The organism is Clostridium sp. UBA2485, assembly GCF_002341865.1.
In the GTDB taxonomy this organism is placed as follows: domain Bacteria; phylum Bacillota; class Clostridia; order Clostridiales; family Clostridiaceae; genus Clostridium_J.
In genome coordinates this window covers 1-55,362 of the sequence record NZ_DDOV01000107.1, presented here as the reverse complement: position 1 = coordinate 55,362, position 55,362 = coordinate 1, and the positions used below count along the sequence as shown (strand labels likewise).

The 55,362-nt window shown below is 28.5% G+C and carries 51 protein-coding genes and 4 pseudogenes; 7 read left to right on the top strand and 48 right to left on the bottom strand.

The annotated features are described in order from the left end of the window. The 18 genes and pseudogenes from B3603_RS20090 to B3603_RS20005 all read right to left on the bottom strand — a co-directional run. Positions 1 to 205, bottom strand: a pseudogene (locus B3603_RS20090) (GNAT family N-acetyltransferase); the annotation flags it as partial. Between the two features lie 48 nt (positions 206 to 253). Continuing rightward, positions 254 to 715 carry a MarR family winged helix-turn-helix transcriptional regulator gene (locus B3603_RS20085; RefSeq protein ID WP_291568276.1) on the bottom strand — a complete coding sequence of 154 codons (462 nt, stop codon included), beginning with the start codon at positions 713 to 715 and terminating at the stop codon, positions 254 to 256. A 1,700-nt stretch (positions 716 to 2,415) separates the two neighbouring features. Continuing rightward, entirely contained in the window at positions 2,416 to 2,862 is a 447-nt protein-coding gene (locus tag B3603_RS20080) for a helix-turn-helix domain-containing protein (protein WP_291568274.1), read from the bottom strand. Between the two features lie 707 nt (positions 2,863 to 3,569). Continuing rightward, the gene (locus tag B3603_RS20075) at positions 3,570 to 4,340 is read right to left on the bottom strand and encodes a hypothetical protein (protein WP_291568272.1); all 771 of its coding nucleotides are present in this window, start codon (positions 4,338 to 4,340) and stop codon (positions 3,570 to 3,572) included. Continuing rightward, entirely contained in the window at positions 4,333 to 4,815 is a 483-nt protein-coding gene (locus tag B3603_RS20070) for an RNA polymerase sigma factor (RefSeq protein ID WP_291568270.1), read from the bottom strand. The genes B3603_RS20075 and B3603_RS20070 overlap by 8 nt, the downstream gene beginning before the upstream one ends. Positions 4,816 to 5,144: 329 nt before the next feature. Beyond that, positions 5,145 to 5,942: a class I SAM-dependent methyltransferase gene (locus B3603_RS20065; protein WP_291568268.1), complete on the bottom strand. Its 798-nt coding sequence runs from the start codon at positions 5,940 to 5,942 to the stop codon at positions 5,145 to 5,147. 152 nt (positions 5,943 to 6,094) lie between these two features. Further along, positions 6,095 to 6,559: a GNAT family N-acetyltransferase gene (locus tag B3603_RS20060; protein ID WP_291568266.1), complete on the bottom strand. Its 465-nt coding sequence runs from the start codon at positions 6,557 to 6,559 to the stop codon at positions 6,095 to 6,097. 213 nt (positions 6,560 to 6,772) lie between these two features. After that, positions 6,773 to 7,042: a CD3324 family protein gene (locus B3603_RS20055; protein WP_291568264.1), complete on the bottom strand. Its 270-nt coding sequence runs from the start codon at positions 7,040 to 7,042 to the stop codon at positions 6,773 to 6,775. A gap of 187 nt (positions 7,043 to 7,229) precedes the next feature. Next, positions 7,230 to 7,637, bottom strand: coding sequence for a GNAT family N-acetyltransferase (locus B3603_RS20050; protein WP_291568262.1), 408 nt, complete (start codon positions 7,635 to 7,637; stop codon positions 7,230 to 7,232). A 108-nt stretch (positions 7,638 to 7,745) separates the two neighbouring features. Beyond that, positions 7,746 to 8,180, bottom strand: coding sequence for a GNAT family N-acetyltransferase (locus B3603_RS20045; RefSeq protein ID WP_291568260.1), 435 nt, complete (start codon positions 8,178 to 8,180; stop codon positions 7,746 to 7,748). A 129-nt stretch (positions 8,181 to 8,309) separates the two neighbouring features. Next, positions 8,310 to 8,939 carry a hypothetical protein gene (locus tag B3603_RS20040; RefSeq protein ID WP_291568258.1) on the bottom strand — a complete coding sequence of 210 codons (630 nt, stop codon included), beginning with the start codon at positions 8,937 to 8,939 and terminating at the stop codon, positions 8,310 to 8,312. Positions 8,940 to 9,136: 197 nt separating this feature from the next. Further along, on the bottom strand, positions 9,137 to 9,496 hold the full coding sequence (locus B3603_RS20035; RefSeq protein ID WP_291568256.1) for a cupin domain-containing protein: 360 nt from the start codon (positions 9,494 to 9,496) through the stop codon (positions 9,137 to 9,139). 508 nt (positions 9,497 to 10,004) lie between these two features. Beyond that, the gene (locus tag B3603_RS20030) at positions 10,005 to 10,400 is read right to left on the bottom strand and encodes a DUF4418 family protein (protein WP_291568254.1); all 396 of its coding nucleotides are present in this window, start codon (positions 10,398 to 10,400) and stop codon (positions 10,005 to 10,007) included. 26 nt (positions 10,401 to 10,426) lie between these two features. Then, complete coding sequence (locus B3603_RS20025; protein ID WP_291568250.1) at positions 10,427 to 11,491, bottom strand: ABC transporter substrate-binding protein; 1,065 nt, start codon at positions 11,489 to 11,491, stop codon at positions 10,427 to 10,429. A gap of 75 nt (positions 11,492 to 11,566) precedes the next feature. Further along, positions 11,567 to 12,331, bottom strand: a complete 765-nt coding sequence (locus B3603_RS20020) for an ABC transporter ATP-binding protein (protein ID WP_291568247.1) — start codon at positions 12,329 to 12,331, stop codon at positions 11,567 to 11,569. Continuing rightward, positions 12,331 to 13,353: an ABC transporter permease gene (locus B3603_RS20015; RefSeq protein WP_291568245.1), complete on the bottom strand. Its 1,023-nt coding sequence runs from the start codon at positions 13,351 to 13,353 to the stop codon at positions 12,331 to 12,333. Before B3603_RS20015 ends, B3603_RS20020 begins: the two co-directional genes overlap by 1 nt. A gap of 26 nt (positions 13,354 to 13,379) precedes the next feature. Further along, on the bottom strand, positions 13,380 to 14,039 hold the full coding sequence (locus B3603_RS20010; protein ID WP_291568243.1) for an ABC transporter ATP-binding protein: 660 nt from the start codon (positions 14,037 to 14,039) through the stop codon (positions 13,380 to 13,382). Between the two features lie 23 nt (positions 14,040 to 14,062). Further along, positions 14,063 to 15,277, bottom strand: a complete 1,215-nt coding sequence (locus B3603_RS20005) for an ABC transporter permease (RefSeq protein ID WP_291568241.1) — start codon at positions 15,275 to 15,277, stop codon at positions 14,063 to 14,065. Positions 15,278 to 15,945: 668 nt separating this feature from the next. Between B3603_RS20005 and B3603_RS20000 the strand changes: the two genes are divergently transcribed. Next, positions 15,946 to 16,479, top strand: a complete 534-nt coding sequence (locus tag B3603_RS20000; RefSeq protein ID WP_291568239.1) for a GNAT family N-acetyltransferase — start codon at positions 15,946 to 15,948, stop codon at positions 16,477 to 16,479. Between the two features lie 182 nt (positions 16,480 to 16,661). Here the strand turns inward: B3603_RS20000 and B3603_RS19995 are convergent, their stop codons facing one another. Both B3603_RS19995 and B3603_RS19990 read right to left on the bottom strand, forming a co-directional pair. Continuing rightward, on the bottom strand, positions 16,662 to 17,333 hold the full coding sequence (locus tag B3603_RS19995; protein WP_291568237.1) for a DUF1905 domain-containing protein: 672 nt from the start codon (positions 17,331 to 17,333) through the stop codon (positions 16,662 to 16,664). 10 nt (positions 17,334 to 17,343) lie between these two features. Then, positions 17,344 to 18,228 carry an AraC family transcriptional regulator gene (locus B3603_RS19990; protein ID WP_291568236.1) on the bottom strand — a complete coding sequence of 295 codons (885 nt, stop codon included), beginning with the start codon at positions 18,226 to 18,228 and terminating at the stop codon, positions 17,344 to 17,346. A 275-nt stretch (positions 18,229 to 18,503) separates the two neighbouring features. Between B3603_RS19990 and B3603_RS19985 the strand changes: the two are divergent. Together B3603_RS19985 and B3603_RS19980 are read left to right on the top strand one after the other, a co-directional pair. Next, positions 18,504 to 18,834 (top strand): annotated as a pseudogene (locus B3603_RS19985) (transposase); the annotation flags it as partial. A gap of 80 nt (positions 18,835 to 18,914) precedes the next feature. Then, positions 18,915 to 19,301 (top strand): hypothetical protein, encoded by a 387-nt coding sequence (locus B3603_RS19980; protein WP_291568234.1) that lies wholly within the window; start codon positions 18,915 to 18,917, stop codon positions 19,299 to 19,301. A gap of 161 nt (positions 19,302 to 19,462) precedes the next feature. Here the strand turns inward: B3603_RS19980 and B3603_RS19975 are convergent, their stop codons facing one another. The 4 genes and pseudogenes from B3603_RS19975 to B3603_RS19960 all read right to left on the bottom strand — a co-directional run bounded on the left by B3603_RS19975 (position 19,463) and on the right by B3603_RS19960 (position 25,151). After that, positions 19,463 to 21,103 carry an ATP-binding cassette domain-containing protein gene (locus tag B3603_RS19975; protein ID WP_291568232.1) on the bottom strand — a complete coding sequence of 547 codons (1,641 nt, stop codon included), beginning with the start codon at positions 21,101 to 21,103 and terminating at the stop codon, positions 19,463 to 19,465. A gap of 722 nt (positions 21,104 to 21,825) precedes the next feature. Then, entirely contained in the window at positions 21,826 to 22,092 is a 267-nt protein-coding gene (locus tag B3603_RS19970) for a CD3324 family protein (protein ID WP_291568230.1), read from the bottom strand. A gap of 399 nt (positions 22,093 to 22,491) precedes the next feature. Further along, positions 22,492 to 23,948 (bottom strand): annotated as a pseudogene (locus B3603_RS19965) (protein adenylyltransferase SelO). A gap of 270 nt (positions 23,949 to 24,218) precedes the next feature. Further along, complete coding sequence (locus B3603_RS19960) at positions 24,219 to 25,151, bottom strand: helix-turn-helix transcriptional regulator (protein WP_291568228.1); 933 nt, start codon at positions 25,149 to 25,151, stop codon at positions 24,219 to 24,221. 133 nt (positions 25,152 to 25,284) lie between these two features. On the opposite strand from B3603_RS19960, the gene B3603_RS19955 reads away from it, so the two are divergent. Further along, positions 25,285 to 25,707, top strand: coding sequence for a pyridoxamine 5'-phosphate oxidase family protein (locus B3603_RS19955; RefSeq protein ID WP_291568225.1), 423 nt, complete (start codon positions 25,285 to 25,287; stop codon positions 25,705 to 25,707). Between the two features lie 289 nt (positions 25,708 to 25,996). On the opposite strand, the gene B3603_RS19950 is transcribed toward B3603_RS19955, so the two are convergent. From B3603_RS19950 to B3603_RS19885, 14 genes are all read right to left on the bottom strand, one after another. Next, a complete protein-coding gene (locus tag B3603_RS19950; protein ID WP_291568223.1) occupies positions 25,997 to 26,731 on the bottom strand; it encodes a class I SAM-dependent methyltransferase in 735 nt (244 codons plus the stop codon). Positions 26,732 to 27,088: 357 nt separating this feature from the next. After that, positions 27,089 to 27,367 carry a CD3324 family protein gene (locus B3603_RS19945; protein WP_291568221.1) on the bottom strand — a complete coding sequence of 93 codons (279 nt, stop codon included), beginning with the start codon at positions 27,365 to 27,367 and terminating at the stop codon, positions 27,089 to 27,091. Positions 27,368 to 27,700: 333 nt separating this feature from the next. Continuing rightward, a complete protein-coding gene (locus B3603_RS19940; RefSeq protein ID WP_291568219.1) occupies positions 27,701 to 28,747 on the bottom strand; it encodes an ArsR/SmtB family transcription factor in 1,047 nt (348 codons plus the stop codon). Positions 28,748 to 28,857: 110 nt separating this feature from the next. Next, positions 28,858 to 29,613, bottom strand: a complete 756-nt coding sequence (locus tag B3603_RS19935; protein WP_291568217.1) for a prolyl oligopeptidase family serine peptidase — start codon at positions 29,611 to 29,613, stop codon at positions 28,858 to 28,860. Between the two features lie 312 nt (positions 29,614 to 29,925). Then, a complete protein-coding gene (locus tag B3603_RS19930; protein WP_291568215.1) occupies positions 29,926 to 30,945 on the bottom strand; it encodes a DUF4179 domain-containing protein in 1,020 nt (339 codons plus the stop codon). An 18-nt stretch (positions 30,946 to 30,963) separates the two neighbouring features. Further along, the gene (locus tag B3603_RS19925; protein ID WP_291568213.1) at positions 30,964 to 31,503 is read right to left on the bottom strand and encodes a sigma-70 family RNA polymerase sigma factor; all 540 of its coding nucleotides are present in this window, start codon (positions 31,501 to 31,503) and stop codon (positions 30,964 to 30,966) included. A gap of 143 nt (positions 31,504 to 31,646) precedes the next feature. After that, entirely contained in the window at positions 31,647 to 36,545 is a 4,899-nt protein-coding gene (locus B3603_RS19920; protein WP_291568211.1) for a S8 family serine peptidase, read from the bottom strand. Positions 36,546 to 36,837: 292 nt separating this feature from the next. Continuing rightward, positions 36,838 to 37,158 (bottom strand): rhodanese-like domain-containing protein, encoded by a 321-nt coding sequence (locus B3603_RS19915; RefSeq protein ID WP_291568210.1) that lies wholly within the window; start codon positions 37,156 to 37,158, stop codon positions 36,838 to 36,840. A 76-nt stretch (positions 37,159 to 37,234) separates the two neighbouring features. After that, the gene (locus tag B3603_RS19910) at positions 37,235 to 37,399 is read right to left on the bottom strand and encodes a hypothetical protein (RefSeq protein WP_291568208.1); all 165 of its coding nucleotides are present in this window, start codon (positions 37,397 to 37,399) and stop codon (positions 37,235 to 37,237) included. Positions 37,400 to 37,574: 175 nt separating this feature from the next. Then, the gene (gene murD / locus B3603_RS19905) at positions 37,575 to 38,579 is read right to left on the bottom strand and encodes a UDP-N-acetylmuramoyl-L-alanine--D-glutamate ligase (protein WP_291568279.1); all 1,005 of its coding nucleotides are present in this window, start codon (positions 38,577 to 38,579) and stop codon (positions 37,575 to 37,577) included. Positions 38,580 to 38,594: 15 nt separating this feature from the next. Continuing rightward, on the bottom strand, positions 38,595 to 38,912 hold the full coding sequence (locus tag B3603_RS19900; protein ID WP_291568206.1) for a hypothetical protein: 318 nt from the start codon (positions 38,910 to 38,912) through the stop codon (positions 38,595 to 38,597). Continuing rightward, positions 38,909 to 39,127, bottom strand: coding sequence for a hypothetical protein (locus B3603_RS19895; protein WP_291568204.1), 219 nt, complete (start codon positions 39,125 to 39,127; stop codon positions 38,909 to 38,911). Before B3603_RS19895 ends, B3603_RS19900 begins: the two co-directional genes overlap by 4 nt. 347 nt (positions 39,128 to 39,474) lie before the next feature. Then, a complete protein-coding gene (locus B3603_RS19890) occupies positions 39,475 to 39,879 on the bottom strand; it encodes a hypothetical protein (protein ID WP_291568202.1) in 405 nt (134 codons plus the stop codon). 4 nt (positions 39,880 to 39,883) lie between these two features. Next, the gene (locus tag B3603_RS19885; protein WP_291568200.1) at positions 39,884 to 40,081 is read right to left on the bottom strand and encodes a helix-turn-helix transcriptional regulator; all 198 of its coding nucleotides are present in this window, start codon (positions 40,079 to 40,081) and stop codon (positions 39,884 to 39,886) included. Between the two features lie 321 nt (positions 40,082 to 40,402). On the opposite strand from B3603_RS19885, the gene brnQ reads away from it, so the two are divergent. After that, positions 40,403 to 41,674, top strand: coding sequence for a branched-chain amino acid transport system II carrier protein (gene brnQ, locus B3603_RS19880; RefSeq protein WP_291568199.1), 1,272 nt, complete (start codon positions 40,403 to 40,405; stop codon positions 41,672 to 41,674). Positions 41,675 to 42,434: 760 nt separating this feature from the next. Then, positions 42,435 to 45,628 (top strand): annotated as a pseudogene (locus tag B3603_RS23170) (putative mucin/carbohydrate-binding domain-containing protein). A gap of 429 nt (positions 45,629 to 46,057) precedes the next feature. On the opposite strand, the gene B3603_RS19860 reads toward B3603_RS23170, so the two are convergent. The 5 genes from B3603_RS19860 to B3603_RS19840 all read right to left on the bottom strand — a co-directional run bounded on the left by B3603_RS19860 (position 46,058) and on the right by B3603_RS19840 (position 50,798). Further along, positions 46,058 to 46,582: a nitroreductase family protein gene (locus B3603_RS19860; protein WP_291568277.1), complete on the bottom strand. Its 525-nt coding sequence runs from the start codon at positions 46,580 to 46,582 to the stop codon at positions 46,058 to 46,060. A 42-nt stretch (positions 46,583 to 46,624) separates the two neighbouring features. Further along, a complete protein-coding gene (locus B3603_RS19855; protein WP_291568192.1) occupies positions 46,625 to 47,203 on the bottom strand; it encodes a type 1 glutamine amidotransferase family protein in 579 nt (192 codons plus the stop codon). A gap of 49 nt (positions 47,204 to 47,252) precedes the next feature. Beyond that, entirely contained in the window at positions 47,253 to 48,197 is a 945-nt protein-coding gene (locus B3603_RS19850; RefSeq protein ID WP_291568191.1) for a helix-turn-helix transcriptional regulator, read from the bottom strand. A 360-nt stretch (positions 48,198 to 48,557) separates the two neighbouring features. Next, positions 48,558 to 49,586 carry an epoxyqueuosine reductase gene (locus B3603_RS19845; RefSeq protein ID WP_291568189.1) on the bottom strand — a complete coding sequence of 343 codons (1,029 nt, stop codon included), beginning with the start codon at positions 49,584 to 49,586 and terminating at the stop codon, positions 48,558 to 48,560. A gap of 33 nt (positions 49,587 to 49,619) precedes the next feature. Next, on the bottom strand, positions 49,620 to 50,798 hold the full coding sequence (locus tag B3603_RS19840) for an acetyl-CoA C-acetyltransferase (RefSeq protein WP_291568187.1): 1,179 nt from the start codon (positions 50,796 to 50,798) through the stop codon (positions 49,620 to 49,622). Positions 50,799 to 51,036: 238 nt separating this feature from the next. On the opposite strand from B3603_RS19840, the gene B3603_RS19835 reads away from it, so the two are divergent. Continuing rightward, positions 51,037 to 51,927, top strand: coding sequence for a LysR family transcriptional regulator (locus B3603_RS19835; RefSeq protein WP_291568185.1), 891 nt, complete (start codon positions 51,037 to 51,039; stop codon positions 51,925 to 51,927). A gap of 154 nt (positions 51,928 to 52,081) precedes the next feature. Here the strand turns inward: B3603_RS19835 and B3603_RS19830 are convergent, their stop codons facing one another. From B3603_RS19830 to B3603_RS19810, 5 genes are all read right to left on the bottom strand, one after another. Continuing rightward, a complete protein-coding gene (locus tag B3603_RS19830) occupies positions 52,082 to 52,249 on the bottom strand; it encodes a hypothetical protein (protein WP_291568183.1) in 168 nt (55 codons plus the stop codon). A 45-nt stretch (positions 52,250 to 52,294) separates the two neighbouring features. Next, positions 52,295 to 53,287: an effector binding domain-containing protein gene (locus B3603_RS19825; protein ID WP_291568166.1), complete on the bottom strand. Its 993-nt coding sequence runs from the start codon at positions 53,285 to 53,287 to the stop codon at positions 52,295 to 52,297. A 118-nt stretch (positions 53,288 to 53,405) separates the two neighbouring features. Then, positions 53,406 to 54,245, bottom strand: a complete 840-nt coding sequence (locus tag B3603_RS19820) for a DUF4261 domain-containing protein (RefSeq protein ID WP_291568164.1) — start codon at positions 54,243 to 54,245, stop codon at positions 53,406 to 53,408. 176 nt (positions 54,246 to 54,421) lie between these two features. Further along, entirely contained in the window at positions 54,422 to 54,688 is a 267-nt protein-coding gene (locus B3603_RS19815; RefSeq protein WP_291568162.1) for a hypothetical protein, read from the bottom strand. 35 nt (positions 54,689 to 54,723) lie between these two features. Then, positions 54,724 to 55,362 (bottom strand): restriction endonuclease (locus B3603_RS19810; protein ID WP_291568160.1); only part of this gene is annotated, 639 nt, incomplete at its 5' end.

The window sequence follows — 55,362 nt, the reverse complement described above, 5'->3', positions numbered from 1 at the left end:
TTAAAGATACTGTTCCAACTATTTCTTCTCCACATTTTGCAAAAAAAATATATCCTCCATTATCTAGTATTACTTCTTTAGGATTATTTAGAATTATTTCATCTTCTGGCTCTACTGAAACATATTTTTCAAGCCATTCATAAGATAGCCTTTTTAAATCATTACAATATTCATCTTTGAATAAAACAATATCCACTTTGTCCACATTTCATCCCTCCTTGCATACTTTCTCCACACTAATCCAATAACGCTATTATTTATTTAAATATTCTCTCGTCCCACCTTTTTTTATAGCTTCCCAATCACTTTGAATATTTTCTCTCACTCTAACAAGAAGTTTTGACAAAATGTCTTTTTCTTCTTCGGAAAGCCCTTGAAGTGATATAAAATCCGAGTAAGCTTCTTCTTCTTTTAAAAATTTATAAGTCGTCCTGCCTTTTTCAGTTGGATAAATCCTTAATATCCTTTTATTTACATTGTCTTTTCTCATTTCAATAAATCCTGATTTTTCAAGCTTATTAATAGCACGTGCGGTAGTTGTCCTGTCTACCTTTAGCATTTCCGATACCTTATTTGAAATAATACCTGGATTCTCACATATTCTTACAAGGTATAAGTATTGACCTTTAGCTAGTTCGAATTCTTTAAATTCAACATTGCTAATTGTTTCAAAGCATCTTGCGATCATACCGATTTCCCTAAGTATCTGCCCCATTAAATCACCTACCTTAATTTATTTCACCAATAAAAATTGTTGTATTTACAACATTGTAGCATTAAATTATTGCAAATACAACATTATCACTCCTTTATTAGTCAAAATAACTAGGTATTCAATACTAGTAGATGTAGTAACAGCATCTTTGTTACCAAGGACAAGTAAATGAAATAAAAACAATAAAAAACACATAAGCATTAATACCTTGTAGATTTTAAAACGTAAAAGATTACAATTGAATTTAAAAGTATTCCAATTATACATACCATAATATATTTCAAATATCGTATTATTCAATTTTCAACGATTCATGATTTACTTCACAGCTGTAAATGAAAATAGAAATGTAGTCTATTTTCGTAGCAAAGACCATATGTAATTAATTAGTTCGCAATTTAACCAAATTACGTTATCATAATCTTCAGTAGATGATATATGATAAAAACGAACATTGTTTGCTAGTTTTCATTCATACACCTAATCTTTTTAGATCTTAATACTATAATTATATAGATGTAATTTGTTATAATGATATATTTTTAAATATTGATTCCAAGTTAATGTTTTGAAATATTATTTATTGAAATATTAACCGTATGTCCAATATCAAATAATATGATTCGATTTAAATTTTCAGGTGAACACTATTCGCCCCTATACAAAATAATATTATGTTATAAAAATCACTTATTGAAGTTAATATAACATCGTAAAATATTTGAATTGCGCATTAAAAAATACCGCATATTCATTTTGAATAATACGGTATTTCTATAAATATTTTCTGCTTTTAGTTACTTAAATATAAGATTAATTTAACATTAACTACGTTTTTATATATATAAGTACTGCTAATTAATATTACTATTTTTTGATGAATTCTCTCTAAAATACCTACAAAAAATATACAATATAATTAAAGGAATAATATCACCGTAATCAATTGATTTAACAAAGATAATATCCATTGCTATATTACATACGATTAATACAATAGAAATTATAGAAACTACAGTTAGAATTTTAGGAGATAAATCAATTACTTTTTTACTATTAATTATTACCACCTCACTTGATAAGACTTCTTTAACCTTTTAATACTATTCTAAATTAATTACAACATGTTTTGTAAACACCGCATTATTCAATTTTCAAAGATCATCATCTCTATTTTCACTTTCAATAATCACGTCGTCTTTTAATCAAATTACGTTATCATATAGATTTATAATATCTTCAGTAGATGATATATGGTCGAGACGGACATTGTTCGTCAGTTTTCATTCATACATCTAATCTTTTTAGATCTTAACATCATAATTATATAGATGTAATTTGTTATAATGATATATTTATCATTCTTAATGTTATGATAATGTAAATCGATTTGAATTTTCTGACGAACACTGTTCGCCGCTACATAAATTAAATAATATATTAAGTATAATGTTTATAATTGTTTTAAATAAATAATATGAAAATTTAAATCTCTATTTATTTATAATATATTCTAATAAAAAAGTACCCAAATATACTCTATAGATTACTTATTAATGTTAGTATAAAATATTTAGCCACAAAAAATATCGCAAATTCATTTCTGAATAATGCGATGCTAGATGCTTTAATCTATTTGTTTTTGCTAATTCATACTGCAATAAGATTGTGAAATAAATTTACCATAAATAATACTCATTTTACTTATTTTTCTTTTTTTCCGATTTATATTTTTGGTAAAGGATATCTTTTAAAATTAGAACAGTATCCACATCGTTAAAATTGAATTCATTTTTAAAAGTGTCATACAACTCGGACATCTTCTTACAATATGTATTTATTCCTTCTATACCTTGATATGAAGCTAAAATAGGGTATTTTTTACTCCACGCACTGGTCCAATCAATTTCATCAACTATCATTTCAATACTAGTAACATCACCACCAATATGACTTTCACTAATAAGATAATCATAACTTACATTGTACAGCTGACTTAATAATTTTGCTTTAATCAATTCAGGAACTGTTTGATTAGTTTCCCACTTACTTACTGTTTGTCGAGATACATTTAGTTTTTCAGCCACATCTTCCTGTGATAAGCCTGCTTTTTTACGCAAATACAACAATCTTTCACCTAATGACATAATGATCACCATCTTCTCCTTTATTTCAAGTTAACTTGTAGATATAGTATACTAAAAACTAAAAATGTTTTCTATCAAGTGAAGATGGAGATTTGTCAACTAAACTTAACATTTTCATATTTAATATTTATATATTTTTATAAATAAATTGCTATAATAAATACTAAAGTAGTAATTATTATTCCACTTATAGGTTTCTTCATTTTCAAATATTTCTTTCTTATATACTTGCTCCGTCCTATTTTACTATAATTACTATTTCCCCTTGCCATTGGCTATAGGAATCCAATGTGAAAATTTAAAATATACTCTGGAAAATAATTTTTCTAAAAAATAGCTTAAATCCTTAGAAATTAAGGATTAGCAATTAATAATGAAGAATTCAGGAAAAAATTTACTAGAGGTAATTTTCTTAAAATAAAATTTATTTTTAAAAAACTCCAAAGGCTTTAGCAGTGGAGTTTTAACCATAATTCTTTATTTTTCATTCTTAATTTTTAATTCATTGTAAAAATTTTACCATGGGAATTAAAATCATGCATAAGTTAAATTTTCATTGTGGAACCCTATCGTACTTCCCCTATCAAGGCCACAACGGATTTTCACCGTCAAGTTGATGACCATGCTAGACGCACAAAAAAAGCCGTAATGACATTAAGATTCATTACGGCTTTCGATTTATACATAAAACCTAGCTACTCTTATTTCTATTTAGCATCAATAACTTGATGAACCATTTTAACCAATTCATCTTGTGATATCTCAGAATCCATTGCTAAGAAAGAATAATGAATTCCATCTTGCATCCAACTTAAATATTGACTATGAGAAATTCGTACTTTATCAGATCCATAGCCAAATACATATTTTCCAGACGCTTCATCCTTCTTATCTTGTTCTGTCTTTTTATAGTCTGCTGGCACGAACTTGTGATAAGATGAATTATAATATAAATCTATGCCATTATAATTATCGATAATCTTCTCTTTTTCTAGCTCTCCTCCCAATCTTCCATCGTCCATATAAAGAGTTACTTCATCATTGTCCTTTTTATAAGCAAAACCCAATGATTTTGTTTTTAATACAGAATTTCCTTGGTCATCCTCTCCGTTATCATTTGCAATATATCCACCTTTAAAGCTATATCCATTATCAAATTCCTTAACTAATTTAGGATTAAACCCTAAATCTTTTTTCACTTTTTCTTCTGTAGGCATAGTAGTATAATTTGGTATATTACTTCCTTGTGAATTTATAGATACAATTTTTCCTGCAGCAAATACAGTTGTTCCTACTACCATAGCAGCAACTAACGCAACCATAGTTCTCTTTCTAAATGATGCTTTTTTATATAATTTTTTATTTTCCATTTCACAATTCTCCTTTTGATCTGGTAAGCTATTTAATGTAGACCTCACCTTATTTTTAAAACTTTCTGGTGTATCTGGAAAGGCATTCTCCCAATTATGATTATTCATACGATACCTCCATATCTTCTAGTTCTATTTTTAATAACTTTCGTCCTCTTGATAATCTACTTTTTACAGTTCCTGCAGGTATTTTTAAATTTTTTTTAATTTCTTCTATTGAGTATCCCTCTACATAATAAAGTACAATTGTAATACGAATGCGCTCTGGTAATTTCTGAATAGCCAAATATAACTGACTATAATTCTTTCTATCATCAGCTTTTGTAAACTCAAAATACTCTTCATAAGATACAGTTGGACATTCACTACGTTTTAAACTATAACATTCATTTATGAGTATTCTAACTAACCATGTTTTAAAATATTGTTCTTCCTTTAATGTATCTAATTTGTTATAAGCTTTTAAAATTGCTCCTTGAACTGCATCCTCACAATCTTGATCGTGAATCAAAATTGATTTAGACACATGATATAAAGTAGATTCAGTCTCAAGAACTTTATCTATAAATGTATCTTTATTCAATTGACCTCATACCTTTCCTTGCAAATTGCAGCGCTACTTTTTTGCCTTACACTAGTTAGACGCATATATCTTCTAAAAGGTTCATTTAATTTTCGCTTAAATTTAAAATCTTTATAATATCTGGAATTAACTTTATTTTATAATAATTTGATGTAAAACTATAATCTTCATATTATAAATTAATTGTAAAACAAAAATACCGTAAAACTCATTTCTGAATAATACGGTATTATAAAAATCATTTATAGTTATTAATTAAATATAAATATATTAAGCTAATCTAATATTTAATTGTCCTTATTCCATAAATTTAAAAGTATTAATACTTATTAAGAGAATCTTAAATGAACAATTTTATTATTGAAACGCTTTCTAAATGATGGAATTAATGCTAGTCGCCCAAACCAACGCCATCTATCCTTATGGTAGTCAAAATAATTCCACTCCTCAATAAAATCAATTCTTTCGTTGAATTTTAACATTTCTTTTCCACTGTTTATTCCCCATTTAAAACTAACCCCAACCTTATTTACAGTGTCATGTTTATTACTTCTCTTCACTATACTAGGTGTCATTGTTTCAAAAAGCATTTCTGCATTTGGAAATGATGACACTAATCTATTTATTAAATTTTTCACTTCCTGGTCTGTAAAATACATTAATAGTCCTTCAATTATAATCAAGATTGGTTCATTAGATACTTTTATTTCATTAATCCATGAATAATCAAAGACAGATTTAGCTATCATTCTGTATCTTTCCGTTTCCTCAAAAAATTGTTTTTTTATTCTAATTGGTTCAGGTAGATCTAATTCATACCATACAATTCTATTATTATCTAATCTTAAAAAGCGAGTATCTAATCCACAACCAATATTTATAATTATAGCATTAGGATTTTTATCAATAAAAGATTTAGTAGCATTATCAAGAATTTCAGTTCGTACAGCAACTCCAGTTTGAGACATCCAAGCATTATCAAATTTTGAGAAATCATAATCAATATTTTCCATCATTTCTATTGCTTTATAATCTTTTATTATTGGATTTGAATTTTTAGTTTCAATTGCTCTAGCCCAAAGTGGAATAAGCAATGTTTCAGGAACCCCACTTAATTTTTGTTGCACTTTACTATACCTCCCTTGGTATTACATTGACATTGATATTCATTCTTAATTATATTTTAGTTTTATATTACCAAATAAAGTATTTTATGTCAAATAAACCAAAGGAGATCTTCTTTTCTTTTTTTATTATAAAAATTAAAATCATGTATAAGTTATATATCAAATATCAATCTCATAACTAGAAAATCATAGTCAGCACCTCTTATAGTATTAACAATTTCTTCAATAATCTTAAACCCTAATTTCTCATATACCTTAATTGCTCTTTTATTAAATTTTGCTACTGTTAAATCAATGTAACTTAAATTATATTTTTTCTTTCCAAAGTTAATTATGGCCCTTACAAATTCTGTACCAAAGCCTTTTCCAGTAAGTTCTGGTCTCATTTGTACGCCTAAACAGAAGAATTCTTCAATATAATAAAATGAACAATTCCCTACAAGTTCATTCTGCTCATTATAAATTGAAAAATTATCATCTGAATCAATAAAACTCTCTATCCACTCTATCTTTTCCTTCTGAATGCTGTTATCATAAAATGAATATATTCCATCATATTTCCATGTCAAAATATCTTCAATGTCACTTTTTATAGGTACCCTAAATTCCAACTTCATCTTTATCCCCTCACTCAATTTCTATTATTGTTTATAGGTTCATTCTAACATCCACATTTTTATATTAAAATCTTATAAACGGTTCATAATAGAATTCAAGCATACAACATTTACTATTTTGCAGATAATTTTACTAAGTATATCTAACACTTTAATATATAAAAAAGTCTTATTATCAATACTAATTGAAATAAGACTTTTTTATAATAAGTATTAACGTTTTTCCTTACTTATTATCCCTCTTATAGTTTTTTCTGAAAGATAATATTCTTCTGATAGTTCAACAACAGTACTTCCATTTATATATTTATAAAATATTTCATTATTTCTTTTCTTAAAACTACTTTTTATGCCATTCTTTTCGCCCCAAGATTTTTCATTTCCATTTTTTCTTGGAATATATAGACATTCTCCATCTACGTATTCTTGTATTAATTTTATTACTTCTTCCGGTAACACGGTTTGTGCACTAATATAAGCCATCTCTCGCTCTCGCCCTCCTTATTAATATAAAGTTATGAGCAAAGACTACTTATAAGTAATTTTTATACCATCTTCATAGCAGTCTCTGCTATGAATTTATAAATGGCTTTAAGCATGGATATTTCATAAAAGTCACTCCAATCATACTATTTCATATTTTAGATTTATAAAGCTATATAGCTTTACTTTAAATTTTATCACAATTTTTCGAAAATTCCACAAACCCAAACTTTTTATATAAGTTATACGCAGGTTTATTATCAACATGAACATCTAAAATGATATCTTTTATACTTTTCATCCACATATCATTTATACATGTGGATAATAACTCATATGCTACCCCTCTATTGCGATATCTTGATGAAACATGTAGTGAATAAATGTGCATTATTTGGTCTTCTTGTGGAAATCCTATTAGAATCCCAATAACTTCATCATTATCATATTCAGCTATAATATATCTTTTTGAGAAATCTCCAAAAATGCCATTCTTAAGATTTGTAATAAATTTGTCTGGTTTTTTACCTGCAAGATCTGGATCTAATGTCCCTTCAATAAATTTTGATAAGCAATATGCTAATTCTTTTTCCAATTCTGTCCCTTCTAAAGTCAATTTTTTTATTTGAAATTTAGATGGATTTTCTAATTGTCCAATTATACTTTTTTTAAAGTTGTACTTTCATATGTTCCTCCCTGTTAATTAATAGTCTAATCTCATAATGTGTTCACCATCAAATACTTGTCCATTGAAATCAAAACCTACACTCTTATATAAATTTACAGCTTGAATACTTTCTTTATGGACCCCAAGAAAAATCTTATTATGTGACTTATCTTCCTTTATAATCTCTAAAAGCTTCTCTAAAGTTTTTTTGCCGTATCTATTTGATTGATAGTTTTTATCAATCATTATTCTATAAATCCAATATTCACCATCATCTTCATCAATGCAATACATTATAAATCCTACCATGGTATCATCATCATATACTGCAAGTGGTACACATTCTGGTTGCACTTTTGCTTGAGCAATTGAAACTGCATTAGATGTCACAAAGCTTTTCTGATTTTCTGCAACATTAAGTTCAATGCATTCCCAGAAGTTTTCTCTCGTAATCTCTTTAAACAATATCAATACAATTACCTTCTTTCTAGTTAAATAAATTTATAATTTTTTACTAACAGTTACACTATATATAGATATATTTTTTCTTATACATACGTGTAGCTATTGTTCTTGAGTAGCAACACGTTTTAGCTAATGTCACATATTTTCTTTTTCATGATAATATAAAAAATTAAATCCATTATCTTCTGAAGTGCCAATTAAATCTTCATGAATGTGGCAATCAAAGTTATATTCTTCGTCATCCTCCATCCCTGTCATATACTCGATATCACAAGCAAATTTTAAAAATACATCTCTATTAGTTGAAACTATTAAAAGATTCTTAAATCGCTTTGTAGTTAATTTTCTGTCAGTTAACCAGTGATTAGGATACTGAATCTGTGTTTCTTCAATAGCTATATCTTTAAGTTTTTCAGAAACTATATTTGCTTCTTTAATAGCTTTAAATATTTCTTTAGCTTTAAGCTGAACTCCATGATAATTTATAAGTACAATATCCATATCGAATATTCCATATTCCCATATATCTCTATACTCATTTAATTTTGTAGAGTTTGTTGGGATATATATAAGTTGTTGAGCCTCTAAACTTGAAGCAAAAACAAACATTTTTTTAAGAAACTCATAGGCAGTTGAATTGCCAAGTATCGCCTTGTCCCAAACTATTGGATCTACAGCTGTAAGCTGCTTTGGTATTTTCAAAGGCACATAAATATATAATTTATTATTTCCGTGTAATATTTTTTCTCTTACTTTAAACTTCATATTTTCCTTCCTAAAATAACAATTACTTTTAATGATTTAAGTTTTTCTGCTGAATTCATAAGTCTTTGATCTTTCATAAAAATAACTAGTACTATTTCATTCTAAAACTCTTTATAGTTACTAGTTATTTCAATGTTATTGTCATCTGAATTATCAACTAATCTGTATTAATCTTAGATAGTTAATAAATTTCTCTACTAAACCTCTTCAAGCTTTTCTACAGTTCTTTCATTTATTACATTTCCAGTATTCAATGTTGTTTTTGCTTCAATTAGCATTACATGTACTTCCTCTTCAGCCACAGGCATATGTTCAGTTCCTTTTGGAATAATGAGAAACTCTCCTTGGTTTAAAGTAATATCTTTATCCCTAAATTTAATAATAAGTTGTCCTTTTAATACATAAAACATTTCATCTTCATTTTCATGAATATGCCATAGGAATTCTCCTTTAAATTTAGCAACTTTCACATAAGATTCATTGACCTCTCCTAAGATTTTAGGATTCCAATATTCATTAAATAAACTCAATTTTTCGCAAATATTCACTTTATCCATTTTTATGCCTTCCCATTACTTTACTGTATTTATTATAATTAATATTAATAATAAAATAGACTTCATTTAACCTCTAAAAATTTTTCTTGTGTTTGTTATACTATAAATACAGTATAAATTTTATAACTATTATATCAAATCAAATGTAAATTATATACTTTATTGTAACTTTTATATCATATTTGTGCTAATGTACTTATAGAAAATAAAAAGACAATGTAAGTCCACTCTTTACGTTGTCTAATAAAGTCTAATGCTATTTAATTTTAAAAGTTAACACTATATAAATATAGATATACCAGTTCTAAAATTAACATATACGTGAAAATAATTTGTGCCTTTTAGTATTATAATTAAAACTATTGAATTCACAACTTTTTCAATTCACAATTCACACAAAACAAACTCTATTATTTGTTTATATCCCTAATGATAATTATAAAAAAGGTATCTTCAAGCTATAGTTTAAAATTAATACTTGAGAATACCTTTTATTTTAAATATTATTTTATGATATATTCTTTCTTAAATAGAAGCAATTTCCCAAAGAAATCATAATTACAACACTTGCAATTACATAGAATATTGGGAAAGTAATACTTCTGCATGCCATATCAAGCTTTTTACATCCACCAATTAAAACAGCTGGTATCAAAAATGTTAAAACACCTAAAAATACATTTGATATACTTATTCCTAATCTAATTAATTCTGACTTTGCTAAAAGCACACAAACCCCGGAAGCTATAAATAAAATTCCAACGCCTAATTCAGCACGTTGAGCCCAAAAACATTTCATAATTTTTTCTCCCTGTGGACAAACAGGTATAAAGGTTTGTGGTCCAAAAATCAATAAAACACCTACAATTAAATAAGCAATCCCTATTCCAACTCTATTCTTCAAAAACGCTACCTTCAACTTTCAATCTTTTATTTATCAGCTAAAACTTCGTGCCATAAAGAATCCATTAATTTATCTGTATCCTTATCTTCACTAATTAATCCGAATGTTTTATAATCATTAATAATACTACGTAAAGTATCATCAGTAGCCTTATCAGAAATATCAAATTTATATGTTTTAGCAATATCTAATACTAAATCATAATCTCCTGAAGCCCATTTTTTATCAAGCATAATTTTTACAAACTCTTCTTTATTTTTTTCTATCCAATTACTAGCCTCTTGGTGAGCACGAGTAAGTTTTTTTACTGTAATAGGATTCTTTTCATAAAAATCACTATTTACTGCATGAACACAACATGTTTCTTGTGCAAAATCTTCATCAAATGTTAAAGAACGAATAATCTTTAATGTACCGTCATCTACAAATTTCTTTGCAAATTGATCGCTTAAAGTTACTGCTTGTACTTCACCATTTTGCATTGCCAATATAACAGCACTAGATTCTACTGGTTTAAATTTCACTTTATTTGGATCTACATTATCATGATTTAAAAATCTCAATGAAATGTTATGGTCAGATCCACCAATACCGTCTCCGACAGCAATTGTTTTTCCAACTAAATCAGCGGTTGACTTTATTTCAGAATTGGCTAATACATAAAGTGATTTACAGCCTGTATGACATCCAGTTGTAAATACCATATTGACACCATTAACAGCTGGAACTAATAATGTTGCAATATGGTCTCCTGCTACATCTACTTGTCCTGTTCCAAGAGCATCTGTTTGTGATGTCATTTTCACTACTTCAGTTTTTAGTCCTTCCGCTTCATAAAAGCCTTTTTCAGATGCAATACCAAAGGCTCCTAAACAAAGTCCTCCATTATATCCAATTTTAATTGATTTCCCATAAGCAGGTTCTAATTTCCAAGCTTCTTCTTCTGAAAGTCCTTCCTTATTTGAAACACTGTCAGCAGAAACTGGCTTATCTGCATCTGCACTTGAATTATCAGTTTTACCGCAACCAACTAATCCTACTGATGTTACTAAAATAGCACCTAGTATTAAACTTAATAATTTCTTCTTCATTGTTTTCCCCCAAATTAAAATATATTTAAAATGATTATCTCAAGGTAGATTTAATTTTGAGACACCTCTTTATCACTACTCATTTTTACCAAAATCCAGCATTTCTAAAATCTTAGTACGGTATTCTAAGAATTTTTTGCTATTACGATTTCTAGGATATTCTAAATCTATAGAAATATCTTCCCTGATTTGCCCTGGTCTTGGTTCCATAACAATTACCCTTGTGCCCATATATATAGCTTCATCTACATCATGAGTAACCATAATCATCATACGCTTTTTTTCCTTCCACATATTAAGAAGTTCATCTTGCATATTCATACGTGTAAAAGCATCTAAAGCTCCTAGTGGTTCATCTAGTAAAAACACTTCCGGCTCATTGATCATTGTCCTTATTAGAGCAACACGTTGCGCCATACCTCCTGATAATTGATGTGGATAGGAATTACGGAACTCATCTAAACCTACCAAGTTAATCATTTTATTAACCTTATCTTCATTGCCCTTTAACTGCTTTTGCATCCGAAGACTAAATGATACGTTTTGTTCTACAGTTAACCATGGAAATAATGTAGGTTTTTGGAACACCATTCCACGTTTGGGATCAGTTCCTTTTATCTCTTCATCATTCAAAGTAATTGCTCCAGTAGTTGGAACGATTAATCCTGCTATTAATCTTAAAATAGTTGATTTACCACAACCACTTGGTCCAACAATACTAACAAAATCTCCTGGATTAATTTCTAAACTTATATTTTCCAAAGCATTGGTTATTACCTCAGCATCTGTTCTTATAAAACTTTTAGATACTTTATTTAACTTTAAAGCTCTAGATTTCATTACTGTACCACCCCTTCCTGCCAACGTAGTACACGCTTTTTAATAAGTGAAAAAATTACGTTAACTAGAATGAAGATCAAACATATTATGATAATTGCCGCATACATCTTAGCAAATTGTGCCCAAGATTTTTGCCATGTAATATACCATCCAAGTCCTGACTCAACACCTAACATTTCTGCTACTAACAAAGCAGTACATGCACTACTCATACCAGTAGTTAATCCTTGAAACATATTTGGTATTGCTGATGGAATTGCAATTCTAAATATTAACTGACTATTTTTAGCACCTAAAGTTTTTGCTGCCTCATAATAGGATTTATCAATATTATTGATACCCGTAATAGTAGCCATTGTAACTGGATACCATACCCCTAATGCAATAATAAATATACTTCCTTTAAATAAAGAAGCTGCAAGAACCATAACTATAGGAAGCCATGTAGTAGATGGTATAGGTCCTAATAATTTCATAAATGGAGATATCCAATAATTAATCTTTTTACTATAACCACATGCAATACCAGTAATCAACCCTACAGCTGCCCCTGAAAAGTATCCCATAAACAATAAAATTAGAGAATGCTTAGCACAATCAAATAAATACACTCTTTCATCTATCATTGCATTTAATAATTGATCTACACAGGGAAAATAAGGCATCATCAATATACCAGTCTTTAAAGTTAAATAATCATAAAGCATTAGTAAAAAAAATACAAAAATATAAAAAGGCGCTAAATGTCTTAATTTACTAAATACACTTTTTTTAAACAAGCTCACTACAAAACCTATAAAAACTGCCAACATAAGTGCTCCTATGAATATACCATAGGAGTTTGTACTTTGATTATTCTTATAATTGGGAAGAAAATAATATTCTAATAAAGCAAATGCTCCCATAATAATAGGCCCAAAACAAATAAGATAATCCATTAGCCTTTGGAGTTTTGTTTTTGGTGCACTTTCAAGTTCTATAAGCTTTTCTTTTGTAATAATAATATTTTCAGATCTTTCCATAACATCACTCCCCTTTAATTTAATATCTAAACAATGCAGCCTTTTTCCATTTTATATAAACGATCAAAATAATGATAAAATTCTTTTTCATGAGTACTAATAAGCACTGAAACTCCATATTCTGCAGATTTTTTTAAGCTCTCCATAACATTAATGCCATTTTCATAATCTAAATTACTAGTTGGCTCATCTGCAATAATAATTTTAGGATTTTGCATTAATGCTCTTGCAATAGCTACTCTTCTTTGTTCTCCACCAGACAAACTAGTTGGATATGAATTTATTACATCTTTTAAACCAACAGAATCCAAAATCTTAACAGCAGTATCAGTGTTCACATTTTTATTTCCTGATAAATATAAGGGCATACAAACATTTTCTAAAATCGTAAAATTAGATAAAAGATTATATCCTTGTAAAATATAAGCCATTACTTGCTGCCTCATACTAGCCAACTGTTTTTGATTTTGATTCAAGATATTTATATCATTTATAAGTATTTCTCCTTCTGTAGGTTTTAAAATTCCTGCAATCATATTAAGTAAAGTACTTTTGCCACACCCGGAGTGACCAACAAGTCCTACAAATTCCTTTTCTTGTAGTTCTATATTCACATCATTTACAGCATAAAATTCTTGTCCGTTTCTTATGTATTTCTTTTTTAAATTTACTGTTTTTAAATTCATAATATTTTCCACCTAGTTATCTCTTAAACTTGATTTTCACTAATTAAATGATATGGTTCTTTTTTTCCCACTGTGTATGCTGAATATAATGAAGCTATTACTCCTGCTATTAATGAAATTCCTATACAAACTAAAAAGTTTTTGAATATAGCTTGTCCGTATAATTGCAATTTATCAACCTGTAATTTTGCAGCAATAAGATTTTTAAATATAATAATTAATCCATAAGAACAAGTGCTACCTATAATTCCTCCAATTAAACTTGTTATACTAGCCTCAATAATAATCATTTTTACAAGCTGAGATTTCATCATGCCCATAGTATATAAAATTCCAAACTCTCTATTTCTCTCTTTAATAGTCAAAGAAAATATAAGGATTAAAGCCATAAATGTCATAGTAAATAAAAGAGTTATTAACACTGTACTATAAGTTTGAAACTGCTTCATATTATTCACAGTATTACTAACTAAAGTATTTGCAGTACAAACTTCAATTCCTTGTTTAGGAAATGTATATTCAATATTATTTTTAACCTTTTCTATATCATAGCCATCTTCTACATCAATCATCACCATAGAACTCAAGTTATCGTAGCTATTAAATTTCAAATAATTCTTTGCTTCTTTAGTTTTCACTAATTCTTTTGCTGTTTCAAAAGACATAAAAACACAGGTATCATAGCTCATATTTGTTTTTTCCATTTTATTTTTTACTTTTAAAGGATAATTAAAATATTTCACCATTCCATCCTGACCAACAATTAAATCACTTCCCACAATGACTTCATCTTTTTCCAATTTACCATCTTCATGCAGCCAAGATTTTACTATAAAATCTGTGTCTTCATCATATGCAATTAATTGATTGCCTCCTACGCAACAAAGACTATCTGTCATTGTTGCTAAATATAATTGTGAACTAGCTTTTTTAACTCCTTCCACAGAAGATAATTTTTCTGCCCAATTACCTTCAAAATAAATGGTACATGCTTTTCCTGTAAACATAGCTGTCTTTAAATCTTCTTTATAGCCATTAGGTATCACAATAATATCTGCGCCCATTCTCTCTACTGCTTTATCCATACCTGTTTTTATATTAAAAACAATCAATGAGCTTGTAAATAAAGATGCTGATAACGATACAATAAAAGAAATCATTGCCATACTTCTAAACTTTCGATATTTTAAATTTTTAACTGCTATATGAAAAGCATTCAATGATTTAAACGTTTTCATAAATTTCTCCTTTGAAAGCCTTATATTACATTTTTTATATGTTATTTATATTTTTCATAATACTTATATTATTTTAAATATTTTTTTGAATCAATTTTAATTATATTGTACATTGACAAATTTGTACAATTTAAATGTCAAATAATTGATGTTATTGTTATAATTTTTCATAATACATGCTACAAATTTTTTATTTTGAATTTATATACTACACTCCACATTAGGATATTTCTATGATTTAATTGCTATGAATTAAAACTTGTTACTAATTAATATAGCAACAAGTTTCTTTTGAAGACATAAAATTCTTCATTATATAATCATATTTTTAGGTAAGGCTACTAATATTAATAGAGAAGATAAGTGACGTACATTATATATATAGACATACCAGTTCTAAAATTAATATATATGTAAAAAATTGAATAACTGTAGAGGAGAACAGCATTCTCCAGAAAATTTAAATCAGTTAAAAAAATTAATTTCCACCATAATTCTTCATTTTTCATTCTTAATTTTTAATTCATGGTGAATTTTTTTTGTTACGTAAATTAAAATCATGTATAAGTTAAATTTCCATTGTAGAACTCTATATTAGTTTTGATGTAAAATATTTATTGTTACTTATATAAATAAATTTTAGAACATAAATAAGGAGATAATATAATATGGATATTAAAATATATAAAGAAGAACAACAAGATTATACTATTGTAGAAGAAGTGATTAAAAAAGCTTTTGAAAATGCTGAACACACAGATCATTGTGAACATAATTTAGTATCAAAATTAAGAAAAAGCCCTGAGTTTATTCCAGAACTTTCTCTCGTTGCTAAAGATAAAAATCTTATTGTTGGACACATTCTTTTTACCAAAATGTTAATTAAAAATCATGATTATGAATATGAAGCTTTAGCATTAGCTCCATTATCAGTGCTTCCTAGCTATCAAAATAAAGAAATTGGAAGTAAACTAATAAATGAAGGTAATAAGATAGCAAAAGAACTTGGTTTTAAAGCTGTAATTGTATTAGGTCATGAAGAATATTATCCTAAGTTTGGTTTTAAAAAAGCTAGTAATTATAATATTAAGGCACCCTTTGAAGTACCAGATAATGCATTTATGGCATTAGAGCTTATAACTAATGGATTGTCTGGAGTTAGTGGTACTGCCATATATTCTAAAGCATTTTTTGAAATATAATCAATTTGTTAATTTTAAAGTAAACTTTATAATAAATATTATAAATGAAAATAGATGAAATAAAACTTTTTATACAAGCTTTATTTCATCTATTCTTTAATTATAACGTTATACCTGGAAACATTAAATTCTTCTCTATGACTGCCCTTAACTCATGTGATTTATGCATTCTGTTATAAAAATTATTCTACAAAGATTTCTAGATATCCTATGATTTCATTTGTATCATACTTTTCTAATACTCCTAAGGATGGGTCATAATACTCTCCATTATAAAACAGCAATAGATGACTACGTTTCTCAGAACGAGCATTTATAATGCAACATTTAGGTAATTCTTTTACTTCATTACGCATATAAATCATCTTAGATGAATGAGCAATTCCATAGTAATCTAAGGTTTCAATTAGCTTACTTAAAGTTGCTTGCCATCTTTTTGATTTCATAACATTAACTACTTCTTCTATCGATACTCCTGCTAACATTGCTACAGATGCTTGTCCGCACATACCACTTTGCGACTGAATAATACTTTCTATCTTATCTATTTTTCGTATAGGATTTTTAATACTGTATGGACTATTCTTACTAATCCTAGTCAATCCATCAATTATTTCAAAAGATACATTAAAATTTATATGATCTTCTATTCTCTTAAGAATTGGCTTTGTAATCGGGATATAATAGTTTCCATTACCTTTAGGTATAAGTTTACATTCAAAAGTTATATTATTTACTGTGACTTTTACAGGTATTATGCCTTTTTGCTCGCATACTTCCCACACATTGAAAGGTATTACTATGAATGTTCTTATATTCTCCTTTAATAAAGTTCCTTCAAACTTATATTCCATAGCTTTCCTCCTAGGAATTTTTTCTTAATTTTATTGCAATCCATATTTCCTGCCTATTATCTTGTAAATAACATTCTATTACTGGCAAATCATCAAGTTCATAGCTAGAATTTGGTAACCATTCTGTATAAAATTTCTTATAAATATTCTGAACAGCTTCTGGTAATGCTCCATTTGCTTCAAATATTGCCCATGTGGCTTTAGGAAATTGGAATTCATTCATATGACTAGGAGTGGTAACCTTAGCACATTCATGTGTATGAACATAAGTAGTTACCCCTAAATAATAGTCCATTTCTTCTGAATTTCCACATTGTTCTCCAGTGCTGATTCCAAGAAGCCCTACAGGACGCATATCTGCTTTACTCCAAAGATCAAATAATTGTTGCATAGTCCCATCTCTGCCCGCTGTTTCCCAAATCTGCGGAATAAGTTGAAAGGCTTCATCAGTATTAATTCTTCTTCTTATTCCTGAAATAGTAAAGGCTGGCCATTGTTCAATCTGATAATTCATATAACCATCTCCTTTAATTGTAATATGAAAGGAGATTTTAGGACAAGATTTAAGACTTACTGTATCTGTACGTACTTTTGACGGAAGAACTCCATGAAACTTTTGAAAGGCTCTTGTAAAAGAATCATGAGAAGTATACCCATACTTCATTGCAATATCGACAATATTTACTTTGCTATTTAAAATATCAAAAGCTGCAAAAGTAAGTCGTCTATTTCTAATGTATTCCTTCAAAGACTTATCTGCAATATAGGAAAACATTCGCTGAAAGTTATATATAGAACATCCAGCAATTTGTGATAATTTCTCATATGAAATTTCACCATCTAGATTTTTCTCAATATAATCTACAGCTCTATTGATATGTTCTATCCATTCCAATCGTATCATCTCCTATCATACAATATCATACATTTTATTAAATAAATTCTCTCGATTTTTTCTGCCGCAATTAGTCGATAATGCAAATTTTACATAAATCACTTAGTTTATTTCTGTATTCTCCTAAAATATATATATAATTATCCATATTTCCAATCATCCCCTCATAAGGGAGTTCTTCATAAGTCCTCCCCCATTCTTTAACTTTAAGTTACAACAGCATTTATTACATATACTTCCTTTAATTATAATATTTACAGAAAATTAAAACAATACAGGAGGTTAAAGGGTTTAAATTTGCTATAGGTAAGAGGTGTCCTCATTGTAATGGTGAATATATATTAGGAATAAATATAATGGTAAACAAATATACATTTGTAGAACCTACAGGAAGAGTTTTAGTGACTTTACTAACTTAAAAGCAAGAAAACATTAGATAAGTAGCTTAAATATGCTAAGTGTATGCTTAATGGCTACTTTATAAGTAAATTTGCTGAAATAGTTGAAATAAATATAGCAACAAGTTTCTTTTGGAGATATAAAATTTCTGATTATATAAGTACATTTTTAGGTGAAGGACATGCTGATGAGGTTATCGAAGCAAACTAAGTGTTCTTTGCTTATTCTTATAAAGGAATCAAACCTAATTGTATGCTACGAATTTAACGAAAGGAGGTAGAATCCATATGAAAAAATTTTTAACAACTAAAACTTTAGGTGTTATTGGTGCAATTTCATGGACTGGAACAATTATTTTAAGAGAGACAACACTAAATAGTATTCAAGTATTGAATTTTATATTAGGTATTGCTCCAAATATTGCGGCAGCATGGCTTTTTACTTTTTCAATAGAAATTATTTATTCTGCACTATTAAAAAGAAAGTTTAAAATTAAAGACGCTCTTGCAATATCGATGACTATTTGGTTATTGAGTTTAGGTTCAGAAATTATCCACGATTTATTTTTAAATAGCCCATTTGATATAAATGATATAATAGCAACAGCCTTTGCTTTAATAATTTTCTTGATAATTTTTTATTTAAATAATAAAGATTTAAATAGTGAAGTATAAAACAATAAAGAGTATTATTCGTAATAGATGAATTAAATCCTAAGAAGGACAAGTCTGAACTTGTCCTTTGATTTATACTTAATTATCAACAATGCTTTAAAACTGAGCCAAAACTCAAGATTATTTCAAAACTCTACTAATTCTATATTAATTTCGTTTTATTAAGAAATTGCTTGTAATCTTCTAAACTCAGATGTTTTTAAGATATCACTATATGCTCCGCTTTGCACCACTCTACCAGACTTCATAAGAATGACTTCATCGAATTGTTCAAGCTGTTGTTGAGACAATCTATGGGTTACCATGATTATAGTTTTGTCTTTCATATCCATCAAAGTATTTTGTAGAGTTTCTGCTGTGTTCACATCCATTGCTGAAAAAGGCTCGTCCATAATATATATTGGAGTATCTGCACTAAGCATACGGACAATATTTACTATTTGCTTTTCTCCTCCGCTTAATTGTTGACAATTGTCCTTATATTTTATATTTTCTAGTATATTTAAATTTAAATTATGCACAATTTCATTAATTTTGGTGTTATTATATGTGGAAAATACCGAAGTATTGTTTATAAAATTATCTGCAAATATATGCTCATCTTGATTTACACAACATACTATACTTGAAGTATCTAATGAATTTAAATTCTCACCATCAATATAAATACTTCCACTATTTAATTCTTTATACTTCATAAGAGCATTTACTATGGTTGATTTACCAGATCCACTATGTCCAACTAATGCATATTTTTTACCCTTTTCAAATCGGTAAGAAAAATCCCTGATTGAAAAATCTTCATAATCAATATTAACATTTTTGAATTCTATATGTGAATTAAACTTTTCCTTATTTACTGTATTAGAAAGCTCATTTTCATTAATATATGTAAACACCTTAGATTTTACATGTTTTAAAGAACTTATAGTATTTATATCTGTTAAAATTTCATCTATAGGCTTAATAAAACACTGAATATATCCAAAGGTAGCAATTCCTGTGCCTATAGTAATTTCATTTTTTAAAAATAGAATTCCTACTGCAATAAAACTAAATACCCCAATAATATCTACAGCAAATCCATTTATTCTAAGTGTAACAACTTTAAATTTTCCATATTCATATCTCTTATCTGCTGTTTCTTTAATAATTTTATCATGCTCTTTGCATATATTATCTCGTGTCCTACTGTCAATTAATTTGAAACCCTCAAAGAAATCTTTTATACAGGATACATACCGTCCAACCTGAGTTAAATAAGTATTACGGCGTTTAGCTAATGTCGTTGCAGTTATTTTAGGTACAAATACCGATACAAGAGATGATAAAAATATAACCAACGCAATTCTAAAATCTACAAATACAAACATAATCACACTATAGATGATAAGCATATTTATAGATTGAATAATTGAAATTAACGGTTGAAGATAATCCTGTTCTAGAGCCGTAATATCATTACCTTGTATAGATATATACTCACCAATATCTCTTTCAGAAAATCTCTTATAACTATATCTAGATATTGATTGTAAAAAATCTTTTTTTAATTCCGTTTCAAACATTATAGATCTTTTCCAAGTAAATCTTTCTGATATATACAAAAATATTAAACCAAAAATCATAAAAGTAAAATACAAAAGTGAAAGCTTTAAAACCCATCCAATCCCCTTATCCAAAGCATTATCAAACAATAGCTTCTGCATATATGGAATTATAGCAATTGTTACTGTATATAAAGCATCAAAAATAATTCCTATCAAAATATACCATTTAATTTTATTAATATATTTCTTCATTACAGCCCCTCCCCCTATTGAATTCACAATTCACAATGCAAAATTCACAATTGTGGATATTTCTCAGTAATAACTGAGAAATTTACAATTTACTAACTGTAGCGGAGAACAGTGTTCTCCATAAACCCCAAACCATATTCATATAATTTTAGTTGTAGCATTTGATGATGTTATATATTCAAAGAATAGCTGGCGAACACTGTTCGCCCCTACAAAGAAACTAGCAATTGTATTGCTAATAAAAGATCAGTTAAAGAAATTAACTTCCACCCCTGGGGTATGCAACAGATTAAAAAAGTTTTACGGAAATTAAAATACATGAATAAGCCTAATATATAAACTAAACTCTAAAATACCCCTGGGGTGCAGTATAGTATGGCACAATAACTACATCATTAAAGAATATTTTAGTTATATTGCTTATCTCCATTAATATTAGTTAAAGTTTTTGGTGTTGTTCCGATCTATGCTGCACCTCAGGGGAACCCTAACGGGCTTCACTACTGTTCCCCAGAGGTGAAAATTAGCAATTATATTGCTAGTAAAAGATTAATTAAAAAATTAATTTCCTCCTCAATTGTCCATTGACTAAAATTATACTACCAGTACTCTCTTTATTCACTTTCGCAAATGGTTCTATATAGAATTTGGTTTTTTATTTATCTTCCACATAAATAAAACCAGCAGAACTATAAAGCTCTGCTGGTTTTATTCTTAGCTATTTAATTTTCACTTTTTATTATTCTTCTTATGCTGCTTTCAGAAAGATAATATTCCTCACATAGTTCCTCTATACTGAGTCCATATGTGAATTTCTTATATATCTCAACATTTCTATTCTTTAAAATACTTTTTATTCCGCTCTTCTCTCCCCAAGATTTCTCGTTACCTTTTTTTCTAGGGATATATAAATATTCACCATCTATATAATTTTGAATAATTTCTATTACATACTCTGGTAAAATACTTTCTGCTTTAACATATTTCACTTCTATGCACTCCTTTTAATCCACAATATAGCTATGAATTAAGTGCAAAGACTACTATACGTTAAGCCTATTTTATCTACTATATCTAAATTACTCTAAGCAAAGTTGTAGACTTAACATTAAAATAGCCTCTGCTTAGAGCATCTTATACTATTTAATGTAAACTTTAAGTTGTCCATTTTATTCACCTCACTATTTTTATTTATATAATTAGAAAGTATATATTAAACCATTCTATAATACCGTTGATTTTCCTTCTCTTAAAATCATGTTGCAAGTAAAAAATCGTAAACTTTCCCATATACAATATAATTAGTGTATTTTAAACTTAAGTTTTTATTATACTTCTATATAAAAGTAGCTAGTAAAACTTAAAATATTTTACTAGCTACTTTTGTATTAAGTTCCACAATATGTTCTGTATGGACAACTTGATGTTTCAGGTAATGTAGAATAATAATCCTGTTCTTTAGAGTGAGTATAAGGTTTTGAAAGTGCATCTAAAAGTCGTTCCATCACACTATAATCTCCTTGCTCTACTGCAGCTTTTAGTGCTTCTTCTACCCTGTGATTACGTGGAATTACTGCTGGATTACTACTTTTCATAAGCTCCTTTGAGGAAGCTTTTGATTCCTCTTGTCTTGTTAATCGCTCCTGCCATAACTTATACCAGTCATCAAATTCCACTTTTCCAAACAGTACTGTATCGTCCATGTTATCAAAAGTTAATGCACGGAAAGTATTAGTATAGTCTGCAGCGTACTTCTGCATTATACCTAGAAGTCCTTCAATTAGAGACTCATCCTCAGGCTCTTCGTTGAATATGCCAAGTNNAAATTACCCTTATACAACGTAGTAAAATCTGAAATTGCACTCTGCGCTAACTTGAGAGCTTCCTCCTGATTAGTATGCAGCAATGGTAACAATGTTTCAGCGAACCTTGCAAGATTCCATGCCCCAATATTAGGTTGATTACCATAAGCATACCTACCATGGATATCAATAGAACTAAATACAGTTGCAGGGTCATAGGCATCCATAAAAGCACAAGGACCATAATCAATTGTTTCTCCACTAATTGCCATGTTATCAGTGTTCATTACTCCATGAATAAACCCAACCAGTTGCCATTTTGCAATAAGCTCCGCTTGATTTTTAATTACTTCCTGAAGCAAAAAAAGATAACGATTTTCTTTGTCATCTGTTTCTTTAAAATGCCTTTGTAAAGTATAATCAGCTAGGGCTCTAAGTTCTTCAACTGTACCCCATTTTGAAGCATATTGAAATGTACCAACACGTATATGGCTAGCAGCTACCCTAGTTAGTATTGCACCAGGTAATTCAGTTTCCCTTATTATTGACTCACCTGTTGTAACTACAGCTAGACTGCGGGTGGTAGCAATACCCAGTGCATTCATTGCCTCACTTATAATGTATTCTCTTAGCATTGGACCTAGTGCTGCTTTACCATCGCCTCTTCGTGAATATGGAGTTTCACCTGAACCCTTAAGTTGAATATCAAATCGCTCACCTAGTGAAGTGATATGTTCTCCTATCAGCAAAGCTCTTCCATCACCTAACATAGTAAAATGCCCGAATTGATGTCCTGCATATGCTTGTGCAAGAGGTGTAGCACCTTCCGGAATCTTGTTTCCTGCAAGTACATCTACTCCATCAGCACTTTCTAGTCCCTTAGCATTTAATCCTAAAGAAGTTATTAACGAATAATTCAATGCAACTAATTTTGGTGAAGGTACCTGACTTGGACTCTGTCTAGTAAAAAATATTTCCGGAAGGTGAGCATAACTACTATCCAAGTTCAAACCTGTTTCTATTATTACTTCTCTTTCTTTCATTGTATCTCCTTATCTTCTTTTATTTTTTACATGAAACAAAAATCATAGCTTCTATAATTTTTAAGATATAAACTTCTATAATACCTTAACTCTTTTTAGTTTATACTTATAAGAATTTATTATTCTCGCTATATTTCTCTTTAGCTCATAACTCTTTAAGGTTAAAATTAATTTTTTACTAGCAATGTATTGCTCATTCTTTATTAATAAATGTTTACGTCAATTCAAAAATAAATAATTTCAAATTTCTATTATGTTCTTTTATAAATATTATTTATTATAAATGTTTGATAACTTTTTAATACGGCGGATAAGCTCTCTCCGCACATTCTCAGGACCTAAGCATTCACATTTATCTCCAAATCCTAGCAAAATATTGTATCCTAAGTCATCTTCTACAAATGGAAAATCAACTATAAATCGATCATTCCCATAAGGTTTAATATTTTCTTCCCCACAGCGTTCAACCATTTGCTCTCTAAGAGACCACTCAACTAAAAGTTTAATTGTGATAAGTCTTTTATCTATCCAACCTGTTCCATCCAACGGTTTTCCGTGAAATTCTCGTAGTGCAAATGTAGAATCTGAAACTTGAAGATTTGAAATTCGAGATAGTTTAAAAACACGAAAATCATTCCTCAAAGTGCAGTAACCTTGTAAATACCACTTTCCTTCTTTTAATATCAATTTATAAGGTTCAATGCAGCGATTATTTTTTTCTCTATTCCCACTATAATATTCAAATAATAGATACTTACTGTCATTTAGGGCTTTTTTTATTTTTTCAAGGTTGGGTTGAAAATTTTTATTTCCCATCCATGTGGTGAGATCTATGGCTATTTGATTTGCTTTTAATTCAATATGCTTAAATTGTTCTTTTGGAAGTAAGCTTTTTACTTTTTCTAGTGTACCTATAATTTCTTTATGAGATAGTGTTGTTGAAATGCTTTCAAGTCCCATTAAAAGTGTTGAAATATCTGAAGTAGTAAAAAATTTTTTATCTACTTTATATTCAGGTATTATGCTAATGCCACCATTAACACCACTGTGAGTAATAATTGGTATACCTGCTAAAGATATTGCTTCTATATCCCTATATATAGTTCTAGGCGTAACCTCAAACATTTCAGCAAGTTTTATTGCACTGATTCTTTCACAATTCAGTAATACCATAACTATGGACATTAATCTATCTATTTTCAATTATATCGCTCCTTAAAATTATATATGCACTAATTTTAAAACCTTGACATAATGGTGTCAAGGTTTGCGTGTTATATTAAAACTATAAAAGATATTCTATAAAATAATAAACTTAATACGAGGAGGAATATAAATGGATTTTTTACGAGAATTTAATAGGATTATGATAGAGCAAGGTGAGATAGCTTTAGCAACTTGTGTAGACAATATCCCAAATGTTAGGATTGTAAATTTCTATTATGATACTAAAAAGAAAGGGATAGTGTATTTTTCAACCTTTAAAGATAATCAAAAGGTAGAGGAATTTTCAAAAAACAATACAGTAGCATTTACTACTGTTCCATCTAAGGGGAATGAACACGTTCGAGTTACTGAGGCAATGATTCAAAAAAGTAATTTAACAATATATGATTTAAGAGATGGATTTGGTAAAAAAATTCCTGATTATGAAACGACAATAGAACAAGCTGGCAGTCAGTTAGATCTTTATGAAATTCATTTTAGAGAAGCTGCAGTGATATTAGATTTCGCTCATTCCGGAAATATAACTCTATAATCTCAAGATAATTAAGTGAACTTTTTTTTAAATTAACTTTTTACAAGAATTATAAGTATCTAACTAATTTAAGTTGCATTTTATATACTTTTCAGGTAGATAAGATTCTCTGTATATAAAAACTGCCCGACTAACTTTTACAGGTAGTCGGGCAATTGCTTTACTAATAAATCAATTTATTATAGATAATTTCCTCTGTCATTTATAAAAATATAATATAGATTATTATATTCATTTTTTATATCAGATTTTTATTTGAAATAAGTTTCTACTCTAAATTAATAATATTTTATTTTTTCCTAGCAGATATTATAAGAAATATTGGTCTTCGTAATTCATGTTTCATTTCTGTGTTTGTTTTCAACAACTTTGGATCTGGCTTTGGTTCAATAATCTCTACTATTTCAAAGCCTGATTGAATAAGGCTATTTACATAAGTGGTAATAGTTCTATGATATTTAAAAACACTCTCACCTAAAAAGCTAGTTTCGCGTATTCCTTCATAAAAGTAGTTATCAACTGGCCAGTGTAATATATTACCCTGGTCATCATTATACCAATTTTGTTTTTCATTAGATGTAAAGATAGGATGTTCAACTGAAAAAACAAAATTACCACCACTTGTAAGACAAGTATTAACTTTATTAAAAATGTCTTTAATTGATTCTATATAATGAAATGCTAATGAGCTAATGACTACATCAAATGTATCTTCTGGATAATTAATATCTTCAATTGGCATTTTAATATATTCTATTGATGTATATTTTGTATTCTTTTTAGCCTCACTTAGCATTCTTTCTGAAATATCAATACCTATTACAGACTTTGCACCTTGTTCAATTGCATATCTACAATGCCAACCAAAACCACAACCTAAATCTAAAATACGTTTATTCTCTAAGCTGGGTAACATCTTTTTAAATACATGCCATTCTCCTGCTGCTTTCAATCCACCAACTGAACGTGGCATTTGTTTGTATTGATTAAAAAAATCTATATTATCATACTTATTCTCTTTCATCATTTCTCCTCCCAATTCTTTATTTATATCATATAGTTTTCTAATAACTCTATTAAATTCTCTATGAATAACTATCTTATAAAAATAATACTACAACACAAGTTAATAAAGTTAGTACATAAATAACTCTGTCTCATTTATAATCTTGTATAAGGCATCTGAAAATAAATAATAAGTCAAAGATGGGAAGTATATTTTGAGTTAGACAAGGAAACAGGTTCCACAGATAGTAGAACTATCTAAGGGTTCTGTTGACGCAGTATAACACAAAATAGACGAGCATTCTGACTTATTTATTTTTTGAAGATGCCTAAATAAAAGAGATATTTGCTTTTATACAAATATCTCTTTTATTGTTTATCTTTTTAATAATCTATATTCTCTTATTATTCTTCTTATACTACTTTCAGAAAGATAGTAGCTATTAGCCAGCTCTTTAACTGAGACTCCTAAAAGAAATTTATCATATATTTCTATATTTCTTTTAACTAACTCATTTTTAAAACCACTATCTTCCCCCCAAGATTTTTTATTATCATCTTTTCTCGGTACATATAAATATATTCCATCAACATACTGTTGAAGTTGCTCTATAATATCATTTGGTAATACATTTTGTGCATTTTCATATTTCATATTTTTGCTCCTATTCACTATTATTAATGTAAATACTGATGCAAAAACTGCACAAAACTATTTTGATAAACTGTCAATTTCTAAAATAGCTCCTAACAAAATATGTTCTGTATTCTACAGCTTTTGCTCGGAGCTTGATGCAATTACTAAATGATCTGTACTATACATATATTGTCCCCCCCTAATAAAAAAACATTTTACTAGTATACTTTAACATAAATATAATATAATTTTATACTTATCTATAAACTTTGTACTAAAGATTTTATATTAAATACTGTAGGATTAATAGATCAATAAAAAACTTACTGATTAGTAGTTTTCCTTAAAATATTATAAACAAAATTCATCCTCTAAAAACTTAATAGTTTCTGATATCCTCTTCTTGTTCAGCTTGTAGAATACCTTATTATCTTGCTTAGATATTTCAACTAAATTTAAAAAGAGTAAATTGTTCATGTGATAAGAAACACTGGCATTTGAAATATTAAATTTTTCAGCTATCTCTTGTCCATATCTCTTATCATCTAATATATACTTCATAATGCCAAACCTTGTTTTATCACAAAGATTTTTAAGAATTTTAAGATATGTTTCCATATAATCATTTTGATTAATAATTTCCTTATGATAAGGTCCTACTACTAGATAGCAATTTTCTGTATTGCTTCTTAATGTAAAGTAGATTAAATAACTGTCAAAGTAAGAACTAGCTATATATATTTTTTTAAAGTCTTTTAAACTGATAAAATTATTTGTATATTCCTTGATAAATTCAATTCCTGTAGAATTAATTCCTTTTGTTATATAGTTATTAATTTCATCAATAAACTTACTTTGCTTCTTATATAACTTATTAAATGTAGGAATATAATCTTTGATTAACATGATAAATTCCTGTTTATATTTCTCAATATTATCTATAAAGCAGTAAATATCCCATTTTGACGACTTACTAATATCAAGTTCTTTGATAAAATTTAAAGTATTCTCTTTATTGTTTGCAATCTTTTCTATACAATCATCATCATTTTTAAGTTTGTCATCTATCAACGTCTTTACTAACATTGTGTTTAATAAATGTTCGCTTATATTTTCAATAAAACTAATATATTCTTCAATAGATTTGCTTTCCCATACCTTTTCAAAAATCATAAAAGCTCTAAAGATTTTTGATTCATTATCAAAAAAGAAGTTCATTTTTTCTTTCTTATCATTATGTATTTCATTTATATAGTAATATTCCTCTTTGAGTTCTTTTTTTAATGTTATTCCAAAGATGCTTATATGCTTTTCAAGTATGTTTATATTCCACCCAAGATAAAGACTAGTAAATAGGCTATAAATCTCCCCTGCCTTTGGGCTAAAAATTATCTCCATCTTTTTTTCCTCCATTAGTGTTGAGTTACTATACGTATTTGGCTATTTCCTTGGAAATCTCTCACTATCAAAGTTATAAATTTTTAAGTTTATATTAATTAAAGATATTTTTAAAACCACATTACTGCCTGCTCCATCATACCTGTAGTTATCTTATGATCTACCTTATCTTCTTCTATAAACTGAAACTTCTCTAAACTTTCAGCATATAATGGCAGCATTTTATTAAAAAATATCCTTTGACTTTCAATTGGTACTGAAGTATCCTCTGTACCATGTAATATTAAGATAGCTCTTTCTTTCAATTTATCTCCATTGTTCATAGGATCATAGTATTCTATTAGCTTCTTATTATCTTCACTAACTTGAGGCAAACACTTCTTTTTAATGGATTCCTGCCATGCAAAGCTTCCATTAAATCCAACAAGACATTTTACATTAGGATTATCAATAAAAATTCCACCAGCAGTAATTGCCCCCATAGAACTACCAGTAATTCCAATCCTTTCAGGATCAGCTTCATGATCCTTTATAATTGACTCTATAAATTTTTTAGATTCCATAACACTTTGAAGTATTATTTTCCACAAATATCTTTCAAGATTTTCTGGATCATCATGGTCAATTGGATTTCTATCTCCATGATGTAGTGCATCTGGTACAATTACTTGATATCCATTAGTAGCAATTATTAATGCTTTAAATCTTATGAAATCCTTACTGGAATGCCATCCATGATAAAAAATCACTGTTGGCATTAATCCTTCATACCCCTTTGGTTTAAATTTTAAACACGGAATCCCATTAATTTCTTCCTTTGTAGTGGTAATAAAACTATTTTCATACTCAAAAATTGACCAAGGCATTTTCATAATCCCCCTTATTATCTATCATCGAATTTAAAATCTTTAGATGTATTTTAAAAATCACTTTAAAATTACATCTAAATTGATTGTAATTTACTCATACTCTATTGTCAATATTTTCAAATTAAAAATTCGTAAAAACTAATTCATTATAAGGATATTAATATTTTTCTTAAAGTTAATTTTTCATTAATTAAACACCTCTATTATAATAAAAAGTTTATTTTATATTTGACATACTTGCAAATTTAATAAATTAAAGTCCATAAAAAATTGGGTACTAATCAGCACCCAATCAATCTAAAATTAATTTTACTTATTTATTTCAATAGTAAATTCCTCTCCTACCTGTTTGAAATCGTTACTCATTTTTCCACTCTCTTTAGGGAAAGCTACTGCATAAGGCGTAAGTGTTAATGTCTTTGCATCATCTGAAATTTTAAATCCCTTCATTATTCCTTTCCCAGAAGATTCTGTTGTAAGATTAAACCTAACTTCATTTCCTAAATCATCTTTTCCTCTTAATTCAATATTATATGAGTCTCCTTTACCCTCTACTGAATAATAAATTTTTTGTCCTACTGCATTACTAGTGTATTTTTCTAATATTACTTTATTGCCATTTTCTAATTTAAAATCATAATCTATATTCCTTTCTGTTGTCTCTATAGCTAACTGATCTCCATTAGTTTTAAATTCAAATAACCAAGGTCCTTTTCTTTTCTCTACTCCATCAATATATGCATTTTCATATTCTATCTTTACATTTAAATCCCCGCTTGGAATCTCTTCATTCAATTTATAGGACATTACATCCTCCATGGTATAATCATCTATTTGTTTAGATGAACCACCTGCTCCACCAAATATATTCTTACCATTTATATAAACAGTTTCTGCTGTTCTTATAAGGCCAGGTTCTCCTAATTTAGTGTCTAACTTTAAAGTTGTGGAAACAATTAATTCATCCTTATTTAGGATAACTTCATTTAATTGGATTGTTACTCCATCTTTAGTTATAGTCTTACCAACTATAGTTTTATAATCTGATAAATCTTTATTAGTCCCTAAGTAATTGCCTATATCAAAGGCCATTAATCTTATCTTTGCTACTGCCTCATTTCCAATATTAGTTCCAAACAATGTAACCGCTAGTACCCCTGCTGCTACTGCTACTGCAACCCCTTTGTTTCTTTTATTCTTATTCTTATGAATGGTTTTCATAAATTTCTTTTTTATTCTTCTCTTTTCAATATCATTAAAGTCTTCTTTTTCTAATTCCTCTAAATTTATTGAGTTATTATTTAACATATCATATATATTCTTTGCCATAATACTATCCTCTACTTTCTACAATTTTGAATAATTTTTTATTTTTATTTTTCCTCTAGACAGTCTGTTATAGATTACGTCTTTTTTAAGTCCTGTTTCCTTACTTACCTCATTCATATCTTTTTCTTCCACATATAATTTAATGAAAAGTTGTCTATCTTCTTCCTTTAAACAATTTAATAATTCTTCTAAATCCTCATTTAATTCTTTTGAGGTAAGCTCCTTATGAGCAGAATCTTCTACACTGATATTTAAATCTTCTATATTGTCATATTCCAAATTTTTTAAATATCTTCTCTTATAGTCGATAGCTTTATACTTTGCAACTCCAGCTAACCAGTTCTTAAATTCACTTCTACTTTCATCAAAACTATCTATGTTATTCCAAATGGCTAAAAGTATATCATTTATACATTCTTCTTGATGATCAACTAAGTTATACAAATGTTTTCTTACTGTAGCCTTAATAATCCACCCATAGTTGTCTAGAACATATTCTATGGCTTCTTCATTTTTCATTTTTAGCTGATTTATAAAATTTTTATCAGAAATTCTCATTTTTTACTCCTTCTATTAAACAAGCTTGTTTTTACCTTACACTATATACTTCGCTTCAATTAAGATCAATTCTATCAAAATAGTAAATTTAAAATAAAAAAATATTACTGGATAGCTGCTATCCAGTAATATTTTAATTAATCTTATTCTGCAATTTCTATGGAATCTGTTTTATCTTTTACATTCTCTTCTACTTTATCTTCTGTTTTCTCTTCTATTTTATCTTCCACATTTTCTTCTATAGGATTCTTTCCATTATCTTCTTTATTATTTTTGCTTTTATCTATGGAAAATCTTATAGTTATAGTTTCCTTATTACCTGCATTATCTACTGCAACTACTTTTAATCTGTAATTTCCATTGTCAGTTATAGGTGTTCCCATTTCATAGCTTCTGAGATTTAAAGTTAAAGTTATTTTGCACTCTTCAGAAGTAGTTATATTAGGAATTACATCTTTATTGTAAACTCCTTTATCTTCTACGCCTGCAATTTTTATTGTAGGAGGAGTTTTATCTATAATGAAATTATACTCATCAGTAAAGACATTTCCTAATCCATCTGTGGTCTTTATTCTTAATGTGTGTTCTCCTTCTTCTGATATAGTTGTTCCACTCTTATATGGGTTTCCGTCTAATGTAAGTTCTAGATCTACTCCTGAACCTACTGTTATTCTAGGAGAAACATTTGAACTATAATATTTTTTATCCTTATCTATGCCATAGACCTTAGGCTCTGTTCCCGCTTTCTTTATTTTGAATTTCACAGTAGTACTACTTGTATTGCCTGCTTCGTCAGTAGCGGTAACTTTTAATTCATAACTTCCATCAGTGCCTCCAATAGGAGTTCCTAGTTCATAAGGATTTCTATTTAGTGTAGCTGTTATTATAGCACCTTCCTCGGCTTCTATTATTGGAACTATGTCTATATTGTACACCTTGTTATTTTCAATATTTTTTATATTTACCACTGGAGCTGTTCTATCTATCTTAAATTTAATTACTTCTTCTGTATAAGTTCCATCAGGTGCAGTAGCTGTAACTTTAAGTTCATAATCCCCCTCTTTATAAATTAGAGTACCCATAGTATATGGTTTTTCATTTAAAGTGGCTTTAACTTTTACTTTCCTATCAACTGTAGCCTTTGGTCTAATCGATCTATAGGCTTTTCCACTTTCTATGCCTGTTACAGTTAAATTAGGGCCTTGACTTTTCTTAACAGTTAAAGTTTTTGTAACTGCATGTCCCATCATATCTTCAACTTTAAGTTGTATTTTATCCCCTTCTTTAACTTCTATTCTTTCATTAAAGTCATATCTTGATTTGTCTACTCCATATTCTCCTTCTACTGTTACTTTTTTAATAACTTTATTATTTATATAGAAAGTATATCCAAATCCACTATCTCCAACCCATCCCTGTAGATCTACATAATTTTTATCTTTACCAATTAATATTTCTCCATTTTCACTTACTGTAGGAGATGTTAAATTCATAACTGGATCCTCTGTATCTAAGAAAATTTTAATAGCATAATCTGCCAAAGCTTGCTCAGTTGATGTTATTTTCACTGAAGCTATAGTTCCATCAAGATTTTCCGCATAAACTCTTAAGTTGTTAGTACCTTCTCTTAGTTTAGCTTTATTTACTGTATACTTAAAAGTTAAATTTTCTTTTATAGTTACATCTTCTCCATTTATTTGTAACTTATTTAGTGGTTTACTTACCCTTCCCTTAATCTCATATAATCCATTACTATCAAAAACAGTTTCATTCCATTCCACTGCTTTTGGGTCTATATTATCAAAAGTCACTATAGAATTTTCTACAACACCATGCTTAACAGTAAATGGAGTTATTGCAACATTAAGTCCCTTATCTACAGTTACTATAGAAATATCATTAACTTCATTTTCAACTAAATTTAAATTAACACTATATTTATTTCCATCAAAAACTATATCTTTATTTGGTATTTTCTTTTTGTTAAGAGTCACATCATATGAGGAAACACCAGAATAATCTTTAACTTCCCACTCTAGTTTATATTCTTTTTTATCAGTTGCTTTACTAGATAGTACTTTAACCTCTGGAATTTCTGTATCAACTATTACAGGAATATCATATTTTTGTGGTTTAGAATTTGGTAAATCCACATAGAAATTGTATCTTAAAGAATACTCTCCATCCTTAGGTACAACCTTGCTTCCTTTAGAAACATCATAATAAGTTCCATCCCAAGCTAGGTCTGGATATAAATAAGCACCCTTTCCTCTTCCATCAGGGCTACTATATACTTGTTTCCTCATATTATCTTGATATCCAACTTCACCTAGGATTTTTCCATCTTTATCAATTAATTCTGTTCTTGCAGTTTTTATATTTCTTAACTTGTATAATACAGGAACAACAGTGTCAAAATTACCGTCTCCATTAGGTGAAATTACCGCATCAATTAATTTTCCATTATCCTCTTCTCCTAAATATACATAACTTCCTTGAACCTGAGATGCTATACCTGAATTTAGGCTAAGCATAGCTGGAAAACTTGTTGGATTCTCCCATCTCCAATCACTTATTACTCTTTCTTTAGACCAATCTCCATAGAATCCCATAAAAGGTACATATAAGTTTGGATTTTCTTTTTCATCTTTAGAAGTAATTTTTACAAAGCCTTCAATAAAGCTCTCTGAACTTACATCTTTTAATGATAATGTAACTGTAACTTTTCTTGAACTATTTGCTTTTATAGTAATTTCCTTATCACTAAAGCTTAAGTTAGCTTTATCTTGTGGCAATACATCATCATATGGAGTTATTTGTGCAACATTATTTTGAACATTATTTGTTAATACTCCGCCTTCAACTCCTAATATATAAGTTGCATCATTATTTCCATAATTTTTAACATCTAACTCAAAGGATACTTTATCTGACTTAATTTCCTTTAATGCTACAGATGCTTCTCCGTTATGAGTTATATTAATCCTATTTCTTACAGCCTCATTTAATTGAAGCATACCTGCTCCTTGTCTTCTTGGAGAGAAAGGTCTAGCCTCCATTCCTGCCTGTGGAGTTTCATACTGAGGTTTTGCTGTATTCATAACAGATATCTTTGCAAATTCTACGCTATCTTTACCATTAATAGTTGGTAAATCTTTCTTTAATGCTTCTCTTATAATTGACATTGCTCCAGATATATGTGGTGCTGACATAGATGTTCCTGACATATTTCCATAAGCATTATTATTAAGAGTTGAATATATACTTCCACCTGGTGCTGATATTTGCGGCTTAAATGATAAATCCGGTGCACATCCCCAAGAAGTACTTAACGCAAAATCATTTGCTCCCTCATTAGGTAAAAACATAGCTCCTGCACCTACTTTTATTGTATAAGGATTGTCATTAGCTATGCTTGTTGCTACAGTTTTACCTAGAGTATTTCCTACAAATATGGCAGGTATTTTAACTGCTGGATCTTCAGCCATATTAATTAAGCTATCTTCGCCACTTTCATTGTTATACATTATTATAGCCTTAGCTCCTGCTTTTTGAGCATTGGTTATCTTTTCAGCAAAGGATATATTTCCTCTTTTTATAAGAGCAACTTTTCCTCCAACATCTATTCCAGTAAAATCATTAACTTCGCCAAGATTGCAATTTACTATATCTTTTAGCATAAAGCCATTATCCATTTTAATTGTGTGTTCTGCATATGGGAATCTTACCACTTGTCCATCTTCATTTTTTATAGGATTTCCATCTTTATCACATAACCCTACAGATGGAAGAGTCATAAGTGAATTATTATAGTTCGCCACCATAAATGCATCTTTAGCTAATGCTGGTGCCCCTGCTGTACTAATATCTTTTACATTAGGGTCATTATATGGTGCTGTTTGATAGGAAGAGTTTCCAGCAGAAACTACAACTACAACCCCTGCCTCTGAAGCTTTTTTTATAGCCTTTTGTTCTGCATCATTGACATCTACAAAACCTGCTGCAGATCCTAGACTCATGTTTATAACATCAGCTCCTATTAATACTGAATCCTCTATCGCTGCAACAACATCATCTGTATAGGCACTTGGACGTGGTCCATTAGAAAATACTTTCATTCCTAACAGTTGTGCTTCGGGAGCTACTCCTTGTATCCCTTCCATCTTTTTCATATCTTCATCACTGGCATTAGCTGCTACAATTCCAGCAACATGCATACCATGCATTGAAGCATCATATTGGATATCTATAATTTGTTCATTATCGTCTGAATAATTAAATCCAAATGGGACTTTATCAGTATAATATCCTTTCACAGCTGTTTTATCTAACCAACTTTGTCCTGCTTCTAATGCACCTGATTTTACTAATTCTCTAACTTTTGATTCATTCAATTTATTTTTTGATGGATCTTGAGGTGCCCTCATATCTTTATGAGTATGATCTACACCTGAATCTATTATGGAAACTACTGTTCCTTCTCCTTTATATCCATAATTACTCCATTCAGTATAAACTTGAGTCATATCTTTAGCATTAGTCATGTCTAAGTAATAAACATTGGCTTCCTTAACGCTAACTACACCAGATATTTTCTTTAATGGATTCATCTCTTTTCTCTTTATATCCATACTAAATCCATTTATTAGTGTTCCATAACTATGCCTTATTTTAGCACCTTGTAAGTTACTAGCTTTCGCTTGTATACTTTTAATATCATTTTTTATTTTGCTGACATCTTGAAGATTTATCTTCCCTCCATTAGCAGACATGTCCACCGCAGATTTTCCTTCTACTTCAACTATAACTCTTACTACTTCTTCTTGATCTTGCTCTTTTAAATCCACTTTTTCAAATTTCATATCTTTTATTATGCTATTTATATTATCTTTTTCATTTAAAGCCTTTTCATTCATTGAGATATTCTTGTCACTATTTATATTGGGCTCAATCCTTGCATAAGCTTTAACCCCGCTTGCAGACGAAAAAATAACCATAGCTGATGTAACAATACTTAACGTTCTAATTTTTTTACTTACCATAAGACCCCTCCTCAAAATAGAATAAATGTAAATATAATACTTTCATTCTATTTTATGAATTGGTTTATTTCAACTAAAAAATTTGATATTATTTGACTTTAAGTAAAAATTTACAAATAGTTAAAAGTAAATTAAAAATAAATTTAATATATATCAAAAAAATTATTGTAAATTTAATATTTACATTAAATTAAGTTGATATATAAAATCCAATCTTAAATAAAATATACCCTTTTAGTAGATACTGGTTTTTAATTTTGTATCTACTAAAAGGGTATAATAAATTTATATTTTATTTGTTCACTATTGGTCCTTCGTAATCTAATATTCCGCCTCTTAAATTATAAAGCTTGCTGAACCCTTCTTCTTCCATTAAGCTGCAAGCCACACTGCTTTTAGATCCAGCCTTACAATAAACAAGAATTGGCCTATCTTTATAATCTTCTAATTCATAAATTTCTCCCTCTAATTCGTCTACAGGAATATTTATGGCATTAGAAATTCTACTTTCCTTAAATTCATTAGCACTTCTAACATCTAAAATTAATAGTTCATCATTTTTTTCTATTAGTTTTTCTGCTTGTTCATTATTAATATATTTTATGTTGCTCATATTTCATTACCTCACTTAGTTTATAATAAGTTATTATATGTAATTGGTTTCTTAACTATTTATTTTTACAATATAATTATTTTTTGAAAATAAGTATTAGAATCATCATGATAATAAAATCTAAAATTCCAACAAAGGATAGTACCAGACTAACAACCTTTGAAGTATCATTTTTTATCCTATATAGCGAAAAGCTTGTTAAAAAGATTATTATTAGAGATATAACTAAAAATGATGTCATACACTTGCCTCCATTTCTATATTTTATATTATAACTCTTAATAAAATAATACTCTAACCTTTTAACTTACCTATATTAAACTTTTTACTTACTTCAAATAAATTAAAATTATTTATCTATATATGAATATGATTCCATATAAACATAAACTTAATACAAATAAAATTTTACGACTCTATAATTTATTTACGTACTCTTTAAACATATTCCCACGAGCCTCAAAATTTTTAAATTGATCCCAAGCAGCACATGCAGGACTCAAAAGAACAACATATCCTTCATCTGATGAACTATAAGCTATCTCTGTTGCATCTTCTAAGGTATTAACGACTTTACAAGGAATACCACACTCCATAGAGAAATTATTTATCCTCATCTTTGCTTCACCATAGGCTACAATTAGTTTTACGTTTATTAAATAATCCTTGAGTTCAGCAAAGCTATGTCCTCTATCTAAGCCGCCCAATAATAATATTGTTGGTTTTACAAATGATGCTAAAGCCATTTGGGTTGACTTTATATTGGTAGCTTTAGAGTCATTGTAAAAATCTATATTGTTTATGGTTTTAACATATTCCATTCGATGCTCTACTCCGCCAAAAGCTTTTAAAACACTAAGGATAACACTATTATCTACGCCTAATTCTTTAACAACCGCAATAGCTGCCATAGCGTTTTCGTAATTATGCCTTCCTTTGATTTTTACTTCATCCAAAGCTATTATTTTATCATTATTATAGCAAATATAACCATCAATTATTGAACAACCTAATTTATTTACAGAACTATATGAAAAATATCTTTTATTAGATTCTATATTATTTGTTAAGCCAATCACTTCTTTATCATCTAAATTAAGAATTGCTATATCACTTTTAGTGTGATGATTGAAAATCCTTTTTTTCATGTTTTTATAAATCTCATATGAACCGTGAAAATCAAGGTGGGCTTCTGATAAATTAGTTAAAACCGATATATTTGTTTTAAAATCTAGCACATTACATAGCTGATGATCTGACACTTCCATGAGAGCAATGTCTTTATTCTTTAATTTAGACACAAAAGAACACGCTGGATATCCTATATTACCCATTAAAAACACGCTCTTTGATGCCTTTTTTAAGAATTCATAAATCAATATTGTTGTAGTTGTTTTACCATTAGTTCCTGTAACGCCAATAATTGTAATGTCTTTTTAAAAATAGTGAAAAGCTAATTCCATTTCATTGATAACAGGTACATTAAATTTATGTGCTTTTTCTATATATTTATGTGAATTTGAAATACCTGGATTCTTAACTATCATTTCAAAAGTACTGTCAAATAAATCCTCAGGATGACTTCCTAGAACAATTTTAACACCCAATGATTGTAACTCATTTATTTTCTTTATGTTTTGATCAGTTTTAGCATCATTAACAATAACGTCATAGTCTTTACTAGCCAGTAACTTTGCTGCCTCATAGCCAATTCTAGCCGCACCTAGAACAAAGACTTTCCTATTATCACTCATTTTATTAACTCCTTTTCCATAACTCCTGTGTTCAATATATTAACAATTATAGCATATACTTCATATTGATTATGATACGATATTTTTACTACTGCAACATTAATTAAATCAGTAATTTCAACACTTACAGAAAGAAATTCACTAAAAGTGGATTTCTTAAAATAAAATTTATTTTTAAAGAACTCCAAAAGCTTTAGTAATGGAGTTTTAATCATAATTCTTCATATCTAATTCTTAATTTGCATTCATAAAAAAGTTTAAATCGTGTATAAGTCAAATTTCTATTGTGGAATTTCATGCAATTTACCATAGCAGGTATAATATAGGTTGCTTTAAGTTAATAAACATTTTTCTAATTTGTGAATTTTTTTAATTTTTTGAAAACAGAAACACCTGCATTAGCAGGTATTTTTATTCAACTTATATCATATAAAACTTTCTGTAGAAATTTTGTGGTATGGTAGCTAGTATATCTTGCATAAGACAATGTGTTAGGTTTTATTCATACTTTTCTATGTGTCTATTCTTACAGCTCAAAATATTTTCTAAATAGCATATATTATTAATTTTCATTTGCAATTTTTGTACCAATAATAAACCAAGCTATCATCTTACCAATTAAAAGAAATGCCAAAACCATAGTTGTAGTTCTATACCCTAAAACTCCTGTTATGAAACACCCAAAACTTTCAATATAAACGAAAACGCTATATACCTTACTATTAGTTTTTTCTCTTATAAACACAGTTCTTTCTTCATTCTTAACAAGCTCTATCTCTTCACATTTTTCTGGGGTTTTCATAAATTTTAAACTTTGAAAAATTCCCAACAACCCTACTAGCGTGAATGCAACTCCGCCGCCAAATAAAGATGAATTATTATAGATAACTAAAGCTAAAAATAGAAATATAGCACCTAAGATAAAAGCTCCAATGTTGAAATATAGATTTTTTTTCATATAATTCATAACATTAATCCTCCTCAAATATAAATACTTTTTCAATTGTTGTATCAAATATAACTGCTATCTTATGAGCTAAAAAAATAGATGGATTATATTTACCATTCTCCAAAGAAACTATAGTTTGCCTACTTACAGAACAAAGTTTAGCAAGCTCCTCCTGTATCATTCCTCGCTCTTTTCTTAGTTCTTTAATAATATTTTTCAATATATATGCCTCCTTTAAAGTAAAGTTAACTTTACATTTTTAATTATAACTTACCCTTAAGGCAAATATTATATGCATAGTAAGTAAAGCTAGCTTTACTTTTTTTATTGTATAGCATTTTATAATTAAAGTCAAGCTAACTTTACTTTTAATTTTACTTCTTTTAAGAAAAATACATAAATCTAATTCAACAATTAACTATTTGGGTATTATTTATTAACAATATGTTAACATTGTATTAACAACTAAAAATGATGGTTGCTTGATAAAAATAGCAATTAATATTATAATGTTTAAAACAAATTTAAGGAGGAAACCATTGTGAAGAAAAATACGAAAGATGTAATTATAGTAGGTTTTGCTTTATTTGCCATGTTTTTTGGTGCTGGTAATTTAATATTCCCCCCATTTTTAGGTAATATGGTGGGCGACCAATATATTTTAGGAGTTATTGGATTTGTATGTACTGGGGTTGGCCTACCACTTCTTGCTATAATCTCTACGACAAAAGGTGATGGTACCTTTGAATCAATGGCATCTAAAATAGGTCCAAAATTTGCTTTAATTTTTACCACAATATTATTTATATCAATAGGTCCCATGCTTGCAATCCCAAGAACCGCTGCAACCACTCATGAATTAACTATAAGCCCTTTACTACCTAGTATTACTCCTTTTGTTTCAATGATAATATATTTTGGAATAAATTTAATATTTGTACTAAAAAGTTCTTCTATAATTGACACTATAGGTAAATATCTTACTCCTGCATTAATAGTTATATTAACATTTTTAATCGTAAAAGGAATACTTTTTCCTATCGGAGATATTATTCATACTGATGCAACCTCTGTATTATCGCTTTCTTTTATAGAAGGTTATCAAACTATGGATGCATTAGCTGGATTATTATTTGCCTCAATTATTACAAATGCACTTAGAGAAAAAAACTATTCAGAAAAAGAAATTCTTCCTATGACACTTAAATCAGGCGGTGTTGCTATAATTGGCCTAGCATTCATTTATGGTGGCTTAATGTTTTTAGGTGCTCAAACAAGTGGATTTGAAATTCCTAATTTATCTAAGACAAGCTTATTATTATTAATCTCTAAATCTGTAGTAGGTAATCTTGGTTCTACTACGATAGGTATTGCTATTGGACTTGCTTGTTTAACAACTTCCATTGGATTATTAGCTGCTGGTTCTTCATTCTTCGAAAAAATATCAAATGGAAAACTTCCTTATAAAATAAATGCAATTGTAATTTCGATAATAAGTATTGTAATTGGGTCTCTTGGTGTTGATAACATTGTTGAGATATCTGGTCCTATTTTAAGTGTACTATATCCAGTAACAATAACTTTAATATTTACTACACTAGCTGATAAATTCATAAAAAATATAAAAGCAGTACGAATTGGTGTTTACACTTCATTAGTATTTGGTATACTTGGAATAATACCTTTTATTAATCTAGATTTTATACCTCTTGGTGAATCAGGCTTTGCTTGGCTTGTTCCAACTGTAATTTCTATATTAATAGGATATATTGTATTTCCTACATCAAAGCAAAAAATAAGCGATTTATACTAAAAATAAGAATGTTGCTCTTAACTAAAAATTAGTAAAGAGTAACATTTTTTTATTTCTATTATATCAATTTTTTATAAATAACAAGTATTTATTTACCCCAAAAGTTGTTATTTTATGAAACTCACATGACTAAAGTGATATGCTACGAAGATTACTCTTAGATTTTCCCACATCATCCCCCTCGCAACCTACTATATCTATGAGCGTTAATTCGAATACTTCCTACCTACTTTATTACATTTATATAATCATAAACTTATATTTAAGTCTTTTAATCCTTGAATTAATATATTTTTACTAGCATTTATATCTCTATTATGATGCATTCTACAGATTGGACAAGTCTATTATCTACTAAAATTTAGGTCTTATATCAAAATAAATATACAGTATATGATTTATAACAAAGAGTATCTTACTAATAAAATAGGATACTCTTTTTTGCTTAAATAAGTCTATTTATTACATTATAATAACCATTTATACCAATTTAATGAAAAATAAATATTTTTATAATAAACTTTAATTAGAAATTACTATAAACATTTTTCACGACTTATTTACATATTTTAATTAATTATTACAAAATAGTATATTTTATGTAGATATATATTATATGTATATTAAGCTTTTAATTAAATTTTAATATAAAATTTATGTCTGTTAATAAATATTAAAAAATTTATTCTAGATTTATTGCTTTATTTTAAAACTCATTTGATTTAACAGACTTAATCTATAATAAAAGGGGGAAAAACTAATGAAAACTTTTATGAAATTTTTAATGTTTCAAGTATTATTCATTTGTGCTATATTTGGAACTTCAACAAATGTTTATGCTGATGAAGTAAAACAAAAAGAACTTTATACCTTAGAAGATCCTACTTGGTTTAGAAAAACTGGTTTTTCTAAAGGACTTAGTCATGATAAACAAGATTTAGGTATAATTTTACCTGCAAATGTACAGTTAACAATTAGACAGGTAAATCCTAATTTTAAAGGAAATTTAACTGTAAGATTATTAAATGATAATAATCAACATGAGGCATCTAAACCATTTAGCCAAACATCAATTACTATATCAACTCCATATAGCTCCGTTCCATTTGTAGATACAGTTTATAGTGATAGTGAAAAACCTAAAATTGAATATAGAGTAACTGGCAGTATGCAGACTTTGCCTATTTATAAAAGAGGGCAAAATGAGCAATCATTTTTCAGCGAGTGGGACAAAGCATCAGCTCCCTTTGCTTTAGTAATAGATGATTATTTTCAATTATTAGTTCCACAAAAAGATAAAACTTACATGAAAAATATGAAAGATTTCTCTTCTATTGATAAGTTAATTCTTTATTATCGTGAAATATTTGAGTATTACAATAAGTTAGCTGGAATTAGTTTTAATACAAATGTTCAAACTAATAAAAATGTTCCTAATAAATATTTTATAAAAGCTGACAAGAGTGGTCCTGGTGGTGGCTATTATGGTGGAAATCATACTGCAGAGACTTCAGATTCAGTAGCTAGCTTTTGGCTGTCCAAAGGTTGGGGAGCCTTACATGAAATTGGCCATGGTTACCAAGACGATTTCACTAGAGGGGAAGTTTGGAATAATATATATGCTCATAGTCTTCAGAGAAAAGATCCAGACGTAAATATTTTTACAAATGGATGGTTATATGATTATGGTAGAAAAGATACTGTTGACTATAATGTAAATAAACTTTGGCATCAAGATAAAACAGCTTTTAATACCTGGGGATTAAGAGAACAACTATATGGATATATACTTATGAAGGATAAAGCTGGAGATGATAGTTTTACTCATTTTAATCAAGAATATCGTAAATTAGCGAATACTTCTGATTTTAATACATCTAACTATAAACAGTTTGATTTAATCAGTAAAGCTTATGGTGAAATAAGTAAACTAGATTTTACATCAGTTATAGAATCCTTTGGAGGAGATATGACCCTTTGGCAAAAGGAAGAAAACAGATATAAAGGTTATAAACCTGTTGCACCATTAAATGAGGTTGTTCCTACTAGCCAAGTTTCTCAAATACAACAATCACTTAAACTTGAAACTCCTTTATCTTTAATAACCACAGATGATTTAGATACCCTGGCTTAAAAGGAAATGTAACCTTAAATTTTAAAATTGATGATTTTAATCAAATTAAAAATCAAACTCTTTATATAATGAATGGGGATAAAGAAGTTAAAAAAGTTGTTATTACAAATCCAACCCTTTCTTTAGGTCAGCTGCCAATAGGTATTTATACTATTTATAATACAAATAGTTCAGATAAATCATATACACTTGATAATCATTATTTAAAGGTTAAAGAATCTAATAATAATGTAACTTTAAATTATAAATTACGAACAAAAAATACTTTAGTAAATCAAGAAATAGACTTTTTAGGAATATCTGATAATTTATTTGCTACAGCTACTGTGGACTTAGAAAACCAAAAGTTAAATGTGAAAGTTCTTAATAAGACACCACATGATTATTTTCCAAATGAGCAGTATGGTAAAATTGAGATCTTAGATCAAAATAATAATGTTACTTATACAAAATCAATTACTGGTACAAATGCAGTATTAGAAAATAGTAGTCAAACTTTAAAGGAAGGATATAAAATTAAATTACATCATCGTGAACCTTCTCGTTTAAAAATTAGAGACAATAAAACTTCTCTTACTAATAATTAGACTAATACACTAATTGTTACTAGCCAAGGACTAAAAAACGAAAGCTTAAACCAAAACCTAAATCAAGAATTGGCTGGAAGAATTGATAGTTTTGCAGCTAAAATTTATGCAGAACAACTGATGGCTGAAAGTGATTGCGCAGAGTCAAAAATAGAGCTAAAACTGGCAATAGATGCTTTAGCAGAACCTTTAAAAAGTGACATGTTAGCAAAATACAAAGATCTTTTACCGAATTCCACAATAAATAAAGAAAATCCAAATGAAGGCTCAATCTTTACATTTAATTTTAAAGGATATAGTGATAAGCAGTTTGCAAAACTTGACCTTGATCTTACGAATTTAACTAGTAAGCTTACTATCGAAAATATTGAAACTCATTATTACTTTAATGATAGCTATGCTTCAATTTTAATTCAAGACAGCTATGGCGAGACAGTTTTTTATAAAGATTTTATTGGTAATGAGGTAAATGATGCTGTAGTTAAAGATATTTCTTTAAAAGAGGGATATTATTTAACTGTTAAACACAGAGAATATTCTAATAGGCTTTTTATAACTAATAAAGATAAGAATTTAGAACTTAATAAAGCTGCTACTAATTCATATCAAATTACTAAAAATGAATTAAAACAAATTAGTGAAAATGATATACCAAAACCTAATAATAATCCTTACTTAGGTAAAAGCTTTAATATAACTTTGAAAGGCTTAGGAGATTGGGTTTTTGCAGAATTAAACTTAGATTTATTCTCTAAACAAGCTAAAATTAATATAGAAAAAGTTGAACCACATGTTTACTTTACAGACAATTATGCTTCAATTTTAATTAGGGATGCTGAAGGAAACACTGTTTACACCGAAGACTTCATTGGTAATAAAGCAAATGAATCACTAATTAAAAATATTGATATTAACCCTGGATACTATATTACAATAAAACACAGAGAACCAGATAATAGATTGTTAATTACAAATACATAAAATAAATTAGAATTAGAAAAAGATACTAGTATAACTTATAAGATTACTGATGCTGGACTTGAAGAGTCTTCTGAGGATGAAATTCCCCAATTGCCACTTGAAGATCAATGGAAACCTGATATAAGCTATAATGCCGGAGATAAAGTTAGTTATAAAGGAAAGATTTATAAAGCAAAATGGTGGACACGAGGCTTTGCTCCAGATACAAAAGTACAAAATTCATGGGATACACCTTGGGAATTAATAAGTTAGAATTAGTATATTAAATTAAATATATAAATTATTCAAGTGTACTGGGTTAGAGTATTTTTCTCTAACCCAATATTTTATTTAAATATATTTGTTTATATTTTTATCCTCTATTATCTTTTCAAATCTTTTAATATTGATACCATTTTTTGATATTGTGATAATTCATATTTATTTCTATAAAATCTTAACCCAATTCCTCACATAAATTTGCACACTCATTTAAAGAATGGCACTATATTAATGTTGGCATTCTATATGATATTTTATTCATTTCTTATAATCCCTCTACTTATAATAAAATTATCTAATAGCACTTATTTATGGTACGCTTCACCGACCCATAAGTAAAAAAGTTTATACTTTCCCATATACAATATAATTAATAATATTTCAACTTCAAGTTTTGATTATATTTTTATAACATAATTCTTAACCATTTTTATTAAATCCATTAAACCAAGCTCTTTCTTCAAACCTTTTCTTTTTTGCTGTAGTAAAAACTTCCGATGCAACACCAATAGGCAAGAAACAAACTAATTCAAATTCCTCTGGTACATTTAGTATCTTCGCCATCTGTCCTCCAATATTATCTGAATCAGTTATATGTCCTTCAATCCAACAACTTTGGTATCCTAATTCAACACATGCAAGCAACATATTTTCAATAGCTGCTGAATAGTCTTGAACATTATAACATTTATCCCTATATGCATATATTCTTTTTGTCAATACACAAATCATTGCAGGTGCAGTTTTACCTAGAGATGGAGTTATTACGCTATGTAGCTTATTTAAAATTTCTACATCATCAATACCAATTAAACTTGTTGTCTGTTTGTTACATCCAGAAGGTGCAGCCAACCCAGCTTCGATAATCTTCTTCAAATCATTTCTTGGAACCTTAGTATCCATATATTTCCCTCTGTAACTTACCCTTGATAATATTGCATTCATAGTATCCAAATAAATTCCCCCTTTTTACTTCTTAATTATATATTATAATTGATAATTACCCAGCTTATGAAACTTATACCACTCATTAATCTTATCTATAGGTTTAATTTTTAAACATAACATAATTTCTTTAGCAAATTCTAATGTAGCCGTTCCATTTGCAGTAATAATATTACCATCACTAACTGCTTGTCTCTCAATATAATGACTATCTCCTTTATAATGTGGAGCTTGAACTTTTAAAAACTCTAATGTATTGCTTGAATGTTTTCTCTTATCCAAATAACCATGTTCACCCATGAAAAAAGTTGCACCACAAATTGCAGCGACAGGAATATTATTCTCAACTGCATAATCAACTATAGGTTTAATATCATTATTCTTCTCATTCATCCATGCATTACCACCAATTAATATTAACATTGCAAATTCTTTCGGATAATCTTTTATAGAATAATCCGGAATAGTATGAAACCCTGCCATAGATATCTTAGGTTCTTTGTCAAAACTTAAAATTTTAACAACATAATCTGTTTCTGCTGCATTAAGTTCAGAACATATATAAGCACTCTCCCAATCAGCATAACCATCAAAAATAAATGTAAGTATTTCTTTTTTCATCATTCAACACATCCTTTCCTAGATTATTGTACGCTAAAAAAGATGACACCTATATGTCATCTTTATAAAACTCTCTCATATTTTTTATTTGTAATTTTACTTTTTCTTTCAATTGAGCTGGAGATATTACTTTAACTTTATCCATCAAACTAATAACTAACCCTGCAGTCCAGTCTAAATCACTTACTTGAAAGATTATATATCCCTTTTCTTCATACCCATCTCTTTTAAAAAATTTAGCATCGATTTTTTCTGTTAACAGAAATTCATTAACTCTATCATATTCTAATGTAACATTATATATAGTTTTTGATCCTTCAGTATTAAATAAAGCAGAACTAAAATCGTTTTTTAAATCAATTTTTTCAATTGGTTTACATTCAAAATTTTTATCTAAAATTGTATATGAAGCAATTCTGTTAATCTTAAATAAGCGAAATCCATTACTATCTTCACAAAAGCTATATAAATACCAATATGACTGCTTAAAAACAAGTTTATATGGATGAATAATCCTAATTTTTCTTGAACTTTTAGAAATATACTCAAGAGAAATACACTTATGATTTTTTATTGCTTCACGTAAATCACTAATTTTCTCCTGTGTAATGCTATCTTTAAACCATGATGATAAATCAATTAAATAATCACTTTCTGAAAAAATAGTGCTTGTTTCTTCTGGAATTACTTTTGCCATTAAATTTATTAAGTCATTATCCCTATTAATACTCATAAAACCAGAAAGCGCTGTAAAAATATTTTTTATATCGTTTTTAGATAAAACACTTTTTTTATATTTATATCCTTCTACAACTGATACTCCTCCCCCAATACCTGAATATGTAACTATAGGAATTCCTGATTTATTTAATGTATCTAAATCGCGGAAAACCGTACGCTTCGAAACTTCAAATCTTTCTGCAAGTTCTTGTACTGTAACCCTCTCTGTACTAACTAATATATTTAATATACCTAATAATCTATCAATTTTCATAGTAGCTCACTTTCCATTATTGCAATAGGTCCTTCTTCTCAATCTTACACTAACGCTAATACTTATGTAAAATTCTCTTTATTAAAAGATTAGATATAGTTGTTAACATCAGTAACTTTTTTCACTGAAAACAACCCTTTACTCAAAAAAATTATAAAATAAGCCAATGATACTTTTAATATCATTAGCTCAATTTAAATATTCTAAACACTTCTATTTATTTTGGTTCTCCACAGATACGCTTCACCGTATCAGTAGCAAGTGATATAGTTTTTATCTCATCCCTAAATAGAATTGTTTGTAAAAAATATTTCAAATCCATTTCTCAAATAATGCGCTGCTGATTCAAAAAAGCACTTATTATAGATTCAATTTTTTAATTGCCCATTGAGCCATTTCTCTTACCTTTGAATTGCTATCGTTACAAGCGTACAGTATGTATTCTCTATATTGCTCCTTGTAGTCATTTACCATTGCGTTAATAGCATTAACTTTCCATTTCCAAACATCAGCTTTTTCTATATACCAAAACTTAGACTGCATTACTTCTTCTAAAAAGGAATAATCCATTTTTAGAATTTTTTCTAAGGATATATGTTGACTTAATTCTTGCAAATTAGGAAACTCTTCTGTTTCCTTCCAACGGTTTTTATTCATAGGGCAAACATCTTGACAGACATCACATCCATAAACCCAATTTCCTATTTGTTCTCTGTATTTTTCGTTAGGCATATCCCTGCCCATAAATGTAGTTATACAAGATACACACGCCATAGGATTCATTGTATATGGCTTGGATAAAGAACTTGAAGGGCAAGCTTTTATGCATAGATTACACTCTTCAGTGCAAACTTTTACTTTTGGTACTTCTATAGCTTCAAGCTCTTTATCAATGAGCCATGCCTCTAAAGATAGCCATGAGCCATTTTCAGTGTAAAAAAAGTTATTCTTTCGAACTATTCCAAGTCCAGCTTTCAATGCCGCCCAGCGTAATGCTGTTAAACCAAACTTACGCTCATTTTCTGCTCTAAGCCCCAAATCTTGCATATATTTTTCAAATTTTAAGCTATCTTGAAAATCTTTAGAGTTCTCATCTTTTCTTATATCAACTAAATAATATTTTGCAATCATACCTTTTAAATGTTCTGGAATATGATATTTTCCATATCTTCTTACACATATGACAATTGATTTTGCCCAAGGATTAGTATCTTGTAAATGTGTAAAACGATAAAGATTTTGATAAAAACCTTTGGCTTCTGGAATGAGATTAATCCTTTCATTGAGTTTTTCCTCATATCCATCAATTTGGGAGATCTTAATAATTCCACACTTTTCATATCCCATTTTCAGTGCTGCACTTTTTATTTTCTCTGCTAATAAAGTCATTTTCCACACTTCTTTCTAAATTGATGATTATAATTAATCTCTTTCAACTATTAAGGCAGTTCCTTGGCCTCCACCAATGCATAGAGTAGCAAGTCCCTTTTTCGCATCCCTTTTTTCCATAGCATGTAGTAATGTTACCAAAATACGTGCACCAGATGCACCTATAGGATGTCCAAGTGCTATAGCTCCACCATTAACATTAACTTTACTCATATCTAAATTTAAATCTTTAGTTATGGCTATACTTTGAGATGCATAGGCTTCATTTGCTTCAATTAAATCTAAATCTTCACATTTTAAATTAATTTTATCTAAAGCAGCTTTTGTTGCATAAAATGCACCATATCCCATTATTGCTGGGTCTAATCCAGCTGATCCATAGGAACTAATTTTAGCAAGTGGTTTTATTCCTAGAGCTTTAGCTTTGTCTGCACTCATTATTACTAATGCTGCTGCTCCATCATTTAGTCCTGATGCATTTCCTGCTGTCACTGTACCATTTTCTTTAAAAATAGGCTTAAGCTTTTTTAATGCTTCTATAGTATTTTCAAACCTAGGGAACTCATCTTGGTCAAATATTATTTCACCTTTTTTTGTTTTAATTACTACAGGAACTATTTCATCTTTAAATTCTCCGTTCTTAATAGCTATTTCGGCTTTTTGTTGTGATAGAAGTGAAAACTCATCTTGTTCTTCTCTTGTTATATTCCATTTTTCTGCCACATTTTCTGCTGTTACTCCCATATGATAATCATTGAAAGCATCCCATAAACCATCTTTTATCATTTCATCCACTAGTTCACCATGTCCCATTCTTTGTCCCCATCTTGCATTATCAAGTAAAAATGGTGCACTAGACATGTTTTCCATACCACCTACTACAATAGCATCAGCATCACCAGCTTTTATAATTTGAGCTGCCAAACTTATAGATCTTAATCCTGATCCACAAACTTTATTAATTGTAAATGCAGGCATTTCTACAGATAATCCTGCTTTCACAGCAGCTTGCCTTGCTGGATTTTGGCCTAAACCTGCTTGAAGTACATTACCAAAAATAACTTCATTGATTTCATTAGGGTTTATATTTGCTCTTTTAACAGCCTCGTTTATTACTATTGCACCTAATTCAACTGCTGGTACATCTTTTAAAGTTTTACCATATGTTCCTATTGCAGTTCTTACTGCGCTTACTATTACTACATCTCTCATTTTTTTATTCCTCCTATAATCTAGTACATCCTTGCTATTTTTTTAGCAAATATTATTATGTAAATTCATTTATTTTTATTGATATAAGGTTATGCTCAAAACTTACTTAATCAATTTTATAGCGCCTATGAATTTATACTATCAAGGAACTATATATTTGTAAAATTGATATATTCGAATTGACAATTCGATTTTATCAATATATTATTAACTTAATATAAAGATTGAGGTGAAATAAATGGATATTAGACACTTTAAAACCTTTAAAAGTATTATTGAAGAAGGTAACTTTTCAAATGCTGCAATGAAATTGGGGTATACACAATCCACTGTTACCTCACAAATTCAGCAGTTAGAGCAGGAACTTTCAATCAAGTTATTCGAAAAAATTGGTCGCAATATGGTATTAACTCCATTTGGAAAAGAATTGATACCTTATGCAAATGAATTACTTAATACAGTGAAAAAAATTAAGAGTATTGGTAAATATGGCGAGAATATTACAGGAGAATTAAAAATTGCAGTTGCAGAATCATTGATGTCTTATAAATTACAAACTGTATTGAGCTTGTTCAAAGAAAAAGCTCCTAATGTAAAACTTTCTATAATTTCTCTCAATTGCTATGCTATAAAAAATATCTTATCGAATGGTGAAGTAGACCTTGGTTTAATGTATGATGTAGGAAGTCAAAATGATAATTTAACTACTGTTAAGCTTTCTGATTTCAATCTAGCTTTAATTTGTTCGCCATTATTCGAACAAGAAAATTTAGATTTTTGTAAGCCAAATCAAAAAATAAATACAAGCCTTATCATTAATGAAGTTGAATCCATTTATCGGAAAATACTTGAAAGTTATTTTTTTGATAAGAATATATTCTTAAATAACACAATTGAACTCGGGAGCATAGAAGCGATAAAAAAATGTGTTGCAAGTAATTTGGGAATTTCGTTCTTACCTCGATTTACAGTAGAAGAAGAACTTGAAAATAGTAAGTTAAAAGAACTTAACGTTGGCTGTTCTGATGCTAAAGTTACAGCAATATATGCTTATCATAAAAACAAGTGGGTTAGCCCTGCAATGTCGTTGTTTATTGAATTAGTAAGAGAAGACTTTAATATTAGTTAAAATAATCTTCTGCTTGTATTACAAAAATACACCAATCCTTATTTTCTTATGCATTTGTTCTCAAAGTAATATTTTCTTCTTATAGATTTGACACTTGGCTTTATAAAATAAAAAAGCTTAGCGTTTGACTAACACTAAGCTTTTTATTTATAATTTATTTTTTGATACAAGTTTCAATATATTTTAATCCTTCTATAGTTTTAGTTTTTAATACATATCTAGCTTTATTTTCTTTTACTACTCTTAATCTATTCATTATATCAATCCGACCTGTTCCTAATGTTAAATGACTTTTTTTACTTACTAGTATCATGAACGGCATATAGTTATTTTCTTTAAATAAAATCTCACTGTTTATATGCTTACTTTATTCTTTTTCTTTTAATTTTATTGGAAACAGTAAATCTAATTGATGTTCATCACTTTCTGGCCAATTAAGATGTGAATGATAAACATAATTTAGATGTTCCTCTAGTAATCCTCCCATAACTTCACCATTGTCATCAATAGTATTAGCTTCATATTTAGGATTATCAATATTAACCCAATTAGATAACCATCCCCACTCATGAAAATTTCCTAAGGTAATCATATGTGCTGCATATAATCCACCATTAAAATATTTCTTTTCAAGAGGTTTAGGCACATCCATATCCTCAGGAATTGTAACCCATAGTTCATATCCATAATTAGGTCTATCATTAGATGGGCATGGATGGTTAAAACCCAAAACACGAGCATCTGGTTTTATTTCATACAAATGACTTTCCTTTAAAAACTTTTCTAACTGTTTCCCAGCATTATCCTCTGGGTTCTCTCCAAAATAATGACTTGCAGCAACTGTACTTGGTGGTAAATGAATAATCCTGACATTTTCAAGGGCCTCTAAGTTTTTTGTTGCTTGGTTTAAATCTTCCATTGATTTTTCCTCCTTAAAATCGAAATTTGATAAGGATAGGGTATCAACTATATTAAGTATGGAATCATTACTTAATAAATTAAGATGTATTTGAATATCCTTCTTTTTTTCTAATTTCTCAATAAGGTTAATTAATATTGCTTTTATCGTTGATAGTGCATTTATTTTGCTGTTAAGCTCATATATATTCTTTTTAAATATTTCAATAGCTATAACAGCATCTTCATCTTCTAATATATTACTAATTTGTTTCAATGGAATTTGTAATTTTCTTAAAACAATTATTTGTTGTAGGCGTAAAATTGCTCCTTCATCATATGCTCTATAAGCATACCCCTCTTTTTTAGTACTTTTCAAAAGCCCTATTTGTTCATAATAACGAAGTGTTCTAGTAGACACTTTAAAACTCTTTGAAACTTCACTAATTGTTATAAGCTCCATACTCATACCCCCTCCTTAATATGAAGTATAAAGTACGTCACGACGTCAAAGTCAACATTATTTTCTATATTATTTTTATCAATTTAATGAATAATAAAATTTTAATAGCTACTCTTTTTTAATTTATTTCAGAACTTGCTATTTTCTCAATTACCAAAGTATCAATTTCTTCACCTTGAAGTGTATCTTGCAACTCATATACCTCTCTAAATTTCAAGTATACATCTTCTTCAATTTGCATTGTATCGCCTATATGTACCTCTGCCTTTGTATCATATATATAGTAAAATATGTCTTCAAAAGTATTATATACTTCTTGGCTATTTTCAAATGCACCATAAAAAGCAAGCTCAGGAATTCCATATATGTTATTTCCTTTTGTAGTAAACCAAATACCTTCATTGTATGGAATCTTAATAAAATTTCTCCATACCATCATGGATGGCATGCTTAACAAAGTTTTTACTTTTTCATCCTCTGATATATCTTTTATTAAGCTTGGTATTACTACATTCCAGCTATATCCATTAGCTAGTCCTAAAAATTCATACTCTAAAAATCCATATGCTAATTTAGAATATAAATTGAAAATATGATTTTTATCTCTACTTGTCCCCTCATAAAAAGCTATTACATGATACTTATGATTACGCATTGCTTCTAATTCTTCCCTCTTACCATAACCACAATTTATTGTATAACTACTTATTTCTTCTGGTAATGGACAATCTATTCCTACCAATCTAAACTTGTCATCACCTATAGTTACATAACTATAAAAGGCTTCATCTCCATCTAATCCTAATATAGGCTCTATCGAAACCTTATCATTATTAATTTTTTCTATTCTCTTGGCTACTTTTTCTTTATCTATAACAAATGATTTATTAAATAGTAAATATAAAGCAAATGTGCTCTCTTCATCTTTATCTTGTTTTTTATTAAAAGTTTTTAACATTGATATCCTCCTTAAGTTTATGTATTAAAATAAGTACATTATTAAGATTAAAATCTAGTTATTTTAATACAATTTGTATAGCTTATCTCATAAATTTCTATTGGTTACTTTTACATATACTCAATAATATAATAATATTAATACTTAACAATGATTCTATTATCATATATAATATCTTACCAATCATTTTTTCTGATTCTATCATCCATTAGTATTGCATATATATACGATGGAGCTTGTAGATTCTGTATTTTAGCAGTATTTTCTAAAGGTACAAATTCTAAAGCTTTTTCAATTTGTGACTTTGAAATTATTCTATTTGTTGTATTGGGTCTGATTGAAGAACTTCCTTTCAGTTCATATGTGAATATTCTTCCTCTGATTTGTATAAATTCTCTCCCTATATTTTCAACTATTCTACTCCATATTATTTCTACATTCATAGCTATAACTCCCCATCTATTAACTAATGTTATCTCTACTCTTCAATAAAATAATCAGTATCTATTTTCTTAACTTCATATATTGTCTCTGTAGAAACCCCTACATTAAACTCTATCATATATTGCGCTAACTGCATTCCATCTATTAAAACTATATTTTTTGTATTTATTGCTTTAGCATACTCCCTAGCTTGCTCTGAAAAAGTTGATGTTGTAATAAAAATCCCTTTACTTGCTCCTGGCGTATCTAACGCTCCTGAAAACTTTTGAATTTCTGGCCTTCCAACAATAGTATCTTTCCACCTTTTTGCTTGTATATATATGCTATCTAGCCCTAATCTATCTTCATTTATTATCCCATCGATTCCTTCATCACCTGTTTTTTTAGTGGCTCTTCCAGCTTCTTCTCTTGAACCACCATATCCCATCTTAATTAATAATTCTATTACTAGCTTCTCAAAGAACTCAAATGAACATGACTTTATTTTTTCAAGTATCTCATCAGCTAATGAAGTCTTTAAATTTTCAAATGCAGATGCCATCTCTTCAGACGGGGTTTTTTCATTCAATAGCATTTCATTATTTTCATTATTATTTTTACTTTTATTATGAGAATTAATAAATTCATTAAAGCTACTATATCTTAATAAGTCTTTTGATTTTAATTCTACTGG

Coding starts and splice junctions, on each gene's coding strand:
- B3603_RS20085 (WP_291568276.1), bottom strand. CDS start 715: ATGGGGCAGATACTTAGGGAAATCGGTATGATCGCAAGATGCTTTGAA.
- B3603_RS20080 (WP_291568274.1), bottom strand. CDS start 2,862: ATGTCATTAGGTGAAAGATTGTTGTATTTGCGTAAAAAAGCAGGCTTA.
- B3603_RS20075 (WP_291568272.1), bottom strand. CDS start 4,340: ATGAATAATCATAATTGGGAGAATGCCTTTCCAGATACACCAGAAAGT.
- B3603_RS20060 (WP_291568266.1), bottom strand. CDS start 6,559: ATGAAGTTGGAATTTAGGGTACCTATAAAAAGTGACATTGAAGATATT.
- B3603_RS20055 (WP_291568264.1), bottom strand. CDS start 7,042: ATGGCTTATATTAGTGCACAAACCGTGTTACCGGAAGAAGTAATAAAA.
- B3603_RS20040 (WP_291568258.1), bottom strand. CDS start 8,939: ATGAAGTTTAAAGTAAGAGAAAAAATATTACACGGAAATAATAAATTA.
- B3603_RS20035 (WP_291568256.1), bottom strand. CDS start 9,496: ATGGATAAAGTGAATATTTGCGAAAAATTGAGTTTATTTAATGAATAT.
- B3603_RS20025 (WP_291568250.1), bottom strand. CDS start 11,491: ATGAAGAAGAAATTATTAAGTTTAATACTAGGTGCTATTTTAGTAACA.
- B3603_RS20020 (WP_291568247.1), bottom strand. CDS start 12,331: ATGAAATCTAGAGCTTTAAAGTTAAATAAAGTATCTAAAAGTTTTATA.
- B3603_RS20015 (WP_291568245.1), bottom strand. CDS start 13,353: ATGGAAAGATCTGAAAATATTATTATTACAAAAGAAAAGCTTATAGAA.
- B3603_RS20010 (WP_291568243.1), bottom strand. CDS start 14,039: ATGAATTTAAAAACAGTAAATTTAAAAAAGAAATACATAAGAAACGGA.
- B3603_RS20005 (WP_291568241.1), bottom strand. CDS start 15,277: ATGAAAACGTTTAAATCATTGAATGCTTTTCATATAGCAGTTAAAAAT.
- B3603_RS20000 (WP_291568239.1), top strand. CDS start 15,946: ATGGATATTAAAATATATAAAGAAGAACAACAAGATTATACTATTGTA.
- B3603_RS19995 (WP_291568237.1), bottom strand. CDS start 17,333: ATGGAATATAAGTTTGAAGGAACTTTATTAAAGGAGAATATAAGAACA.
- B3603_RS19980 (WP_291568234.1), top strand. CDS start 18,915: ATGAAAAAATTTTTAACAACTAAAACTTTAGGTGTTATTGGTGCAATT.
- B3603_RS19975 (WP_291568232.1), bottom strand. CDS start 21,103: ATGAAGAAATATATTAATAAAATTAAATGGTATATTTTGATAGGAATT.
- B3603_RS19955 (WP_291568225.1), top strand. CDS start 25,285: ATGGATTTTTTACGAGAATTTAATAGGATTATGATAGAGCAAGGTGAG.
- B3603_RS19950 (WP_291568223.1), bottom strand. CDS start 26,731: ATGAAAGAGAATAAGTATGATAATATAGATTTTTTTAATCAATACAAA.
- B3603_RS19945 (WP_291568221.1), bottom strand. CDS start 27,367: ATGAAATATGAAAATGCACAAAATGTATTACCAAATGATATTATAGAG.
- B3603_RS19940 (WP_291568219.1), bottom strand. CDS start 28,747: ATGGAGATAATTTTTAGCCCAAAGGCAGGGGAGATTTATAGCCTATTT.
- B3603_RS19935 (WP_291568217.1), bottom strand. CDS start 29,613: ATGCCTTGGTCAATTTTTGAGTATGAAAATAGTTTTATTACCACTACA.
- B3603_RS19930 (WP_291568215.1), bottom strand. CDS start 30,945: ATGGCAAAGAATATATATGATATGTTAAATAATAACTCAATAAATTTA.
- B3603_RS19925 (WP_291568213.1), bottom strand. CDS start 31,503: ATGAGAATTTCTGATAAAAATTTTATAAATCAGCTAAAAATGAAAAAT.
- B3603_RS19920 (WP_291568211.1), bottom strand. CDS start 36,545: ATGGTAAGTAAAAAAATTAGAACGTTAAGTATTGTTACATCAGCTATG.
- B3603_RS19915 (WP_291568210.1), bottom strand. CDS start 37,158: ATGAGCAACATAAAATATATTAATAATGAACAAGCAGAAAAACTAATA.
- B3603_RS19910 (WP_291568208.1), bottom strand. CDS start 37,399: ATGACATCATTTTTAGTTATATCTCTAATAATAATCTTTTTAACAAGC.
- B3603_RS19900 (WP_291568206.1), bottom strand. CDS start 38,912: ATGAGTGATAATAGGAAAGTCTTTGTTCTAGGTGCGGCTAGAATTGGC.
- B3603_RS19895 (WP_291568204.1), bottom strand. CDS start 39,127: ATGATTAAAACTCCATTACTAAAGCTTTTGGAGTTCTTTAAAAATAAA.
- B3603_RS19890 (WP_291568202.1), bottom strand. CDS start 39,879: ATGAATTATATGAAAAAAAATCTATATTTCAACATTGGAGCTTTTATC.
- B3603_RS19860 (WP_291568277.1), bottom strand. CDS start 46,582: ATGAATGCAATATTATCAAGGGTAAGTTACAGAGGGAAATATATGGAT.
- B3603_RS19855 (WP_291568192.1), bottom strand. CDS start 47,203: ATGAAAAAAGAAATACTTACATTTATTTTTGATGGTTATGCTGATTGG.
- B3603_RS19850 (WP_291568191.1), bottom strand. CDS start 48,197: ATGAAAATTGATAGATTATTAGGTATATTAAATATATTAGTTAGTACA.
- B3603_RS19845 (WP_291568189.1), bottom strand. CDS start 49,586: ATGACTTTATTAGCAGAGAAAATAAAAAGTGCAGCACTGAAAATGGGA.
- B3603_RS19840 (WP_291568187.1), bottom strand. CDS start 50,798: ATGAGAGATGTAGTAATAGTAAGCGCAGTAAGAACTGCAATAGGAACA.
- B3603_RS19835 (WP_291568185.1), top strand. CDS start 51,037: ATGGATATTAGACACTTTAAAACCTTTAAAAGTATTATTGAAGAAGGT.
- B3603_RS19830 (WP_291568183.1), bottom strand. CDS start 52,249: ATGCCGTTCATGATACTAGTAAGTAAAAAAAGTCATTTAACATTAGGA.
- B3603_RS19825 (WP_291568166.1), bottom strand. CDS start 53,287: ATGGAGCTTATAACAATTAGTGAAGTTTCAAAGAGTTTTAAAGTGTCT.
- B3603_RS19820 (WP_291568164.1), bottom strand. CDS start 54,245: ATGTTAAAAACTTTTAATAAAAAACAAGATAAAGATGAAGAGAGCACA.
- B3603_RS19815 (WP_291568162.1), bottom strand. CDS start 54,688: ATGAATGTAGAAATAATATGGAGTAGAATAGTTGAAAATATAGGGAGA.